We start from the raw sequence: 56,645 nt of genomic DNA, 5'->3' as shown, positions 1-56,645 counted from the left end.
AGTAGAGCCCATGGCCATGGACGCCAGCGAAATCGAACGCCGGATCAAGGCGGCCCTCCCCGATGCCGAAATCGAAATCCGCGACCTTGCCGGTGACGGCGACCATTGGGCTGCCACGGTAAAATCCGAGCAGTTCCGCGGCAAGACCCGCGTGCAGCAGCACAAGCTGGTCTATGATTCCTTCCTCGGTGACATGGGCGGGGCGCTGCATGCCCTATCTCTCCAGACTGTCATCCCGGACTAGTCGATGTCCCTGCGCCAATCGCTCGACCTGATCAAGATGGTCCGGCCTGATGCCGGCACAACGGCGATCGACCACGAGATTCTCGCTGAACGCGCCTCTTCGCTCGGCGCCGCCGAAAAGCGTGTGGGCAAGGCTGTCGCAGCTTTGGCCGCCGCTACCGGGGACCGCGACGCTTGCCTGGCCGAGGCCCGCAAAGTGGTGTGGGAGTATTTCGTGCAGCGCGAACTGGTCGGCTTTCGCAAGCATACCGACGTGATTCAAGATCTCAGCATTCCGGGCGAAGTGCTTGTCGGACTTGGCGCAATCAGCAAGGCGCCACGGTGACCCGAACCGTCATCTTCGACGTCGATGGCGTGCTGATCCACGGCTTTCACCATCGCCCGGACCTGACCAGGCGCTGGGACGAGAACCTATTGGCCGATATGGGGGTCGATCCGGAACGCTTCATCAAGGAGTTCATTTTCGACGTTTTTGTCAAAAAGGTCGGAACTGGCCAGATATCGGTCATTGAGGCCCTTGAACGACACCTGCCTTCTCTTGGCTATAAAGGGTCGCCGATGGTCTTTCACCACTATTGGCTGACCCACGACAGCGTTTTGAACGAGCCCTTGATTGCAGTCATCCGCCAACTCAAGGCCAACGCAGACATTCAACTTTTCATTGCCACCAATCAGGAACACCTCCGGGCCACATGGCTTTGGAGCCATCTCGGCCTGCATGAACTGTTCGACGACATTTTTTATTCCGCCCGTGTTGGCATACGCAAACCCCACCGCGGTTTTTTCGATTTTGTAGACTCCAAAATTGGCCCGCAGTCCGAGCCACCGCTTTTCTTCGACGACACCCCCAAGGTCATCGACGGCGCCCGTGCCGCCGGCTGGGAAGCAGTCCTGTTCAACACCGTCGAAGATTGCACCAGCCATCCGTGGATTGCGGTCCGGCTATGAAGCCCACCAGCAGTAACCTGCAGGCGAGCATCTCGACAGAGCCCGTCTCCTGTCCTATCTAAGGACAACAGCAAGCGGCCCTTGACCCCGCCCATCGAAAGGTTTCTCCCATGACCGACATCAATGCATTCATCGACGAGAAGGTGAAGAACAACGACGTGTTCCTCTTTATGAAGGGCTCGCCAGACTTTCCGCAGTGCGGTTTTTCCGGCCAGGTCGTGCAGATCCTGAGCTATCTCGGCGTCGAATATGGCAGCGTCAACGTGCTGGAAAGCGCCGAGCTGCGCGACGGCATCAAGGCCTATACCAACTGGCCGACCATTCCCCAGCTTTACGTGAAGGGCGAATTCGTCGGCGGTGCCGATATCATCCGCGAGATGTTCCAGGCCGGCGAACTTCAAACCCACATGCAGAATGCCGGCATCGAAGTGAAGCAGACCGCCTGATTGCTTCGTCGTCCTATTGCGAAAGCCCGGTCCTCGACCGGGCTTTTTTATCATCACCAGCATTGATGGGCGCCATTCAGCAATATTGCTTTGCGCGATGATGTCGCGGGCGTAGACAGGTCGTCCAACCTCTGGATGCCCCCCATGAACACTTCTGCGCTCCGCCCTGCAGTTCCCCTGCTCGTGCTGATCATTGCCGGCTGCATCATCGCTGCTATCGGCAACGGGGTGCGCACCAGTTTTGGTCTGTTCACTCTGCCGATGACCGCCGATCTCGGCCTCAGCCGCGAGCAGTGGGGCATGGCCATGGCGATCCAGAACCTCGCCTGGGGCATTACCCAGCCCTTCGCCGGCGCTTTTGCCGATCGCGTTGGCACCGCGCGCACCGTGGCCGTGGGCGCCATGATCTATGCGCTCGGCGTGCTTGGGATGGCCTTCTCACCCGATGCCGGCCTGATGACCTTGACCGCTGGCGTGGTCACCGGCGTCGGTATCGCCATCTGTTCCTTCTCGGTGGTCATGGCCGCCTTTGGCCGTTCGGTGCCGGCCGAGAAGCGCACGCTGATCTTCGGCGTCGCCACGGCGGCATCGTCGTTCGGCCAGTTCGCCTTCGCCCCGATCAGCCAGGGCTTCATCAATGCCTTCGGCTGGCAGTCGGCCCTGCTCTATCTCGGCATGGCGCTGCTGCTGATCATTCCGCTGAGCTATGCGCTGCGCGGCCGCACCGAAAACCCGGTCGGCGAAGCTGACCTGCCCTTCATGCAGGCGCTATCCAAGGCCTGGGGCCATGGCTCTTATCGCCTGCTGGTGATCGGCTTCTTCGTCTGCGGCTTCCATCTCGCCTTTATCAACGTGCACATGCCGGCCTATCTGGTGCAATGCGGCCTGTCGCCGGAAGTCGGTAGCTGGACCATCGCCGTCATCGGCCTGTTCAACATCGTGGGCTCGCTGCTGGCCGGCTACTATGGCGGCAAGCTCCCCAAGCAGATGCTGCTGGCAACAATCTATCTGCTACGCGCCATTGCCATCGGTGCGTTCCTGCTGATCCCGGTCAGCGAAATCACCGCCTACGCGTTTGCAGCGGCCATGGGCCTGCTCTGGCTTTCGACGGTACCGTTGACCGCGGGGCTGGTGAGTCTGTTCTTTGGCGCCCGTTACATGGGCATGCTTTATGGCGTCGCCTTTTTCAGCCACCAGCTCGGCTCCTTCGTCGGCGTCTGGCTGGGCGGATTTGTCTATGACCAGACCGGGTCGTACAGCCTCGTATGGTATCTCGCCATCGTGCTTGGCCTGGCTTCGGCGGCGCTGCACATTCCGATCAATGAGCGCAAGGCGCCCAATTTCGTGCTCAAGGCTGCGTGACAGACCGGCGTTTTGACCATCGGTTTTTGCCGATCAATGCTTGCCAAAGCAGGCTTCGGGGTTCATGGTCCGGCCAGCATTTAAGGCGCCGCTTCGTCGCGCCACCCTTCTGAGTCCAATTTCCATGTCCGATCATTTCACGCGGGTGCTCTCGCGCCCCGAATTCATTGCCCTTATGGCGGCATTGATGGCGCTCAATGCGCTGGCCATCGACGTCATGCTGCCGGCCTTGCCCTATATGGGCGAAGCACTTGGGGTCACCAGCGAGAACGAACGCCAGTTCGTCATCACCTCCTACATGATCGGCATGGGCGTCGCCCAACTGGCCTTCGGACCGCTGACTGACCGCTTCGGCCGCCGTGCCCCGCTGCTGGTGGGCATGGGCCTCTACATTGTCGCCGCCATTGCCGCGATTTTCGCTCCGACGTTCGGCGCGCTGCTGGTGCTGCGCTTCGTCCAGGGCATGGGCGCCGCCAGCGTCCGGGTGATTTCGACTGCCGTGATCCGCGACCGGTATGAGGGCCGCGCCATGGCCGAAGTCATGTCGCTGGTGTTCATGGTTTTCATGGCCATCCCGATCATTGCCCCCGGCATCGGCCAGGTCATTCTGCTGCTCGGCGAATGGCACAACATCTTCATTTTCATGGGCCTGCTGGCTGCCGCGTTCTGGCTCTGGACCTACATCCGCCTGCCCGAAACGCTGCCCATCGCCAGCCGTCGCCCGCTCAGCCTCAAGGCCGTGGTCGATGGTTTCGTCATCGTCTTCACCAACCGCGTGGCTTTCTCCTACGGCTTGGCCGGCACCTTCCTGTTTGGGGCCCTGTTCGGCTTCATCAGTTCCAGCCAGCAGATCTATGTCGATATCTATGGGCTGGGCGTCTATTTCCCCGTTGCGTTCGCCGGCATGGCAGGCCTGATGGGCGTGTCGTCCTTCACCAATTCCAAGATCGTCAGCCGCTTCGGCATGCGCCGTCTGTCGCATGGCGCCATGCTGGTGTTCACTGGCGTCAGCGCCATCTGGCTGGCACTGGCACTGATCGGCTTCCTGCCGCTCTGGTTGTTCTTCAGCCTCCTCGCCATCATCATGTTCAGCTTCGGCTGGTCGGCATCCAACATGAACTCATTGTCGATGGAGCCGCTTGGCGCCGTCGCCGGCACGGCGGCTGCCGTGTTCGGCTTCATCCAGACCGTCGGTGGCGCCTTGATCGGCGGCTATGTCGGCCAGATGTTCAATGGCACCACCATTCCGGCTGCCACGGGTTATTTCACCATGGGCGTGCTGGCACTGATCTGCATTCTCGTTGCCGAGAACGGCAAGCTGTTCGGCGTTGGTGAACAAAACAGCCACGCTGACATGAGCCACGCCGGCGCGCACTGACCGCTACTCACCTCTCCCTTGGGGGAAGGTGAAGGCGGGCAATCACTGGTCTGTAGCCGGCCCTTCGAGCTGGCTGCGATCACTGTAGACATGATCGACCAGCCCCCAGGTCAAGGCCTGCTGCGGTGTCATGAAATTGTCGCGCTCAAGCGCCTTTTCCACCTCTTCAAAACCCCGTCCGCAATGCTTGGCATAGATGCGGTTGGTCAGGCGCTTGAGCCGCTGGCTCTCCTCGGCATGCAGCATGATATCGGTGACCTTGCCCTGATAGCCGCCCGAAGGCTGATGCAGCATGATCGAAGCATTGGGCAGGCAAACGCGCTGCCCGGCCTCTCCCGCCGCCAGGATCAGCGTCGCGGCTGAAGCTGCCATCCCCATGCACAGCGTGCCGACCGGCGCCTTGATGAACTGCATCGTGTCATACATGGCCAACGCCGAGGTAACGACGCCACCCGGCGAGTTGATATAGAGGTAGATCGGCTTGGCCGGACTATCCGCCTCCAGGAACAACAACTGCGCACTGACCAGAGACGCCAAGTTATCCTCGATTTCACCATTGAGGAAAATGATCCGCTCCCGCAGCAGGCGCGAGTAGATGTCAAAACTCCGCTCGCCCCGGCTGGATTGTTCGACGACCATAGGGACGAGCTGCATCATGTCGCGCATAGGCGATCTCCTGTTCTTAATTGTTTCTCGGGAACGTCAGTCGACACCCTCCCCCTTGCCGGGAGGGTCAGGCAGGGGGAGGTTTGGCCACGATCATTTGGGCTAAACGACACCCCCTCCTAGCCTCCCCCGTCAAGGGGGAGGTACCGTCCGGTGAATCGACGAACTAGCCACTAAGCCGCCAGCATTATTGCCTGATTGCTATTCGCCGCAACCGGCACCACCAACGGCGCATGGGTCAGCCTGAACCACGTCCCGCCATCGGTCGTCGGGCCAAGCTCGAAGGTCACGAGACTATCCTCCATGCCAACCACCGCGGCCTGCCCGGCCTCGCGCCAGCGATAAGTCAGGCTGACGTTCTCCTCAGCCGTCACCACCGCCATGTCGATCTCCTGGCTCGGCTTCAGCCAGCGCTGCAGATATTCCGGCATGGTCAGCGCCCGCCAGACTTTTTCGGGCGGCGCATCGAGGGTACATTCAAAAACCAGCTCGTCACTATCGGTCATTGGTCCATCTCCTTGAGCAGGTCCTTGAGATTATCGATACGGCTCGGCCAGAAGGCACGGTATTTTGCCAGCCATTTGTGCAGCGGCGCCATGCCCTCTGGCGCCACGCGGTAATGGGCAAAGCGCCCCTCGCGACGCTCGCTGATCAGCCCGGCGCCACGCAGCACGGCGATATGCTGGCTCATGGCGGGCTGGCTGATGGCAAAGCCCTCGCGCAATTCGGTGGCAGTCAGCTCGGCCGAAGCCAGCCGCTCCAGCACAGCGCGGCGAGTTGGATCCGCCAGGACTTTGAAAATATCGGTATCGCTCATGCGGATACATAAGCACAAACTTATGAGTCGTTGCAATACGGATATAGGTGCATTTTGCGGGTCGGACTCACTATCGCCTGCCCCACCATCTTTCTCCCGCGGGCTTGACCCGAGGGCCATTCGCCGCTTGTGCCGTGTTGAGAGCGGCCCTCGGGTCGAGCCCGAGGGAAAAGAAAGAGGAAACAGATTTGGTCGGCAAGCCAAAGCCTATTGCTCCTGGGCTGCGAGTCTCGTCTGATGCGGACAATCCCACCTGCCATGTCGAGCGCAATATGCCCATCACCACCGGCCGTCCCTACCTCGCCATTCCGGGGCCGTCCGTCTCGCCTGACCGCGTGCTCAATGCCATGCATCGGACGGCGCCCAATATTTACGAGGGCGAGATCGTCGAGATGACCAAGGCGCTGATTCCCGACCTCAAGCGCGTGGCTATGACGAGCCAAAACGTGGCGATCTATATCGCCAATGGGCATGGCGCCTGGGAGGCAGCCAATCTCAACATGTTCTCGCGCGGCGACAAAGCCCTGTTGGCCGCGACCGGTCGCTTCGGCCACGGCTGGGCGGAAGCGGCGCGCGCCATGGGCGTGCAGCTTGAGATGATCGACTTCGGCAAGGCCAGCCCCGCCGACCCCGAGCGCATCGCCGACGCACTGCGCAGGGACCCGGGGCACGAAATCAAGGCAGTGCTGGTCACCCATGTCGATACCGCGTCGAGCGCGCGCAACGACATCAAGGCGATCCGCTCCGCCATCGACAGCACCGGCCACCCCGCCCTGCTGGCCGTCGATGCCATCGCCTCGCTCGGCTGCGACGAGCTGCGCATGGATGAGTGGGGGATCGACGTGCTGGTCGGCGCCAGCCAGAAGGGCCTGATGCTGCCGCCCGGCCTCGGCTTCGTCTGGTTTTCGGACAAAGCGCTGGAAGTATCGCGAAGCGCTGACCTCGTCACCCCCTATTGGGATTGGAAGCCGCGCGGCACCGGCACCGAGTTCTGGCAGTATTTCGGTGGCACGGCGCCGACCCATCACCTCTATGGCCTGCGCGAATCCCTGACCATGATACTCGATGAGGAGGGTCTCGAGAATGTCTGGGACCGCCACCGCCGTCTGGCCGGCTCGGTCTGGGCGGCATTTGATGCGTGGGGCATAGAAAGCAGTATCCGGCTCAATGTCGCCGATACGGCATCACGCGGCTGGTCGGTGACCGCCGCGACAATCCCCGATGGTGGCGCCGGAGCATTGCGGCGCTGGCTGGAAGCGGAAGCCGGCGTAACGCTCGGTATCGGCCTCGGCATGGCCCTGCCGCATGAGCCGGCCTATCAGGACTTCCTGCGCGTCGCCCATATGGGGCATGTGAACGCCCATATGACGCTGGGGGTGCTGGCAACGATGGAAGCCGGCATGCAGGCGCTGGGAATTGTCCATGGACCGGGCGCGCTAGAAGCGGCCGCTGGGGCGCTGGTTGGGTAGAGTCTTTGTCGGGTACCCCCACCTAACCTCCCCCTGATAGGCGGAGGAATCTGGCCGGTGGTTGTCGCGGCCGTTGCCAAAAACTCGGTCTGCCCCTCCCTATCAGGGGGGTGTAGGTGGGGGTACCCGCTAGAATGCAAACACTTCCCGCCGCAATTCTTCCCATGCGTCACGATCAACCGCCAACAACAACCCGCCATCCACATGGCTCGGCAGATACGCCCCTCCATCCAGCCGTGCCGCAAACCCACCAGCTTCCTGGGCGATCAGCACGCCGGGCAGATGGTCCCAAGGCATAAGCTTGTTGTAGCAAACGAACTGTCCGTGCCCGGACACGAAGGTACGGTATTCATGACCAGCGCAGCGGAAGTTGGACAGAAGCCGCACCTTGTCGGTGTTCTGCAGGATCTGCGCGCGCTTCTCCCTGGGCATATAGGCCACCGACGCCATGCCGACCATCTCGGCCAGCGGCAATCGATCAGCTACGCTGAGGCGAATTGCCTCGCCGTTAGGCCGGCGCAGCCAGGCACCACTGCCCTTTTCGGCCATCACCCAGTCGTCGCCCATCGGGTCATAAATGATACCAGCAATGGTTTGGCCCTTGGACACCACTGCGGCCATGGTGGCGAACAGCGGCAGGCCGGCGGCGTAGTTGGCCGTGCCATCAATCGGATCCACCACCACCGCCAAATCGGCCGTGGCAAGGCGCGTCAGCAGCGCCGGATCGGCAGCCACCGATTCCTCGCCGACAAACAGCGCATCGGGCATGAACGAAGCGATCCGCGCCTTGATGACGTTCTCGGTCGCCACATCGGCCTCGGTGACCAGGTCGATCGCCTCGGTCTTGATATGGACCATGCTGGCATCGAGCCGGCGGAAGCGCGGCAGGGCTTCGGCGCGGGCGGCGTCGCGCAGGATATTGGCCAGTTCCATCACGTCGAAAGTCACGGGGCAGTCCTCTTGTCGAACAGCCCGGCAAAGTCGAACAGTTTTGTATCGAGCATATGACTGGCGTTGATGTTGCCCAGCGCGCGGATCATCACATCCTTGCGGCCCGGCATGCGCTTTTCGATGTCGTTCAGCATGGCCTTCATGGCGTTGCGCTCGAGGCCATCCTGCGAACCACAAAGGTCGCAGGGGATGATCGGGAAGGCCATGGCGTCGGAGAAACGCTGCAGGTCTTCCTCGCCGCAGTAGATCAAGGGACGCAACACTTCGAGGTCACCCTCGTCATTGAGCAGGCGCGCCGGCATGGCGGCGAGGCGCCCGCCATGAAACATGTTCATAAAGAAGGTTTCGAGGCTGTCGTCACGGTGATGGCCGAGCACCAGCGCGGTGCAGCCCTCCTCCCGCGCGATACGATAGAGATTGCCGCGGCGCAGGCGCGAGCACAGCGAGCAATAGGTGGCGCCGGTCGGCAGCTTCTGGGTGACGATCGAATAGGTGTCGCGATATTCGATGCGATGCTCGATGCCCAGTCCGGTGAGGAATTCAGGCAGGATATGCTTGGGGAAGTTGGGCTGTCCCTGGTCGAGATTGCACACCAGCAGCTCGACCTGCAGCATGCCGCGCCATTTGAGGTCAAGCAGCAGCGCCAGCATGGAGTAGCTGTCTTTGCCACCTGACAACGCCACCAGCCACTTCTCGCCCGGCCGAACCATGGCGAATTTGTCAAGCGCCTCGCGCGTATTGCGGATCAACCGCTTGCGCAGCTTGTTGAACTCGCCACTGCGCGGCGCATGGGCGTAGATCGCGTGGCCGCCGGTTTCCGCATCGTCTGCGACCGGCGCATCCATGACCTCACTCATGGCGAAACTCTCTTTGATGTCATGACGTAGCTGATAGCGCGCATGGACGCACAGGGGAAGGAAAACCGGGCGGCGCAAACCTTACCAAAGATTAATTCGGCCCCCTTGCTTTAGGCCAGATTACAACCGTTAGATGACAGCATTCCCCGGCACCCAGGAGTTTCGCGGTGTTTCGATCTTTCTTTCCTAATCCGCGCTTATTCTTCACGTCTGCCCTGTGCTGGATCGCACTGGTCATGGTGGCTTGGTACACTATCGGATCCAACCTGCAGGGCTTTCTAAGCCTTGGCCCTTGGCTCGGCGTGCCAGTAACCGAAGCCAACCCCGAACCGTTCTTCTCGTCGGACAAGGTTTGGCTCTACCAATATGTGTTGGCCACCGGCTATCTGTTCTGCATCCCTTGGTACTGGATAGGCGGCAATCGCCGCTGGTACTGGTGGAGCGTGGTGGGCAGCGTGACGATCATCGAGATCGTCTACTTCAACGTCCAGATCAGCGCCTGGCTGAACGACTGGTACGGCGAATTCTACAACCTGATCCAAACGGCACTGACCACGCCCGGCACGGTAACGCTCGACCAGTTCCTCGGAGAAATCTGGACCGTCGCCTATGTGTTGATCCCCAACATCACCGTGCTGGTCATTAACGCATTCTTTATCGCGCACTTCCTGTTCCGCTGGCGGCGAGCCATGACTTTTTTCTATCAGAGCCACTGGCAGCATTTGCGCCACATCGAAGGTGCCTCGCAGCGTATTCAGGAAGACACACAGCGCTTCGCCAGCATTGTAGAGGGACTGGCCGTATCGCTGGTAGCGTCGGTGATGACGCTGATCGTATTTTTGCCGCTGCTATGGGACTTGTCGTCTAACATTACCGAACTGCCGTTTTTCGGCCCGGTGAACGGCAGTCTGGTCTGGGTAGCGCTGGTTTCTTCAGCCTTTGGCACCGTGCTGCTTGCTGCGGTGGGCTGGAAACTGCCGGGGCTAGAATTTGAGAACCAGCGCGTCGAGGCCGCTTTCCGTAAGGAACTCGTCTATGGCGAAGACCATGGCGAGCGCGCCGAGCCGGTGACAATGCGGCAATTGTTCATCAACATGCAGCACAATTATTTCCGGCTGTATCGGCACTACCTGTATTTCAACATCGCGCGCTACGCTTACCTGCAGGGCTCCAACTTCGTGCCACTGATCGCAATGGGTCCGTCCATTGTTGCCGGTTCAATGACCCTTGGGCTGTTCCAGCAAGTAAACAATGCGTTTGGCCAGGTGGAGGATTCATTCAAGTTTCTCGCCAACTCATGGACCACAATCATTTCGCTGATTTCGGTGTTCAAGCGTCTACGCGCCTTTGAAGCGAATATTCCGCACGATGCCATCGCCGCCAACGACTACGACGACCCGATCTTCCTGCGGGAACTGGCGACCCCACCCACCAGCGATGCAATACCCCAGCTGCCCGCGCAATTCTAAGGCTAAGGGGAGGTCGAAGAAGGGGTTTCTTTGCAGGGAGTTGCCTTATCACCTCGTTCCTGAGCAGAGAGGTCGACGCGCAGCGTCGGGTGAGGGGTTCGGCGTTCGTTGGTTGCACCGCGCCCTCGCCAGCCGCTGAACCCCTCACCCTGTCCTCTCCCTTGAGGAAGAGGGTTAAAAGGAGCCGAGGCAACTATGTTCAAACAAAAAGGGCCGCTCCGAGGAGCGGCCCTTTTCAATTCTGTTATTCGACTGCGCTTAGCGCGAGTAGAATTCGACGACCAGGTTCGGTTCCATCTGGACCGGGTATGGCACGTCGGCCAGCGACGGCACGCGGATGTAGGTTGCGGTCATCTTGTTGTGGTCGGTCTCGACGTAATCGGGAACGTCGCGCTCCGACAACTGGGTCGCTTCGATCAGCACGGCGATCTGCTTTGAGCGCTCGCGCACTTCGATCTTGTCGCCAACCTGAACCTGATAGGATGGGATGTTGACGCGTTTGCCGTTGATCAGGATGTGACCATGCGACACGAACTGGCGCGCAGCGAACACGGTAGCAACAAACTTGGCGCGGTAGACGATCGCGTCCAGACGGCTCTCGAGCAGGCCGATCAGGTTCTCGCCGGTGTCGCCCTTGACGCGGGCAGCTTCGGTGTAAAGCTTCTTGAAAGCCTTCTCGGTGACCGAACCGTAGTAGCCCTTGAGCTTCTGCTTGGCGCGGAGCTGCAGACCGTAGTCAGACAGCTTGCCCTTGCGGCGCTGGCCATGCTGGCCGGGGCCATAGGCGCGAGCGTTGAGCGGGGAGCCGGGACGGCCCCAGATGTTTTCGCCGAGACGGCGATCAATTTTGTGCTTGGCAGAAATGCGCTTTGACATCGCGTATCCTTCTAGAATGTGAACGGATCGCGCCCTCCTCTGCCATCCTCGCGGATGACCGACAGACCCCAAATATTCAGGAGATCCCGGGTGCGCCTATGAGCCAAAGGCCCGGATAGGTGGGCGCGTCTTAGGCAATTACGACAGTTCCGTCAAGCGGACTCCGGTGCACTCGACCCATCGGCCACCATCTTCTTGTCGAGACTGCGCTGCTGGCGCAGGCCGGGGAAGATGATGCTCCAGATAATGGCCACCGCAATGGCGCCCACCCCGCCCACGGCAACGGCTGCAACTGGCCCGATAAAGTGAGCCACGGTGCCGGCGCGGAACTCGCCGAGTTCATTGGAAGCGCCAATAAACACCGAATTTACCGCGTTCACACGACCGCGCACTTCTTCAGGCGTCCATAGCTGCATGATGGTCTCGCGGATCGTGACGCTGACCATATCGGACGCGCCGACCAGTGCCAAAGCAGGAATCGAAATCCACACCGTGGTCGAGATGCCAAAGATAACGGTGAACAGCCCGAAACATCCGACGAACACGAACAGCATCTTGCCGGCGTGGTCGCGAATTGGAAACCGCGTCAGCACTAGCGCCATGACGATGGCGCCGATGCCGGGCGCCGCGCGCAACAGCCCAAGCTCCTGCGGGCCGGCATGCAGGATGTCCTTGGTGTAGACAGGCAGCAGGGCCACCGCCCCGCCCATCAGCACGGCGAACATGTCGAGCGAAATGGCGCCCAGCACCACCTTGTTGGAAAAAATGTAGCGGAAGCCCCCGAATACGGTCTCGAGGCTGGTCGCCTGCCCGGCGCTCTTTTGCGCGGGTTTTGGAATCAGCAGCACGCAGCCCACGGCAATGACCAGCAGGACAGCGCCTGTGCCAAAAGCGATAGTTGGCGCAATGCCATAAAGCAGGCCGCCCGCTGCCGGTCCCATGATCGAGGCAAACTGCCAGGCTGAGGCGTTGACGGTGATGGCGTTGCTGAGCGCTTCTGGCGGCACCAGATTGGGCGCCAGTGACTGCGCCGCCGGCCCCCAGAAAGCCCGCGCCGTGCCGAGCACCACCAGAATGCCAAAAATCGGCCAGACTTCATGCGCCTGCGCATTGACGAAGGCCAGAAACCCCAGGGCACAAATCAGTTCCACACCTAGGCAAATCGCCATTATGCCGCGCCGGTTGAAACGATCGGCGGTGAGGCCGGTGAGTAGCATCAGTAGCAGCGCCGGCAGGAAGAGGCTAAGCCCGACAAGGCCAAGCAGGAAGACATTGCCCGTGACATCGTAGATCTGCCAGGCAATCGACACCGACATGATCTGCACCGCGAAGCTGACCAACAGGGTGGTCAGCCAGAAGAAGCGAAAACCGACATAGGTAAAGGCAAGGCGGGATTTGTCGGCGGGGGCTGGCGTGCTCATGGGCTGGAAATGCCATGCAAGAATGCCGCAGTCAAAGGCTTCTTACCTAAAGCCTCGGGGGAAAGGTAAGAAACGACTCAATCGTCGTCGGTCTTCTCTGCCGGCTTGTGCCGGTTCGGATTGGGGCGTTGATGCTTGCGGTCGATCGAGGAAATTACGCCTCGCAGGGTGCGGATTTCCTGGCTGGTAAACTTGCCGCGTTCCAGCATGGTGCGCAGATTGTTGATCACGGTAGGGCGCTTGTCCGGCGCGGTAAAGAAACCCGAACCGTCTAGCGTCGTTTCGAGATGTCCGAACAGGCCCAGCAGTTCCTCGCGTGGCGCGACATCGGCCATGGCGTCTGCGAACGGCAATTTTGCGCCCACGTCGCTATGCCGCCGCCATTCATAAGCCATCAGCAGCACGGCTTGGGCAATATTGAGGGAAGCAAAGGCCGGCTCGACCGGCAGAGTGACGATGCAATCGGCCAGCGCAACTTCTTCATTGAGCAAGCCCCACTTTTCGCGCCCAAACAGCAGGCCGACGCCCTTGCCAGACCCGATCTGCGCCGCCATGCGGATGGCGGCGTCGTCGGGGCCAATGACTTCCTTTTGCAAATCTCGGGAGCGAGCTGTGGTCGCCAAAACCAAAGTCAGGTCGGCGATCGCGTCTTCCAGCGTCTCAAACACGCGAACGCGTTCGATGACGTGATCGGCGCGCGAGGCGGCTGCGACCGCGCGCTCATTAGGCCAGCCATCGCGCGGGCGGACCAGCCGCAGGTCCCATAGGCCGAAGTTAGCCATGGCACGAGCGGCCGTGCCGATATTCTCGCCCAGCTGCGGTTCGCAAAGAATTACTGCAGGGGTGGGCCGCAGCTCGATCTTGATGGACGTGTCGGTTCCGGCCATGGGCGCTAATCCTGAAAGTTCAGGCGCTCATAGCCGGTTTTTGCGCATCAGGGCAATCAGGCGACGCGGTGACGAACCGGCAGGTCCTTGACCTTGGTCCAACGCTGCCATTCGCGGTCGAGGATGGCAAAGTGCAATTCCTCATCCCATTCGCCCTGAAACAAAGCATGCTCGCGGTAATGGGCCTCAAGGCGCATGCCCATCTGCTGCATCAGCTTGATCGAGTGATGATTGCGGCCATCGCAGCGTGCGAACACGCGATGAATATGGAAATGATCGAAGGCCAGGTCATAGAGCGCACTGAGCGCTTCGCGGGTGAAGCCCTGCCCGGCATAGGCCGGATTGATGCAGAAGCGCACTTCGCCCTGCCCCGCCGTAGCATCGGACCAGTGCAGGGAGACGTGACCCACCAAAACCTTTTCGCCCTTGCAAACCATGGCGAGGGTCAGGGTATCTCCGGGGCGCTGCAGGCTGACATGACCGCGCATGATGCCGAGCGCGCTAGCCACTTCGGAGGCGTCGCGGGTGCGGCTGAACACATAGCGCTGCACCGATGGAAGGGCATGGTAGGCGCTAAGCCCGTCGATGTCGCTGCGCTCAAAAGTCCGAAGGACCAGTCGATCTGTCTGGATTGGCAAAGAAAGTGACGACATGAGATGGTGCTCCCTACCACGTGACGACCCGAAGCGACAACGTCGCCAAATTCATGGAAGTTCCTGCTGCACCTAGAAAATTTTTTCTCCCGGACGTCCGGGCGATTGTACATCAGGTGGGCGTTTGCTCGCCGCGCAGAGCCTGCCACTCCTGCCACAGGATGGCGTAAATGAACTCTTCGTCCCACTGGCTTTTGAACAGCGCATGCTCGCGGAAATGCGCTTCGCGGCGCATGCCAAGGCGCTCCATCAGGCGCCAGGAAGGCTCGTTCCGCACATCGCACCGCGCCGCAACACGGTGAATGGCGCCGGGGCCGAATGCCAGGTCCAGCAGGGCATTGGCAGCTTCCGTCGCATAGCCATGCCCGTGATAGTTCGGATCGAAAATCCAGCCGACTTCGCCCTGCCGCGCCTCGACACTGCGCCAGATCAGCGAGACTTCGCCGATCAGCGCGCCGTTGTCATCGAGTTCGACGCCGAGAATGATCTTGTCGCCTTCGGCTTCAAGCGCCAACTGCCCGATGCGCTGCTGCACGGCCAGTGCGCATTCTTCCCGGCTCAGAGCCGTGTCGAACAGATAGCGCGTCACGTCCTCGCGCCGCCGATAGGCGTAGACGGCATCGACATCACCCCGGGTAAACGGGCGAAGGGTCAGCCTTTCGGTGCGCAGCGGGTAAACCGGATAGAGCGACATGCCTGCCCCCATTTGGCGGCGCACTCTCGCCACTCGGGCGGGCAAAGGCAAGACTGGCCTTGCCCATGGCGAACCTGCATGCCAGCCTGATCGCCATGTACGGTCCAGAACACCCAGAGATAGACCTCAACGCGCACTGCGATTGCGGCGCCATCACGCTGACGGCAAAGGGACGCGTCATCTCAATGTTTCAATGTGCCTGCGACAACTGCCAACGCGTCTCCGGCAGCGGCCATTCCAGCGTCGTGCTGCTATCAACCGAAGCGGTGAGGGTGACTGGCGCAACGAAATCGCATGCAAGACCAGCCGATTCCGGCGCCACCTTCACGCGGCACTTCTGCCCGAAATGCGGCACCACCATCTATGCACAGAGTTCGCGCGCCCCGGCGTTCAGGATATTGCCCGTCGGGTTGTTCTCGGGTCAGAACGACTGGTTCGTGCCCAATCAACTAATTTTCAACCGCAGCCACCGCGGCTGGGATCTGGTAGCGGATCACCTGCCCCGCCATGAGCGCTACCGGGATGCGCCGCCATGAGCCTCGCCTCAGAAGAGCTTTCGGGCCGCATTCGCGACCTGTTGCCGCCCATGCTGCCGACCAGCGAGAAGAAGATGTTCGGTGGCCGATGCTTCATGCTGGCTGGCAACATGCTGGTTTGCCCGATGAAGGACGGCGGCATGCTGGTGCGCGTCGGCAAGGAAGGCATGGATGAAAGTCTCGCCCTGCCTGGCGCCGGCCCGATGACCATGGGCGCCAGGACCATGGGCGGCTTCGTGCAGGTCAGCGGCGACGTGCTGGAAGACGACGACACTTTGCTCGACTGGATCGGCAGGGCACGGCGCTTTGTCGATACCCTGCCGCCCAAATAGATCAGCTCGGCGCTTTGCCGAACACCAGCGCGGCGTTGACGCCACCGAAGCCGAACGAGTTCGACAGGGCATATTCGATGGCCTTCGGCTTGGCAGTGTTAGCCACCAAGTCGAACACGTTTGCGTCCTCGGCCGGATCCTCGAGATTGATGGTGGGCGGAAGCAGCCCTTCGCGCAGCGCCTTGATGGAAATGATCGCTTCGAGCGCACCGGCAGCACCCAGCAAGTGACCGGTGGCCGACTTGGTGGACGAAACCGCCAGATCCTTGCCACGACCCGGGAACACCGCCGAAATGCCGGCGATCTCTGCCGTATCGCCCACTGCGGTGGACGTGGCGTGGGCGTTGACATAGCCGACCTGGCTCTGGTCAATGCCGGCCATTGTCAGCGCATTGCGCATGGCGACCTGAGCACCGGCCCCGTCGGGCGACCCGGCCGTAAGGTGATACGCATCTGCCGACGTGCCATAACCGGCCAGCACTGCCAGTGGGACTGCGCCGCGGGCGCGGGCATGGCTGAGCTTTTCGATCACCAGCACGGCAGCGCCTTCGGACAGCACGAAGCCGTCATGGCCTTTGTCGAACGGACGCGAAGCCTTGTGTGGCGCATCGGCATAGCTGGCGCTGAGGGCGCGCGAAGCGCCAAAGCCGCCAACGGAAATCGGGTCAACCGAGCCTTCAGCGCCGCCAACTACTGCAACTTCCGCCTCGCCGGTCATGATCAACCGCATGCCATCGCCGATAGCCTGGGCCGACGCCGCGCAGGCGGTGACCGGCGTGCCGATCGGACCGCGGAAGCTATGCAAAATGGACAGCCAGCCAGCCGCGAGATTAGCCAGGAAAGACGGGATGGTGAACGGCGACAGCCGGCGCGGGCCCTTGGTCTGAATGATTTCGACCGCCCGCGCCATCACCGGCGATCCGCCGACGCCCGTACCAATGATTGTGGCAGTGGCCAGTTGGTCCTGCAGTTCGGTCGGATGCCAACCCGCCTGGTCCAGCGCTTCGCTTGCGGCGCCGATGGCATACTGGATGAACAGGTCCATCTTCTTGATTTCCTTGCCGTCGATAAAATCGGCAGGGTCGAAACCGTTCGGATCAGCTGGCTTGACCGGCACGAGTCCGGCAATCTGGCTGACGAAGTCCGATGTATCGAAACGGTCATTGTGGACGATGCCGCTACGGCCGGTCACGAGGCCCTGCCATAGGGTCTCAACGCCGACGCCCAGCGGGCTGACGGCACCCATGCCGGTGACAACGATGGGATCGGTAGGATCGGGCTTCAGCATGGGATCTCCTAAAGTGCGTATGCAGGCATTCGGGTAAACCGCGCGGCCGTCTGTGTCTAGACGCGCGACAATTGCCGCAGGCCGGCAATCATGGTGTCGAAATTCGGATCGGATAACAGGACTCGCAGCTCGGCCTGCCCCCTGCGCCATTCCGGCAATGCGGCATCGATGACTTTGTCGCCCGCTTCGGTGACCGCGCCAATGCGGCCATTGCCACGTATTGCGGGAGAAGCGGTGACGAAGCCATTGCGTTCCAGCAGCGCCAGATTGCGCGACAGCGTCGTTCGGTCCATGGCAATAGCATCGGACATTTCGGTGACCGAGCGGCCGGGGTGATTGCGCAGCGAGCCGAGAATGGACAGCTGGGCCCCCGTAATGCCGAACGGCCGCAGCTTGCCGTCTGCGCGGCGGGTAATCGCCCGCGCCGCCATCCTGGTATTGAGCAACATGCAGATATCGAAATCGTCGACCATGCCGCTCAGATAACCGTGTATATGCACGATGTCAAACGGCAAGCCCCCATGCCGAGGCGGTCTTTGCGCTTTTGTCTACCGATGCTATACGGGCAGCCGAGCTGGCCGAGGAGGCCAATATACGGAATTCAGGGAGATATTTCCGATGAGCAGCAAGATCAAAGTCGCCAACCCCATCGTCGATCTAGACGGCGACGAGATGACCCGGATCATCTGGCAGGCGATCAAGGACAAGCTCATCCATCCCTACCTCGACCTGCCGATCGAATATTATGACCTTTCGGTCGAAAGCCGCGACGCGACCAACGACCAGATCACCATCGACGCCGCCCATGCCATTCAGAAGCACGGCGTCGGCATCAAATGCGCCACCATCACCCCTGATGAGCAGCGCGTTGAAGAGTTCAAGCTCAAGAAGATGTGGAAGTCGCCCAACGGCACCATCCGCAACATCCTCGGCGGCGTGATCTTCCGCGAGCCCATCATCTGCCAGAACGTGCCGCGCCTGGTGCCCGGTTGGACCCAGCCGATCATCGTCGGCCGCCACGCTTTCGGCGACCAGTACAAGGCCACCGACTTCCTGTTCCCCGGCAAGGGCACGCTGTCGATCAAGTTCACCGGCGAAGACGGCAAGGTCATCGAGCACGAAGTTTACCAAGCGCCCGGCGCTGGCGTTGCCATGGCAATGTACAACCTCGACGCCTCGATCCGCGACTTCGCCTATTCGTCGCTGAACTACGCCTACAACCGCGGCGTGCCTTGCTACCTGTCGACCAAGAATACCATTCTCAAGGCCTATGACGGACGCTTCAAGGACATTTTCCAGGAAATCTACGAAGCCGAATTCAAGGAAAAATACGAAGCCAAGAAGATCTGGTACGAACATCGCCTGATCGACGACATGGTCGCTTCGGCCCTGAAATGGTCCGGCGGCTACGTCTGGGCCTGCAAGAACTATGATGGCGACGTGCAGTCCGACATCGTGGCGCAGGGCTTTGGTTCGCTCGGCCTGATGACCTCGGTTCTGGCAACACCGGACGGCAAGATCGTCGAAGCCGAAGCCGCCCACGGCACGGTCACCCGTCACTACCGCCAGCATCAGGCCGGCAAGGAAACGTCGACCAACTCGACGGCGTCGATTTTCGCCTGGACCCGTGGCCTCGCGCACCGCGCCAAGCTCGACGACAACGAGGCCTTGGCCAAGTTCTCGCTGACGCTGGAAAAGGTCGTGGTCGACACCATCGAAGAAGGCAAGATGACCAAGGACCTGTCCCTGCTCGTCGGCCCCGATCAGCCATGGCTCTCGACCATCGGCTTCCTCGACGCCATCGACCAGAACCTGCAGAAAGCCATGGCGTAAGCCATTTGGTGGGCTAGAAATAAAGAGGCCGGGTCGCAAGACCCGGCCTCTTTTGTTAGCGGGTACCGCTCTTGAAAAAACCTACTTCTTCTTCCCGCCAGCCAGAGCAGCCGGAGCCGCTTCAACCGTCAACTCGAACCGCTCCCCAGCTTTGATGTTGACCGGCGTCTCCGTAACCGCATCGCCGAACCTCGTCGCAACGATGTAATCCCCGGCCGCCAGCGTGGTCTGGAAGTCCGGACCATAACCATAATCAAAGGATTTACGGTTGCCCTCGATATTCTTTGTGACGCTGAAAATCTCGACATAGTTGTCGCCCGGCGTAGTGACCAGGAGCACGCCAGCATCGAGCACGATAGGCACTTCGACGCTCGTGCCAGACTTCACCGAGAAAGGTACTTCCCCGGTAGCGCCGCCCAGGTCGTAGATCGCGACATAATCGCCCTCGCCCAGGTCGAAGGTCAGGTCGCCGCCATAGCTGGTCGCGACACCCTCGCGGGTGCCATCCAACGCTACGCCTGCTCCTACGATCTCGATAGAGATATCACCTGCAACCGGAGTGCCCGCGACATATTCCGAGACCACGTGTGCGGTAGCCGAGCCGACAATGACGTCTTCGTCGATGGTCGCGCCGGCCTCGGCCTGATAAGTGCGGCTTACACTGGCCTCGCCGATCGCCACGGTGACTTCAAGCATGCCGGCGGGCACTACGACATCGAAATCGCCGTAGCTGGTAGTGACATATTCCCCGGCAAGGCTGACTTCGGTCGAAGCTTCATCGACCACTTCCCCACCCTCGCTGGCCATTGGATGCAGCTTGAGCACCGTGCCGTTGATGACGAAATGCGGCGCTGCAGCCTTGCCTTCTTCGATGGTGACGACTTGCGACGAGTTGGCATAGTCCAGCGTTGCCGTCATGTAATAGTCGCCGGGCGGCAAGCTGCCTTCGAAGGTCGAGTAATAGTCGGTGCCGACATATTCGCCCTCGCCCCCATCGGCCGCGACCTTGTACCAGGTCCAGACCAGATCGGCCTTGTCGTCAACGATATCCGGGCCGCCTTCCGACAGCGATGCTGTTGGCTTGTAATTGTATTCCAGCACCGGCACCGGCTCGGGCTCGGACTCGACAACTGGCGCAGGCGCGGCCTGCGTAACCTGGGCAACCGTGGTGGTCAGCGCTCTGACCAGCGCGTCGCCGTCTTCGGCCGACAGGTACTGGCCGCCGGTGTTTTCGGCGAGGCAAGCCACCTGCTGGCCTTCTTCGTCGGACAGGCCGAATCCCAGCACATGGGTGGTGAAGTCGATGCCCTTGCTCTCGAGGTCAGCCGCCAGCGCGCAGGGGTCGACCTCGCAGGTTTCGAGCCCATCGGTGATCAGGATCACGGTGGCCTTCCGCTCGGTGTACTGAAGGTTTTCGGCGGCAAGGCGCACCGCGTCGGAAATTGGGGTCATACCCGTGGGGTTGATCGCGTCGGCCGCCGCAGCAATGGCAGCGCCGGTGCCCACTGCCGGCTCGATCAGCATTTCGATATCGGCGCAATTGCCCTTCTCGCGATGGCCATAGGCCATCAATCCCAGTTCAAGATCGTCGGGCAGCGTCGCCAGCACCTTGTGCAGCGTCTCGCGGGCAAGGGTGATGCGCGCTTTGCCGTCGATCTGCGCCCACATCGAGCCGGAACCATCCAGCACAATGATGGCGCGCTCGGCAGCGACAGCCGGTAACGCAAAACTGAGCGCCGCTACAACCCCCAGTACAATATTTCGAACCATCCTCATGAGTAGCCCTCCAGCAACTGCACCCTCGATTATTGAGGATTGCATAACTGGGTGCAATTCAAATCACTCGGCAAATGACGCCGAGATGAGCTTTATTCAGCGACCACAACAATTACTCGTCCGATTTGCGCCAGCGCATCAAGCAGACGAGAAACGGCCCGCCGACAAGGTCGGTGAGCCCAAGGAGGGCGTCGAAACCATCGACGGCACTGATGCGGGGGCTCACGCCGCTACGGCAAGCCGCGTTACCGAGGCAATGATTTCCATCGACGGAATCTGCGCCACACACTAGGGTCGCAAAAAATCGCCAAGCCCCTCTTGCCTCTGGATTTCATCATGCCGACCGGCGTGCTTTATGCTGTTGTTGCCTATTCGGTCTATTCCTGTGGCGATGCCATCATCAAGGGGTTCGGCCAGAGCCTGTCCGTATTCGAGATCGGCTTTTTCATCGCGCTGTTCGGGCTGATTCCTGCGATCTTCGCCAAGCCCAAAAGTGAACACTGGCGTGATAGCTTCAAGCTTCGCCACACCGGCCTTGTGCATCTACGGTCCTTCACCGGCGTCGCATCGTCGATCCTCGTAACCATATCCTTCACCACCATTCCCTTTGCCGAGACCTATTCTCTGGTCTTCATGATGCCGCTGTTCATCACCGTGATGTCGGTGTTGATCCTCAAGGAAAAGGTCGATCTGGTGCGCTGGGCCATGCTGGGCCTGGGCTTCCTCGGCGTCATGCTGGTTGTGCAGCCCGGCTTTCGCGAACTCGAATTCGGCCACCTGACCGCCCTGCTCTGCGCGGTGTTCGGCGCCTCGACCACGACAATTCTGCGCGTTATCGCCCCTACGGAGAAACGCGTCAGCCTGATTGCCCTGCCCGCACTCTACCTGATCGTCATCAATGCGGTGCTGATGGCTCCCGGCTTCGTGCTGCCCACCATGCATCAGTTTGGCCTTCTGATCGCCAGCGGCAGTCTCGTCGGCATGGGCCACATCCTGTTGATCGCCGCCACGCGCAACGCACCGGCCAGCCAGGTCGCCCCTATCCAGTATGTGCAGATCGTCTGGGCCATCGGGCTCGGCGCCTTCTTCTACTTCGAATACCCGGACCTGCTGGCCTATATCGGGCTCGGCGTCGTGGTGCTATCCGGTCTCGTCAACGTCTTCATCGATGGCGCCCGCACCCGCATTGCCGGCCGCTTTGCCGAATATCGCGCCAGCCGCCCCGGCCCGCCGAGCAACATCACCGAAGTCCAGGGACCGGAAATTTAGCCAGCACCGCCAGTCGACGGGTTCGGAAAGCACTTGTATGGTAGGTTAGCCCACTGAGTCTTTTCCTCATATTGTCGGATATTTGCGATGCCTGTCGGCGTCATCCTCGCCTTTTTGGCCTATGCCAGTTTTTCCGTCGCCGATGCACTGATCAAGATAACCGGACCGCAGATGTCGGTGTTCGAGATCGCCTTCTTCACCACCAGTTTCTCGATCGTTCCGGCTATGCTGACCAAGCGTAACGAGCGCTGGCGCGACCTCTACAAGCTCCGCCATCCCTGGCTGGTTCACCTGCGCTGCGCGACTGCCATCTGCGGCACCGCCTGCGTCATGTACGCCTTCACTCACATCCCGTTTGCCGACGTCTATGCCATTGGTTTCCTGACGCCGATCATGGTCACCTTTCTCGGCGTGCTGGTGCTGAAGGAACACGTAGCGCCGCACCGCTGGCTCCTGCTGATCATCAGCTTTCTCGGCGTGGTGCTGGTCATCCGCCCCGGCGTGCGCGAGCTGCAACTGGGCCACCTGGCGATCCTCTGCAGCGTCTTCTTTGGCGGCATCACCACCATCGTCCTGCGCTATGTCGCGCCTCGCGAACGCAGGGTGAGCCTCGTGGGCCTGCAAGTAATGTATTCGGGTCTAATCAACGGACTGCTGATGCTACCGTTTTTCGTAGTACCGACACTAGAGCAACTGGCAGTTTTCCTGGGCATCGGCCTGCTCGGCGGCACCGGTGGCCTGCTGCTCATCGCCGCCGTCAAGCGCACGCCCGCCAACATGGTGGCGCCGGTACAATACAGCCAACTCATCTGGGCCATCGTCTTCGGCGCGGCGTTCTTTGGCGAATATCCCGACTATATCGCCATCATCGGCATGGTCATCGTGCTGGCCGCCGGCCTGGCTAATGTAATGACCGAAAGGCTCAAGATCGTCTGGAAGCCTCGGCTGTTCTTCTTCCGCACCGGGCTTTAGGAGCGGACGCAACTTCGGAGGCAATCCAACCTTCCCGCACCACGGCGCCCCAAGCTTTTCTTCTCCCTCGGGCTTGACCCGAGGGCCACCCTCAACACGGTACAAGCCGCGAAAGACCCTCGGATCAAGTCCGAGGGAGAAGAAAGCGGAGTGTGGCGGGCACTTATTGGCGCTACAGCGCGCCGCGCACCGCCGCGATAGCGTCCGCCGCCTTGGACCCATCCGGCCCGCCGCCCTGCGCCATGTCGGGTCGACCGCCGCCGCCCTGACCGCCAAGCGCGGCCGTAGCCAGCTTGATCAATTCACCCGCAGCAAAGCGCGATGTCAGGTCATCGGTGACGCCTATCGCCACGGTGCCCTTGCCGTCGTCGCCCTTGAGCACCAAAGTGACAACACCCGAACCGATGCGCTTTTTCTCACTGTCGACCAGACCCTTGACGTCCCGGGCCGCGATGCCTTCGACCACGCGACCAACATAGGTGACGCCATTGACGGCGTCGTCGGCAGACACTGTATCACCCGAACCGTTACCGCCACCGAGTGCCAGCTTCTTGCGCGCCTCGGTCAGCTCGCGCTCGATTTTCTTGATATTATCCTGCAGCGCCCCGATGCGGTCGAGCACTTCATGCGTGCCGGACCGCAGCAGGCCCGCCGCCGAATTGACGATGGCCACATTGGTGTTGCCGCGATGGCGCGCGGCTTTGCCGGTCAGTGCCTCAATGCGGCGCACGCCAGCACCAACTGCGCTTTCGGCGACGATCGACACGAGGCCAATATCACCAGTGCGGCGCACATGCGTGCCGCCGCAAAGTTCGACCGACCAACCCAGGCCATTGCCGGTTGGCTGGCCCATTGCCACGACGCGGACTTCATCGCCATACTTTTCGCCGAACAGCGCGCGAGCGCCGGATTCCTTGGCGTCCTCGACGCCCATGAGGCGCGTTTCGACCGGAGTGTTCTGCAGAATGATGGCATTGGCGATGTCTTCGACCTGAGCCATTTCCTGGTCGGTGACCGGCTTGGTGTGGACAAAATCGAAGCGCAGCCGGTCCTGCGATACCATCGAACCCTTTTGCGCGACATGGTCGCCGAGAACGATGCGCAAGGCCTCGTGCAACAGATGGGTGGCCGAGTGGTTGGCGCGGATCGACGAGCGACGCTGGTGATCGACCAGCAGCGTGAGCGGCTGGCCAAGCTTGAGCGTTCCCTCGGTAACCTTGACCTTGTGGGCAAAGACGCCGTGGAATTTATGCGTTTCGATGACGGTGGCAGCAACACCCTCGCCCTTTATCAGGCCGGTATCGCCCACCTGGCCGCCACTTTCGCCATAAAACGGCGTCTGGTTCACCACCACGAAGCCTTCCTCGCCATCGGCAAGTGCAGCAACTTCGGCGCCGTCCTTGAGCAGGGCTTTGACCTCGCCCTCCGCCGTTTCGGTCTCGTAGCCGAGGAATTCGGTGGGGCCGAGCTTGTCGAGCAGGCCATACCAGACGGTGTCGGTGGCAGCTTCGCCCGAGCCGGACCAACTTTTGCGGGCCTCAGCCTTCTGGGCGGCCATAGCGGCGTCGAAGCCGGGCTGGTCGACGGTGATGCCGCGCAGGCGCAGGGCATCCTGGGTCAGGTCCAGCGGGAAGCCAAAGGTGTCGTAGAGCTTGAAGGCGCTGGTGCCGTCAAGCACCGCGCCCTCGCCCATATCCTTAGTCTCGTCGGCCAGTATCTGCAGGCCTCGTCCCAGCGTCTTGAGGAAGCGACCTTCTTCGAGCCGGACCGTCTCCGCAATCAGCGCTTCGCCGCTGCGAAGTTCGGGATAGGCCTGGCCCATCTCGCGCACCAGCGTAGGGACGAGCTTGTAGATCACCGGCTCGTTGCTGCCGAGCATTGTCGCATGGCGCATGGCACGTCGCATGATGCGGCGCAGCACATAGCCACGGCCTTCATTCGAGGGCAGAACACCCTCGGCGATCAGGAAGCTCATTGAGCGCAGGTGATCGGCTATAACGCGCAGGCTGCGATTGCCTTCGCCCTTGATATCGACATTAGTGGCATTGGCGGCAGCGCCGATCAGCGACTTGAACAGGTCGATATCGTAATTGTCGTGCACGCCCTGCATCACGGCGGCAACACGCTCGAGGCCCATGCCAGTATCGATCGAGGGACGCGGCAGACCGGTGCGGCTGCCGTCGCCATGCTGCTCATACTGCATGAACACCAGGTTCCAGATCTCGATCCAGCGGTCGCCATCCTCCTCGGGCGAGCCCGGAGGACCGCCCCAGACATGGTCCCCGTGGTCGTAAAAAATTTCCGAGCACGGACCGCAGGGACCGGTATCGCCCATCTGCCAGAAGTTGGACTTGGCGCCGAGCCGCACGATGCGATCCTCGCCAATGCCGGCAATCTTCTTCCACAGGTTCAGCGCCTCGTCATCATCCTCATAGACGGTGACCATCAGCTTGTCCTTGGCCAGGCCCCAGTCCTTGGTCAGCAGGTTCCAGGCCAGCTCGATCGCCTCCGGCTTGAAGTAATCGCCGAACGAGAAATTGCCGAGCATCTCGAAGAATGTGTGGTGGCGTGCTGTGAAGCCCACATTGTCGAGATCGTTGTGCTTGCCGCCGGCACGAACGCATTTCTGCGCCGAGGTTGCACGAGAATAGGGGCGCTTTTCGACACCGGTGAAAGTGTTCTTGAACTGCACCATGCCTGAATTGGTGAACATCAGCGTCGGATCGTTGCGTGGCACCAAAGGGCTGGACGCCACTGGCTCGTGACCATTGCGGGCAAAATAGTCGACAAAGCTCGAACGAAGGTCGTTTACGCTGGTCATCTAGAGGCTTTCACTGAGAAATCTGGCGCCAGGCGCCGCAGACAAGTTTTGCCAGCTTTCTATCGTGCAGCTTGCGGCCCTGTCCAGCATTGCGGCGCCCATAGGGCCATTCTGGAAAGAAAAGAGGCATCGCTTGCGCGATGCCTCGAAAAATCCCTGCATGGGGAGGAAAACTTATTCGTCGCTACCCGCGTCGTCATCGGGACCGGCTGCCAGCAGCACTTCGCCGAGCAGGCCCGAGCTTTCACGCACGCCCTGTTCGATGGTTGCCGCCATGGCTGGGTTGTCCTTGAGGAACTGGCGCGCGTTTTCACGGCCCTGCCCCAAACGTTGGCTATCCCAGGAGAACCAGGCACCCGACTTCTCGATGATGCCAGACTTGACGCCCAGATCGAGCAATTCACCGGTCTTGGAAATGCCTTCGCCATACATGATGTCGAATTCGACCTGACGGAATGGCGGTGCCAGCTTGTTCTTGACCACCTTGACGCGGGTCTGGTTGCCGACAACTTCTTCGCGATCCTTGATAGCGCCGATGCGGCGAATATCAAGGCGAACCGAAGCGTAGAACTTGAGCGCATTGCCGCCGGTGGTCGTTTCGGGCGAGCCGTACATTACGCCAATCTTCATGCGGATCTGGTTGATAAAGATGACCAGGCACTTGGACTTGGAGATCGAGCCGGTCAGCTTGCGCATGGCCTGGCTCATCAGACGGGCCTGCAGGCCGGGCAGTGCATCGCCCATTTCGCCTTCGAGCTCGGCGCGCGGGGTCAGCGCAGCCACCGAATCGATCACCAGCACGTCGATGGCGCCGGAGCGAACCAGCGTATCTGTGATTTCGAGAGCCTGCTCGCCAGCATCTGGCTGCGAGATCAGGAGGTCATCGACGCTGACGCCCAGCTTGCGGGCATAGATCGGATCAAGCGCATGTTCCGCGTCGACGAAGGCGCAGATGCCACCGAGCTTCTGGGCCTCGGCGATGACATGCAGCGCCAGCGTCGTCTTGCCAGAGCTTTCCGGCCCAAAAATCTCGACGATACGGCCCTTTGGCAGGCCGCCAATACCAAGCGCGATATCGAGACCGAGCGATCCGGTCGAGATCGATTCGACCTCGATCGCCGAAGCTTCTCCAAGGCGCATGATCGAGCCTTTACCGAAATTGCGCTCAATCTGGCTGAGCGCCGCGGCAAGTGCCTTTTCCTTATCCATCGATCCACCTTCAACTACACGAAGCGGCGCGTTAGCCATTTGTCTCTCCTTATTCCACGCTCTGGGAGGCTGCGCAACGCGCCGAAACCGCTGGTGGCCATGTATTGAATATGCGCTATTTGTTCTCATTTTGTTCCAACGCTGTCAATGGACAAAATAGGAACATCGAAGAAAATAACGACGAGACTCAAGAGCGAGGAAGCCGACCAATCCAATATCAGAATATGACGCTTATCCGATAAGTATGATTTTTGGACTTGCCACTATGGGCCCGGTTGCGCTTTATGCCTCCAATTCGCGCCATGCGCTGACGTTGAGGAGCCGCGCCATGAATCTGATCCAGTTTTTCGACACTAGAGGCGAGCGTGCTGTCGGCGCCGTGGACAACGACGTTACGCGCGTCGTGAATGGTGCCAGCAGCGTTTACGAGCTGGCCATGTCCGCTCTGACCCGCGCCGACGGACTTGGCGCCCTGATCGCCGAAATGGGCCTGGGCGACACCGTTGATCGCGACGCCATCCTGGCCGACGGCCGCATGCTGGCCCCCGTCGATCATCCCGATCCCGCCCATCTCTATGTGACCGGCACCGGCCTGACCCATCTCGGTTCCGCAGCCACCCGCGACGCAATGCACACCGCCAATAGCGGTCAGGCGGAAACCGGCCTCACCGACACCATGAAGATGTTCCGCATGGGCTTGGAAGGCGGCAAGCCTGCAGCGGGCCAGAAGGGCGTCCAGCCCGAGTGGTTCTACAAGGGCAATGGCTACTCGGTGATAAATCCGGGCCATCCGATCCCCTCGCCGAGCTTTGCGCTCGACGCCGGCGAGGAGCCCGAAATCGCCGGCATCTATCTGATCGACCACGAAGGCCAGCCCCGCCGCCTCGGCTTTGCCTTGGCCAACGAGTTTTCCGACCACGTCACCGAACGGGTCAATTATCTCTACCTGGCCCATTCCAAGCTGCGCGCCTGCGCCTTTGGCCCGGAACTTCGAATCGGCGACCTTCCGGCCCATATCGAGGGCAAGTCGCGCATCTGGCGCGATGGCAAGGTGCTGTGGGAAAAGGCGTTCCTCAGCGGCGAGGACAATATGAGCCACACCATCGCCAACCTCGAATATCACCACTTCAAATATGACCTGTTCCGCCGCCCCGGCGACGTGCATGTGCATATGTTCGGCACCGCGACGCTGAGCTTTGCGGACGGTATCAAGACCGAGGCCAACGACATCTTCGAAATCGAGGCGGCCCAGTTCGGCGCAGCCTTGCGCAACCCGGTCAGCAACGAGAGCGAGCAGCCGCTCAGCATTGGTAATCTCTATTGAGCTTGAAGCCGGGCAACTAACATGTCAGTTATCCCTCCGCTCTTGGGAGGGATAACATGGCTGCTCGCACCTTCGAAAAACGCCGCATCGGACGCACCGATCTGGAAGTGACGACGCTCGGCCTCGGCGGGGCTTCCCTCGCCGGCATTTTCACCGGCGTACCGCCCGAGCAGGCCCGCGCCACTGTCGCTCATGCGCTAGATGCCGGCATCAACTATGTCGACACCGCCCCCCAATACGGCCTCGGCCGCTCCGAACATATGGTCGGCGACGCCCTGCGCGAACGCCGCGCTGGGGTGGTGCTGTCTAGCAAGGTCGGCCGCCTGCTGAAGCCGGTCGATGCCGAAAAGCAAGACAAAGGCGCGTGGGTCGATCCCCTGCCCTTCAATCAGGTCTACGACTATTCCTACGACGGCGTGATGCGCTCGTTCGAGGATAGCCAGCAGCGGCTGGGCCTCAAGGACATCGACATTTTGTATGTGCATGACATCGGCGCAGCGACGCATGGCGTCGAGGGCAACAAGCCGCTTTGGGCGCAACTAGCTAGTGGCGGCTACAAGGCCTTGCGCGAGTTGCGCGATGCAGGCGTGGTCAAGGCGATCGGCCTCGGCGTCAACGAATGGCAGATCCTGATGGACGCCTTCGAGCTGGGCGATTGGGACGTCTTCCTGCTGGCCGGCCGCTATACCCTGCTCGAACAAACCTCGCTCACCCCGTTCATGACCACCTGCATTGAGCGCGGCACTTCGGTTGTGGTCGGCGGACCGTTCAACTCCGGTATTCTGGTTGGCGGCGACAAGTTCAACTACGAGAAAGCGCCTGACGAGATCGTCGCCAAGGTCCGCGCCATCGAGACAGTGTGCCGCGAGTTTGGCGTACCTCTCCCCGCCGCGGCGCTGCAATTCCCGCTCACCCACCCGGCCGTCTGCAACGTACTGCCCGGCCCGCGCTCACCGCAGGAGCTGGATGGCATTCTCGACTGGTGGGATGTCAAAATCCCCGGTGAACTGTGGACCGCTCTGGCCGACAGGGAACTGCTGGCGCCCGGCACGCCCATCCCCGGCGGCACGGCTTGACGGCATCAGTCCTCAGTTCAAATCCAGCGCGTAAGTCCTGATGATCTCAAGCGGAACATATCCCAGAACCGCCTGATTGGTGGCGCGCAGGAATACCCTCGGCGCCTTGCCTGCTTCATGCGCCTGCAACCAACGCTTGACGACGAGGCACCAGCGATCACCCGCCACGAGACCCGGAAAGGCGAATTGCGGCATGGCTGTCGACAGGTCATTGCCGACCGACTTGGAATAGGCAAGGAACGCGTCGCTCGCCTGTATGCACACCAGATGCACCGCCCCACTATCGGGCCCAGCGGCGCAATAGCCAGTGCGGAAAAAGCCGGTCAGCGGATCGCTGGAACAGGGCTGCAGCGCTTCGCCGAGCACGTTGTATTCACTCGGTCCCTCGAAGCGACCCTGCTCGTTCAATTGAAATCGCTCGGGTCGACCATCTGCAACACTTCCTTGACCTTGGTGTTAATCTGGTCGAGCGAATACGGCTTGGGCAAAAATTCGACGCTCTGGTCGTCCTCGATATCGCGGCGCACGCTTTCCTCGGCATAGCCGGAAACGAAAATCACCTTGAGATGCGGCATGGTTTGGCGCACGTGTTTGAGCAGGGTCGGCCCGTCCATTTCCGGCATCACGACGTCGGAAATCATCAGGTCGATCTTGAACTCGAGGTCTTCCAGAACCTCCAGCGCTTCCTCGCCGCCATCGGCCTCGAACACCTCATAGCCGGTGGCGCGCAGGGCCTGCGCCGAGAATGCGCGCACGCTTTCCTCGTCCTCGACCAGCAGGATGCGTTCGTGGCCGGTGAGGTCGCGGACCGGCGCGGCTATTGCCGTCTTGGCCGCCAGTTCACTGGCCACCTGCACATGCCGCGGCAGGAAAATCTTGAACGTCGTGCCGATGCCAAGCACCGACACCGGATAAATATAGCCCTCGGTCTGCTTCACGATGCCATACACCGTAGACAGGCCAAGGCCGGTGCCCTTGCCCAGTTCCTTGGTGGTGAAGAACGGCTCGAAGATCTTTTCCAGCACGTCCTGGCTCATGCCGGTGCCGGTGTCCTGCACGTCGATCAACACATAGTCGGCCGGCACCATGCCTTCGAAAGTCAGCCGCTCGGCTTCCGATCGTTCCACATTGCTGGTGCGTATGGTGATCGAACCGCCATTCGGCATGGCGTCGCGGGCGTTGACGACCAGGTTGATGATGACCTGTTCCAACTGCACAACGTCGGCGCGCACCGGCCAAATATTGCGGCCATGCTCGACGCTCAGAACATTCTTCTCGCCGATCATCCGCTTGAGCAGCACGGTCAGGTCATCGACGATCAACGGCAGCTCGAGCGTCTGTGGCCGCAGCGTCTGGCGGCGCGAGAAGGCCAGCAGCTGGCGGGTCAGCCCCGCGGCGCGATTGGCATTCTGCTTGATCTGCATCAGTTCGCTGAACGATGGATCCCCCGGCTTGTGCTTGAGCAGTAGCAGGTCGGAAAAGCCGATAATGGCGGTGAGAAGGTTGTTGAAGTCATGCGCTACGCCGCCGGCCAGCTGGCCCACGGCCTGCATCTTCTGGCTCTGGGCAAACTGCGCCTCAAGCTTGCGCTGGTCGGTCATGTCCAGCGCATAGACATTGACCTGTTCGGGAGAGCCGGCGCTGATTTCCGACGAGGACAGGTAAAGCCGCACGGCATGGTCGCCCTCGGCGCTGAGCAAGGCATCGACCGGCTCGACTTCGGACCGGTGCGCGACGGCGTCGGCGATGGCACGGGCAAACTTGTCGCGACTGCCCTCGCCGATCAGTTCGGCCAGCGGCTGCATTTCGAGGCTCTTCTGCTCGCCTGACCACTTGAAGATGCGCCCGAACGGAGCATTGGTGCGGATGATCCTCCCTTCCCCGTCGAGTGTGGCGATGGCGAACGGCGTGTCGTTGAAGAAGCGCGAGAACCGCACTTCGGCAGCGCGCAGCTCCTCCTCGGTATCGGGCGCATTGGATTTGTCGAGCACCAGCGTCCGGGTCTCTCCCAGTTCGCCATCGGCCAGTCGGGCCGCCCGATGCAGCAGCCGCACGGGGAAACTCGTGCCATTGCGGCGCACCAGGTCGATATCGATGATCTCGGTGCGAATTTCGCCATCGCCGCGTCCGCGCATCAACAGCGTGGCGCCATCACCGCGCACCAGGTCGGCTAGGCCGAGATGGCCGGCATTGAACTCGGCAAGGTCGTAGCCCAGCCAGTCGGTCAGCGTGGAATTCAAATACTGGATGCGGCCATGCGCGTCGGCGGAGAAGAAGCCGGCCGGCGAGTGATCGAGATAGTCTATGGCACGCTGCAGGTCGCGGAAGGCACTCTCGTTATTGTCCTTGTCGCGGGTGATGTCCTCGACGGACCAGATCACCAGCGGCTTGCTGGCCTCGTCCGACTCCGGCAACGGCCGCACCGAGACCCGATACCAGAATGCCTTGCTGGCATCGGCCACCGAGCCGCCCAACCCGCCGATGATGCGAATATCCTCCATCGCGGAGCGCCCGTCCTTGCCAGCGCGCGACAGGCGATAAATCGCCTCGCTGGCGTCGGACTGGCCCGCAAACAGCCGTGGCACGCCCACTGGCAGGCCCTTGGTCAGGGCACCGCTGAAGCTGCCATAATGGGCGTTCACATAGGATATCTTACCGTCGCGATCGGACACCACGGCGCCAAATGGCAGGCTGTCGACCACGGCATTGGAAATGGTCCGACGTTCTTCGCCGTTAGCGAAGCGGAACAGCCCGGCAGCCAGACCGAACAGGCAGAACACCCCGACGACGGCCAATATGCCGACAAAGGTCATGATGATATCGGGCGAAATGCGGTCGCCAAACAGCACGAACACCACGGCCAGCGTTACCAGCGTCAGCCCGAGCAGGACGACGCGCCACAGGCCGGCGCCGCCGCGCCCCGCGCTCATCAATGGATCGGGATAATTGTCCTCGCCAACCGGCCGTGTTGCCATGGATCCAGAATGCTCCGTAACCGGTCAATCGGCCCGAATCAGGCCCATGCCACAGGTCTAGCAAATGGCCACAGGCTACGGGAAGCGTAACTGGGATTTCAACACGACTGGACCCACTTGTGTGCCGCTGCAGACGCAGGTGACTAGCTGGACTTCCAGCCGGCGCCGCGCTTGAGGCGCATCACGAAGCCGATGACCTCGGCCACCGCCTTGAAATGCTCAGTGGGAACCACCCCGTTGATGTCAACGCTGGCAAACAGCGCACGCGCCAACGGCGGGTTCTCGACGATCGGCACGTCATGCTCTTTGGCCAGTTCACGGATACGAAATGCCACGGTATCGGCGCCCTTGGCAACCACCTGCGGGGCCTTCATGCCCTTGTCGTATTTCAACGCCACGGCAAAGTGGGTCGGGTTGGTGATGACCACCGTGGCGTCGGGCACCGCCTGCATCATGCGTTGGCGTGACTTTTCCTGGCGCAACTGGCGCAGCTTGCCCTTGATATGGGGGTCGCCCTCCTGCTGCTTGTACTCGTCGCGCGTCTCCTGCAGCGTCATCATCTGCTTTTTCCACCATTTCTGGCGGACGTAGAAATAGTCGGCCCCGGCAATGGCGGTGACAACAATCAGCACGGCCAGGAATATTTTGACGCCCATCTCCTGAAAATCGGCCAGGATGATCAGCGGGTCGGCCGTCATCATGGTGTCGAGCCGGTCGCGCTCCGGCCAAACCACCATCACGACCACCGCGCCGACGATGCTGATCTTGAGCAGACCCTTGCCAAAATTGACCAGCGACTCCATCGAAAACAGCCGCTTGGCGCCCGCCATCGGCGAAATCTTGGAGAGTTTTGGCGTAATCGGCTCGGTCGAAAGCAGCGGCTGATGCTGGATCAGGTTGGCGAGAATGGCGCAAATCGACAACACGACCAGCGGGATCATCACCGTGCCGACCAGCGTCAGCGCTAGATTGTTGAAAAACGCGCCAAATCCCGCGCCGCTCAGGTCGAAGCGATCGGCATTCTCGATCAGCACCTTGAGCGTAGTAGCGAGATGAGCCGCGGTACCCGGCGCCATCATGGCAAAGATCGCAGCCGATCCCAGCAGCATGAACCAGGTGACCACTTCCTGGCTCTTGGCGACATCACCCTTCTCGCGCGCGTCCTGCAGCTTCTTTTGAGAAGGGTCTTCTGTTTTTGAGTCGTTCTCGGGGGCTTCGTCGCTCATGGCTTATCCTCGCCACATCGCGAGATGATTCTCAAAAGCACTCAAATACCAGCCCATCATCGAGGTGAGCAGCAGCGCGAACAGGATCAGGCCGATCATGATGTTGGCCGGCATCAAAACGAAGAACACCTGCATCGCCGGCATCAACCGCGCCATGATGCCGGCACCGAGGTTGAACACCAGTCCAAACACGATGAACGGCGCCGACATCTGAATGCCGATGCTGAACGCGCCGGCAACGGTCTTGATGGCCAATTGCGCCGCGTCGTCGAACATCAGCGGCGCATCGAGCGGAAACACCATGTAGCTGTCATACGTGGCGGCCAGCGCGACATGATGCAGGTCGGTCGCAAAGATCAGCACCATGCCCAAAAAGCTCAGGAAGCTGCCGAAAACCGCGCCTTGCACACCGACTTGCGTCGGGTCCGCAGCCATGGCGCTGGATAGACCGGTCTGGAAGGCGATGATGGCGCCCGCCACCTGCGTCGCCATCACCGTGATGCGCGCAATGGCGCCAAGGATCAGGCCGATGGCCACCTCGTGAAAGATCAGGCCAATGATGTCGATGATGCTCTCAGGCATCACCGGCAGGCTTGCCGACAGCAGCGGATACACCACCAGTGTGAACGCCAGTGCAAAGCCCAGCCGCATCCGCGCTGGGATCATGTCTTCCCCCAAGGCCGGCATCAGCATCAAGATGGTGCCTATGCGGGAAAACAGCAGCAGATAGATAAACGCCGTATTGGGTAGCCAGTTGAGGCCGATCGTCACCGTCAGCCGCCCACGATGATCATGTCGACCACGCGGTTCATGAACCCGCCCATGGTGGCACCCAGAAATGGCAGGGTCAGCAGCATGGTGACGAAGATGGCAATGATTTTGGGCACGAACACCAGGGTCTGTTCCTGGATCTGCGTCAGCGCCTGGAACAGCGCGATGACGACGCCGACCACAAGGCCCACGATCATCATGGGCGCCGATACGATGATCAGCACCCAGATGCCGTCACTGGCAATATCGAGAACTTCGGCGCCGGTCATACTGGTCTCGCTGCGCACGAATCGCGCAGGGTTAAGATAATCCTAACGCAGCCGTTCGGCGATGGTACCCACACTCGGGATGTTGGTATTCGGCTTAGGCTGAGTCGAAAATGCCGGTTCGGGAGAACCGGAGCGGAGCGTACGTTAAAGTACGTGAGCACCGGAAGCGCAGCAAACTGGCATTTGCAGACCAGCCTCAGCCGAATTAGATGGGCATGCGCATGATTTCTTCGTAGGCGGAGATCACTCTGTCGCGGACAGTGACCATGCTCTCGATGGCGATTTCGGTCTCGCTCAGCGCGGTCACCATGTCCACGACATTGGCCTTGCCGTTGACCATATCGATTGCCATCGAGTCAGATGTCTTGCCGGCCTCGACCACGCCCTGCACCTGCTGGGCCAGGATATCGGCGAAGCTGCCGCCGCCGTTCGAGCCGGCCAGTGCCTGCAGGTCGGTATTGGGTTTTGCGGCCTGGTTGATCAACCGGCTGGCATTGCCATAGGCGGCCGTCGCGGCATTAAAGGGTGTGCTGATAGCCATTTATGGATTCCTGCTTCAGAGTCTTGTCGCGCTTTCGGACCGGAAAACCGACGTACACTTTTCCTGAAAACGCTTTGTTAGCCGCGCAAAATGTCGAGCGTGCGCCCGAGCATCTGGCGCGTTACGGTGACGACGTTGAGATTGGCCTCGTAGGTGCGCTGGGCCTCGCGCATGTCCATCGTCTCGATCAGCGGATTGACGTTCGGATATTGCACGTAGCCCGTCGCATCGGCCGCCGGGTGACCGGGCTCATAGCGGGAGCTGAAATCGCTCATGTCATAGGCGATGCTGCCCACTTCAACGACCTTGCCGCCCACCTCCGCGTCGAAAGCAGCCTGGAAAGTCGGGATGCGCCGACGATAAGGCTCTTCGCCCGGGGTCTTGCCGGCAGAGTCGGCATTGGCCAGGTTTTCCGCAATGACGCGCATCCGGGCCGTCTGGGCATGCAGGCCCGTAGCGGCGATCTTGAGCGAAGAACTGAAGTCCATGTGACGCTAACTCTCTGTCGCCTAAGATTGGCGGCCCATTGCGGTCTTGAGGATTTTGATCGATTTTTGGTAGAGGCTGGTCGCGGCCTGGTAGTCCATCGAGTTGGTCGTGACCTTCATCATCTCGTCTTCGAGCGACACGCCATTGCCTTCCGGCGTGATCTCGAAATTGGCCATCTGCTGCGCGCCAAAGGCACTGCTTTCGCCGCTCGAGACCGAGAAATGCGTCGGCTGGGTCGCCGTCGTGGTCACCGTCGCCGAGGAGAAGCCGCTGGCGCGACGGGCAAAATCATACTGCTCCAGGTCGCGGCCGCGATATCCGGGCGTCTCGGCGTTGGCCACGTTCTCGGCCAGCAGGCCTTGACGGCTCTGATGCCAACGCATCTTGTCCGTCAGTGCCGCAAACACTGGCATGTTCATCAGGCCCATCAGCCAACGTCCTCCGCTGAGTCTGCAAATTGCAACGCGATGGGCAATTCTTGCCGACCTATGGTTAATCAAGTGTTAACCGCAGCGCGTTACGGCATTGCACGTCTCGCATTCTGCACATTTATCGGGATGTGATAGGCAATATGTGCCGCCCGGATTCGGGCAGCACCTGTTTTGGAGACGACATGAGTTTCATCACCAGCCTCTTCGGTGGCACCGGCAATAGCGTTCTGACCGCAATCTTCGCCCTCGCAGCGGTTGTCGTAGCCATCCTGCTGGTCTTGTGGCTGCTCAAGCTGCTGTTCAAGGCTTCCGGCAATGTCGGCCGCGGCCGCAACCGGCGCCTCTCCGTTGTCGATAGCTTGCCGCTCGATCCGAAGCGCCAATTGCTGATCATCCGTCGCGACAATGTCGAGCATCTGATTCTCACTGGCGGCGCGCAGGACCTGGTCATTGAAACCGGCATTGCGGTAGAAGCAGTGCCAGCAGCCCAGCCGACCCGGCGCCCCGTTCCCATGGTGGCCGCCCGCAGGCCTGCTCCACCCGCCAAGCCAGTCGCACCGGCGGCGGCGGCCCAGCCCGCCGCCGAGCACGCAACAGCCATCGAGCAATTGCGCCAGCTTGGGCAGCCGACCAACAAGAAGGCCCATCTCTCCCTGCGCCATACCGGCCTGCTCCGCCCGGTCAGTGAAATGGATTTGGCGGTTTCCCCCGAAAACTCCGTGCCCCCCGTCTTGCCAGCCACCGACTCAGCTAAGGAGGACAATGCGCGGCGAGAGATAGAAGGCACCGACCTTGTCGATGACAATAGCGAGGCTAACCGGAAGTAGGGCCGTGCGGTCGTCGCTGCGGCGGCTCGTTCCCATTGCCGGCCTTGCGTCCGTGGTGCTGCTGGCGCTGATGCCCAGCCTTGCTTTCGGGCAGGACGTCTCGATCGACTTTGGCGACGACACCACGATCACGGAGCGTGCCGTCCAGATCATCGGGCTGATCACCCTACTGTCGCTGGCGCCATCAATCCTCGTGATGGTCACCAGCTTCACCCGCATCGTGGTCGTACTGTCGCTGCTGCGCACCGCCATCGGCCTGCAGACCGCACCACCAAATTCGGTGATGGTATCGCTGGCCCTGTTCCTGACCATCTTCGTCATGCAGCCGACGCTGCAGCAGTCCTATGACCAGGGTATTGCGCCTTTGCTGGCGGGCGATATCGAGATTACCGAAGCCTTCGAGCTAGGCGTCGCGCCGTTTCACGAATTTATGCGCGCCAATGTGCGCGAGCAGGATCTCACGCTGTTTTACGACCTGACCGAGGCGCCGGTCCCCGATGAGCCCGAGGCCATCCCGCTTCAGTTGCTTGTCCCGGCCTTCATGATCTCGGAACTGCGTCGCGCCTTCGAAATCGGCTTCCTGCTGTTTCTGCCCTTTGTGGTCATCGACATGGTCGTGGCCTCGGTACTGATGAGCATGGGCATGATGATGCTGCCACCAGTGGTGATTTCGCTGCCGTTCAAGCTGATCTTCTTCGTGTTGGTTGACGGTTGGTATCTCGTCGCCGGCTCGCTGGTCCGAAGTTTCGTCAGCGGCTAGCGATGCCCGCGTCTGGCTGGCTGGCGGTAAGCGGCGCCAGAGCGCCGTCAGCAGCATATGTGTCACGATACGATGCCAGGAACGCATTGATCCCGTCCACGCCCGCAACCTGGCTGGCCACGATCTTGAACTCGACGCTGGTGATCTCGGCCTGGCCGGTCACGAGGTCGAACATCGGCCACTCCGGCGTCGTCACCATCGCATCCCCATATTTGGAACGCAGGCGAGATGAGCCAAACTGGTCGCCGGCCAGAGCAAAGCCAACACCGGCCTTGATCAAGCCCATGCGAACCTGTTGTCCCAAAGGCCTGCCGCCGATCTGATCGGCATAAAGCGCCTCGAGCAATTCGCTGGCCTCGGCATAGCGCTTGGCTTTCCAGTGCGCGTCGATGCGCAACAGCGCGGCATCCGTGCCATTCAGATCACGCAGCAGGTCCAACGCCAGCTGATCGCGGCCGCCGTCGATCATCGCCCGCGCTTCGAGCACCCGGCGTTGCCGTTGCAGCGCATCCGGCAGGCCCGGCAATTGCGTCGCATTGAGCACCCGAATGGCGTCCTGCGGCTTGCGATCCGCCAGATAGATGATCGCCAGGTCGGCCGCGATCTGGGTCCGCGCTATGCCCTTGAGGCGATTGTCCAGCTGGTATTGCAGCAGTTCCGCCGCCTGCGGCAACAGGTCGACCCGCACCAGCCGACGGGCCAGGTTACGGATCATCTCATCGCCGCGCGCGCCGGGCGGGGTCAGTTGGCGGAAGTCATAATAGAGGCTCAGCGCATCGACCGGCCCCAGCGAGTCAGCCGCGCCATCGAGGAACAATTCGCCGAATTTGGCCTGCGCTTCATCGCGTAAAGCGTTGATCGGCGGGCTTTCTGGATAGGTGCTGACGGCCTGGCGAACCGTCTCGAAGCCGAGGCGATAGTTGCCCTCGCGGAAATAGAAGTCCGCCAGCATCGCCTGCATGTCCGCTTCCAGCGGATTGCCACGCCACAACAGCGACTCGGCCGACAGGGTCTCCGCCGCCTTGTTGAGGTCGAGCGTTCCCTGCTGGTTCAGCAGGCGCAAGGTGCGATAGATCGCCTCGGCGCGCGTTGGCCGGATATCGGCGGCAATCACCTGGCCATATGTATCGATAGCCTCCGACACCCGCCCCCTGCCCTCATCGATGCGGCCGGACATCAGGTGATAAAGACTCGCCTGCTCCAGGTCGAGGCTGGCAAATTCGATCTGTTCGAGGAACCGCTCGGCAATCCCAATATCGTCGCTTTCGACGCCAGCGCGCGCCGCCGCGAAATAGAACTTGTTGCGCACCCACTGCGGGTAGCTCTCGGCCACGCTGTTGGCTTCCACTGCATCTTCACGCGCGCCCTTGAAATCATAAGCATCGGCGCGGGCGATCGTCCGCCACAACAGGGCATCGACTTCCTGGCCCATCGAGTCGGCATTGAGAATGGCCAGCGCCTCTTCAGGGCGCGCCGCCAGCGTGTCGGCGATGGCGCGCGTCATGCGCATGCGCCGCGTTAGGTCTTCGGCCTTGAGGTCGGCCTCCAGCACGGACAGCACGCCCAGCGCCTCATGCGCAAACCGGTTGGCCACGTAATATTGCGCCAGGTCGAGACGCGCCAGATCACGATCCCGGCCTTCGTCAGCAGCGGCCTGAGCCTGCAGGTCTTCCAGATGCCGGTTAAGGACGCCATAGTCTTTTTCTTCCAGCGCCGTCAGATCGACGAAGCTGCTGCGCGGGGATTCGGTGACGCCATTGCTGATAGTGCGCGGCGTATCATGGGCCGACACGGTCAGGCCCTCCGGCGTCGATAGCACCGCCAGATCATTCTCGATGGCGACCGACAGTTCCGGGCTCTCCGGCTTGATCACCAGCCCATGCACGCTGCGCAGCGCCGAGAACTCGACATAGTCGAGCGTGCGCACCACGCCACGCGCCGGCGGATAGGCCGTAACCACCTTGAGCATGTCCCCGACCAGCGGATCGCGGAAATCATGGATACGCGCCGGCCGCTGCACATCGGCCACCACTTCGAAGGCGCCTTGGAGGTCCCGGCGGCGGCTGAGGTTAATGGGCTCGGTCGGCGTCAGCATGATGTCGCCCAGCGACAGCACCCAGGCCATGCCTTCTGAACCAAGCGTCGCGAGGCGATCCTGCGACAGCTCGATGCGCACCACCTGCGTATCGCCCGAGGCGATCACCGCAAATTCGCTGGTCAGCGCATCGAGGTCGGATGATTGGGCGGGCGCGGCAATGCCGGACACCGTGTCAAAGATCATCCAAACCGTATCGCCACGGCGGAACACGGCTGCCGGCGTGTCCTGCTCGAACGGAAAGATCACCCGGACGGTGGAGCCGAGCACACTGACGAAGGGCGTAACCGTCGGCGCCACGCCCGAGGGATACAGCATGTCCACTTTTGCCGAGTCAGGCCCGCTGTGTTGCAGTTCCGGCTCCTTGGCAACGCCATCGGCGAGGCTGGCAGCGGTAAAACTGGGCAGACCCTCACCGGCAATATCCACGTCCAGCACAAACTGGCGTGGCGAATTCTCATAGAAACGCGGCGTTACGCCCTCGGCCAGCACCAGCGTCACCAGCGTGCCATCGGGACTGACTACGTTCTCGACCGAGCCGATTTCGGGCGGCAGGTCCGCCGCCAAACTGCGCAGATCGACGCCGACAGGCCACTCGAAAGCGATATGGGCGGCCTCGCCCTCCTGCACATATTCGGCCATGGTCGGCACGGTCCAGTCAAACTGCACGCGCATGAAGGTCGGGTTGCGACCGACACGCACCGTCGCCGCTGGCTTCAGCTCCACCACATCGGCAGCCTTGCGATCGCGTTCCGCCTTGATGGCAGCGAGGCGCGCCCGTTCCGCCAGCTCGTCGATGATTTCCTGCGGCAGCGGCGGCGGCATGCCCTGCCAGTTGGTCGGCAACAGATCGACGAACAGCTTTTCGCCGGCTTCTATACGATTGAAATTGAACGAAGACTTCAGGCCTAGCCGCAAACCGCGACCGTCCGGATCGACGCGAGCCACCGAAAGATAGGGTGACATGGTGACGCCGACATCCGGCAGGATGATCGAAACTTTCTCATCAAACTCCAGCGACAGCACGCCGTTTTCGATACGCATTTGGTATTTTGGAAGATCGTCACGCCCGGGAAAGCTCAGGATAAGACGGCCGTAGCCCTCTTCCTGAGTGGCAAACAGCTGCCCCTGCTCTTGCGCCGCCACAGGCAAGGCAAGGCCCAGCATCACCAAGGTGACGCCGATCAGCGCGGCCCATGGGGCCCGCCGCATACCTGCCTTGAACGCGGTCCTCACCGGCTTCTGCCCGCCCGACGCACTCTGTTGCGAAGCGTGGCGAAGCTTTCGGCTTCGGGATCACACCCGCATGGGTTTACACGATACTCTCGTGCTGACCCTAGCGACCCCTGCTTAACGTCGCCTTACCCCAAAGGGGAAAGGCTTATGGATGGCCTGAATGGCCGCTCGGGCGAGTCAGATGGCGTGATCTTCGAGACCCGGCGCGCAGCGTGCGTTCTGCACGTGAGCACCGGAAGCGGAGAAGATCGTGTCAGCTGGCCGCCAGGGTGGTCAAGCAGCCCATCCAGTTATTGCCCGACGATTTGCGGGAGAGCCGCGAGATCTTCCTGCGTCATCTCGGTCGGAGGACGCTCGGCTAAGTCAGCCATCTGCACGGTCAGCTCCTGAGCCCGGGCGGCATCCATTGCCGCCATGATCGGCGCCATCTTGCGCGGGCTCATGGTCTTGGCGACCTGCAGCAACACGACCATGTCGAGATTGTTGAAAATATTGGCCGCATCCTTGGGCCGCATGTTCTCATACATGGCGACAATGCCAGCAAACTGGCCGGTCTCCATCTCCTGGCGCTGGTCGACCAGTGTCGAGATCTGCGCCTCAAGTGCCTGCAGCGTTGCAGCACGTTCCTCGATACGCTTTTCAGCGGCATCGACGATGGAGGAGCGCAGGGCAAGGTCCTGCTCATACTTCTGCAATTCAGAACGACGTTCCACCAGACGGTCCAGCAACTGCTGTTCGGTGGCGGAAGGGGCTGCAGATGATGCGGCAATCGCCACCGGTGTTCCATCGAGGCCGATCTCGGTGGGAACCGCGTCTCCGGACGGCAGGCAATCGATCATCGAGGCTGCAAAGCTGCCCTCTGGAACGGTAACGGCCGCTTCGGCCCCAGCGGCTTCGCCATGTTCGGCTGGAGCAGGCTCATTCGTCGCCGCTTCGCCGTGTGCAGCGCCGGTAGCTACGTCATTCAAGATGGTCTCGCCGCTTTCCGTCAGCGTCGCGTCAGTTTCCACACAATACGTGCCCAAAGTGGTTGCAGCCACGGGCGTCGCGGCAGGCGCACCCTTAACCGCTGGGGCAGCAACCTCAGCGCCATCTGCCGGCGTTTCCGCAGCTGCAGGGCCTCCGTAAGCAGCGCCGGCAGCAGCCTCGGGCTGTTCGCCAAGGGTCGGCGCGCTGTCGTCAAGGGTTGGGCTGATATCTTCAAGCGTCGGTTCGGCGGCCGGCGTGATGGTGAGATCGGCTTCGGCCGTGCCGCCCGCGTCTCCGCCTGAACTGGCGCCGGCTGCCTGCGCCACGCCAACGCCGGTCAGCACATAGCCGCCATTGGTGATCAGACCCAGGGTCTTGAGCACCAGTAGCGCAGTTATGGCGAGGACGAGGACGGGTAGCAGGCGGATCCTGTTCACGCGGCAACTCCGCGAGTGCGAACGCGGGCCGACAATTGCTCAAGTGCCGATTGCACTTTATTGGGCTGCTCGACCGGCTCGATGGCCTGGCTGTGGCGCGCCACGCTGGTGATCTTGGCGATGCGCTCCATCAGCACGGTACCGGCGTTGACATGGTTGGCCAGTTCGATGCCAAAACGCTCGGCCTCTTCCAGACGCGAATTCAGCGACAGGTCGGCCTCCACGGCTGTCTGCTTCAATTCGCGGATTGCCTGGTTGGCTAAATTGGTCGCACGGACAAGATCGGCCACCATCTGGCGCAGCATGTCCTTATCGGCGTGCAAGCGCTTCAGCCGCGAATTGAGTACGATGCAGTATCCGATTGTCAGCGCCAGCAGAATGGCAACAGCACCTTCCACCAGAAATCCCAGGGGCAAGCCGAACATCATCGTCCTTCCATTTTCTCGTCGATCGCTTCAAAGGCCGCCATGGTGACCTTGGGCGGATTAAGGGGGCGCGTTACCCGCACCGAAACATAATTGCCGATATGGCCCATGATGGCCTCGGTGAGTTCGACATCGCCGCAGCGCAGCCGCACCGGATCGGTAGGCGTGCGCTCAAACATCACCGTGTCGCCCGGCTTGATGCCCAGCATCCGTGACAGCGGTAGTTCCTGCTCGTGCAGCACGGCTTCGATCTCAACATCGGCCGAATAAATCTCGGTCGCCAGATGGCCTTCCCAGATCGGGTCGCGGCCAAATTTTTCGCCCATGAACATCTGCAGCAGCTGTTCGCGGATCGGCTCGATCGTGGCGTAGGGCAGCAGGATTTCGATCTTGCCACCGCGATCGTCCATCTCGATGCGCAGCTCGATCAGGATCGCCGCATTGCCCGGCCGCGAAATAGCGGCAAAGCGCGGATTGGTTTCCATGCGCTCGAGCTTGAAATTGACATTGGTGACCGGCTCGAAGGCCCGGTGCGTATCTTCGAGGATGATCTCGATCATCTTGCGCGCCAGCGCCAGCTCGATCGTCGTATAGGGCCGGCCCTCGACGCGGATATTGCCACCGACGCGGCGGCCGCCCAGCAGCACGTCGATCATCGAATAGATCAGGCTCGAATCCACGGTCAGCAGGCCGTAGTTTTCCCATTCCTCCGCCTTGATCACCGACAGGATGGCCGGCAGCGGAATGGAATTGAGATAATCGCCGAACCGTACGGAAGAGATGGAATCCAGTGTCACCTCGACGTTGTCGGAGGTAAAATTGCGCAGCGAGGTTGTCGTCAGCCGCACCAGGCGATCAAACACGATTTCGAGCATCGGCAGGCGTTCGTAGCTTACCAGCGCCGAGTTTATCAGCGCCTGCACGCCGGTCAGTTCGACATTGCTGCCGATGCTGGCGTCGAAACCGAGCAGGCTATCGATTTCGTCCTGGTTGAGCACGCGGTCGGGGCCGCCTTCGCCCTCCCCGGCCTCTTCGATCATGGCAGCCCACTCAGCGGCCGCGGCAGCAGCGCGCTGCTCGTCGGTCATGCCGTCATCGGGTTGGCCGACCTCGTCGAGGCCCCATTCTTCTGCGAGTTTGTCCTGTTCGGAAGGTCCCGCCATTACTGCACCAGGATTTCCTTGAACAGGATGGATTCGACCTTGTTCGGGTAGATCGCGACGTTGACGCGGCGCAGCAGCTCTTCCTTGAGGCGATAGACGCCGGCCGATCCTTCAAGATCAGAACGGCGCAGCTCGCGCAGGTATACCTGGAACGCGTCGATCACCTTGGCCATGCTGGGCTGGATCGCGACCATCATTTCCTGGTTGGCGACTTCGAGCGCCACCGTCAGCTTCATGAAGGCGCCTGCATCAGCGCCATCATTGTTGAGGTTCACGATCATCGGCGGCAGATTGAAAATAAAGGTATGAGCCGCAGCGCCGGCGACAGCACCATCGGCAGCCGCTTCGCCATGCGCCGCATCACCTTCTGCAGGGGCAGAGCCGGCCGATAGGAACATGAACAACCCCGCCCCACCCAACAGCACCACGATTGCCGCAGCGCCGATAATGATGAAGAGCTTGGGAATGCCCTTCTTGGCGGGGGCGCCGTCTTCGATGTCTGCTTCAGCGGCCATTGGAACCTGCCAAACTCGGGGCTTCCCGGACGATTCCGGCTTAACGTCCAGCTAAGCGGGGGATGGTTAACGAATGGTTACAAACCAACCCGATGCGGCAATATTTGCCGGGCAAGTTTTGCCTCATGCGGAAAGACTAGCCCGGCAAGCCTAACCACGACACAGTGGCATGCCTTTGATTTTATTAAATTTTCCAGTCTGGCATGGTTTCTGCATTGTTAATGGCGAGGCCGCGGCTTGGGGAAGCAGGCGGGCTCGGGGACGTTAACTTTCCGGGGATCAGCAATGATCGAGAATGCGCAACTGATCAGCCTTAGCCGGCAGATAGCGCTACAGCGGCAGATGGATGTGGTAGCCAATAACATGGCCAACCTCAACACCACCGGCTTCAAGAGCGAACAGATCCTCTTTGAGGAATACGTGATGCCGGTCGCTCGCGACCAGGATTTCCCGCGCCTCGACCAGCCGCTCTCCTATGTCCAGGATTGGGCAACCATCCACGATCTTTCCGGCGGCGCCATGGTGCAGACCGGCAGCGAGCTCGATGTCGGCCTCAATGGCGACGGTTTCTTTGCCGTGCAGACGCCCGGCGGCGACCGCTGGACCCGGGCCGGCAGCTTCCAGCTCAGCGCCAACGGTACGCTGGTCGATGCCAGCGGCAATCCGATACTCGGCGAAGGCGGCCCGATCCAGTTCGGCCCAGAGGAAAACGGCATCACCATCAGCGCCGACGGCGCGGTCAGCTCCAGCGCCGGCCAGAAGGGCAAACTGCGCCTTGTCGAATTCGCCAATGTGCAGCAACTGACCCGCGAAGGCAGCAACCTGTGGGCCGGCGGCACGCCTGTTGCCGCCGCCAATACCCGCGCCATGCAGGGCTTCATCGAGAAGTCCAACGTCTCGGGCGTGTCCGAGATGGCCGAAATGATCCGCGTTACCCGGGCCTATGAATCGGCAGCGAGCCTGGCCTCGAAGCAGGATGAACTGCGCCGCAGCGCCATCCAGCGTCTTGGCGATACCAACGCTTAACCGGGAAGATTTGCCATGAAAGCTCTCTACATCGCATCGACCGGCATGAGCGCCCAGGAGCGTAACGTCGAAGTCATCTCCAACAACATTGCCAATATGCGTACCACCGGCTTCAAGCGTCAGCGCGCAGAATTCGAAGACCTGTTGTACCAGCAGATCACCCGCGCCGGCTCCTCGACCTCCGACCAGGGCACCATGGTCCCGGCCGGCCTCGAGATTGGTTCGGGCGTGCGCACCGTCTCGACGCCCCGCGTCATGAGCCAGGGCAGCATCAACGCCACCGAGCGCGAGCTCGACGTGGCCGTCCGCGGCGAAGGCTTCTTCATGGTGCAGCTGCCCGATGGCCGCACCGCCTACACCCGCGACGGCTCGTTCGAACGGTCGCCCGAAGGCGAGATCGTCACCTCCAGCGGCTATGCCATCGACCCGGGCATTGCCATTCCAGGCACCGCATCATCCATCGCCATCGCACCGAACGGCATGGTCAGCGCCTATCTCAACAACGATTCCGTGCCCACCGACATGGGTCAGCTCCAGCTTGCCCGCTTCGTCAACAAGTCCGGCCTCGAATCGCTGGGCGACAATCTATTCCTCGAAACCGCCGCAAGCGGTCCCGCCCAGGTTGGCATTCCCAATGCCGATGGCGTCGGCAACCTGCTCCAGGGCTATCTCGAAATGAGCAACGTCAACTCGGTCACCGAAATCGCCGACCTCATCGCCGCGCAGCGCGCCTACGAGATGAACGCCCGCGTCATCTCCGGTGCCGATGAGATGATGCAGTCCACTAGCCAGTTGCGCTGATAGGAGCCGTGAAGATGATCCTGCGTTCCGCCCTCGCCCTGCTCACCACCGCGCTGCTGGCCAATGTCGCATGGGCTGCCCCAACGCTGCGCGCCGACATCACCGTCACCGCTCCCGTCGTCACCATGGCAGACATGTTCGATGACGCCGGAGAGCTGGCTGAAACCGCCCTGTTCCGCGCGCCCAAGCCCGGCACCAGCGGCAATGTGCCCGTCAAGGACATCACCGCCGCACTGGCGCGCATCGGCGTGCTGCAGTTCGAGGCCGAAGGCCTGGTCAACGTTCGCGTCACCCGTTCCGCAGCGATCATCGACGAGGCCGCGCTGACCGAATTGATCGCCGCCGATCTCAGGACGCGCGGCATTCTCGGCACCGGCATGACCCTCGATACGCTGTTTGCCACGCCGGTTGCCGCCATCAAAGCCGAAGCCGTCGCCCAGCCCGCCAAGCTTCTCAGCCTGCGCTACCTGCCCGGCAACGGCGCCTTCTCGGCCCGCTTCGCCATTGCCGGTGTCGATCAGACGCTTGATGTCTCGGGCACCATCGAACTCATGATCGAAGCGCCCCACATCACCGCCAACCTGCCAGCGGGCACGCTGCTTTCACCCGAAAACATCGCGATGCGGCCAGTGCCGGTCCGCTTCGTTGAAAGCGTTGGCGTGGCGCGGCTGGAAGACGTCGTTGGCAAGTCGCTGGTCCGTCAGAGCCGCGAGGGCATGATGCTGCGCCCGACCGACGTCACCACCCCGCTGGTGGTTTCCAAGAATGACTCGGTGACCATCTATTTCCGCAAGGGTCCGATGACGCTGACCGTCAAGGGCCAGGCCATCACCAGCGCCGCCGCCGGCTCGCCGGTGCAGGTCCTTAACCTCATGTCCAAGCGCGTTATCAGCGCTACCGTAATTGCTCCCGGCGCGGTCGAAGTGGGTTCCGACCCGCTCGCCATCGCCGGCCTCTAAGTCTCAGGAGACAAACCAAATGAACCTCTTCAAGCTCGCCACCCTCCTGACGCTGACCGCCGCTCTGGCCGGTTGCAACACCGTGGACCGCCTCGCCAGCGTCGGGTCCGCGCCGCCACTGACCGCCATTGCAGATCCCACCACCACCGCTGGCTACCAGCCCGTGCGCATGCCGATGCCTGAAGCCATCGCCGATACTTACCAGGCCAATTCGCTGTATCGCACCTCGGCCCGCGGCTTCTTCAAGGACGAACGAGCCCATCGCATCGGCGACATCCTGACCATCATGGTCACCATCGACGACAGCGCCAAGATCGCCAACACCACGCAGTCCACCCGCAGCGCCAGCAATTCGGCCGGCATGGGCGGCATCTTCGGCGCGGCCGTCGATACACTGAGCAACGGCGCCATTGACCCGTCCAAGGCAATCGAGCTCGACTCCGGCATGTCCAACCGCGGCAATGGCTCGGTCAACCGCTCGGAAAGCCTTGAGACCTCCGTCGCCGCCGTGGTCACCCAGGTGCTGTCCAACGGCAATCTGGTCATCGAAGGTCGCCAGGAAGTCCGCGTCAACTTCGAAGTCCGCGACCTTATCGTCGCCGGTATCGTCCGCCCCTCCGATATTCAGGCCAACAACACCATTCTCTCCTCCAAGATTGCCGAAGCGCGCATTTCCTACGGCGGTCGCGGCCAGATCACCGATGTCCAGCAACCCCGCTACGGCCAGCAGGCCCTGGACGCCATCCTGCCCTTCTAGTCCTCCCCCAGTTCAAATCCCCTTCCTGCCGCACATTCCCCCAATGATGCGACAGGCTCCCCGGCAGGCCAGAAGGCCAGCCCGGCCACTCCAGAAAGATACGGCCTCCCCCGAGGCGCAGTCCCCCCGGCTGCGCCTCTTCCCTTTTAAGGAACGTTCGTTAGCCCAAAAGCCACCTCACCCACCGCTCGGATTCCTCCCCTCATTAGGGGGAGGCGAGGTGGGGGTACCCAACAAGGGCTCTTCCGCGCACTTCCTTTCCCCCTCGGGCTTGATCCGAAGGCCATTCGCCGCTCGCGCCGGGGTGAGAGCGGCCCTCGGGTCAAGCCCGAGGGAGAAAGCTGGTGGGATAGACAAACTCCCGAACCCACAAACGTATCCCGCATCCTACCCACCTGCCCCTCCCCACCCCCGATGTCATCCCGGACTTGATCCAGGATCCATCCCGAGATTCATCCCTCGCCGCCAGATCGCGGTGCCCTTTCCAGCTACTTGTGGCTGTCGCCCCATGTCGAGATGGATCCCGGCTCAAGGCCGGGATGACACAGTGCGTGCGGCTGCTGTGTGCCAACAAAAACTTATCCCCACCCACCGCCGCCTCCCGCATACTCCCCCCATCTTCACAACAGAGCTAGTCATGACGAGTGACGAGCGTGGAGACTGCCGGGAATGGGAGGTCGCTCCTGTTGCGTGCGGGGAAATCGGGCGCGCTGGTCTGCGATAATGGCCAGCACGATCCCAACCCACGACAAATCCCGACCTGGTGGCGAGGCAACTGCCTCACTTTTTACTACCCTACCCCGAGGCAGTCGCCTCGCCACCATCGCTCTATTCGAAACCCGCACCGCAGGCGGCACTTCCGCACGCTTGCCGACTGCGCTTGCCTATGGAACACAGGGAGGAATTCTTTCGGAGCCTACCATGTCCTTCCAGAAACTCGACGCCCTCGGCCGCAAACTCGAATCCCTGGAGCATGCGCTCTCCATCCTTGGCGCCGACGAGGCTACCCACATGGCTATTGGCGGTGGCGAGAAGCGGGCCGAGGCAATGTCCAACCTCGCCGGCATGTATCACGCCCACGCCACCGCTCCCGAAATCGCCGACTGGATCGAAGCGGCCAAGCCCGAGAGCGAAGACCAGACGCTCGCTCTTGCCGAATTCAGGCGCCAGTATATCAACGCCACCTGCCTGCCGACCGAGTTCGTCGAGCGCCGTACGACCGCCACCATGCGCTCCGAGCAGCTCTGGCGCGACCTGCGCGCCAAGGGCGACTGGGACAGCTTTCTGCCGGCACTCGAAGGCGTCGTCTCGCTAGTGCGCGAAGAAGCCCAGCTCCGCGCCGACGCGCTCAAACTCGCCCCCTACGACGCCATGATGGATCAATACGACCCCGGCAACCGCACGGCCGACCTCGACCTGGTGTTCGGCGACCTCAAGAGCTTTCTCAAGGGCTTCGTCCCCGAAGCGCTCGACGCTCAAGAGCGCCGTCTCGCCAAGCGCCCGCGCAAAACACTGAGCGGCCCCTACCCGATCGAAAAGCAGCGCGAACTCGGCCTCGCCGCGATGCGCGCCGTCGGCTTCGACTTCACTCATGGCTCGTTGGCCGTGTCGCATCACCCATTCTGCGGTGGCGTGCCGAGTGACGTGCGCATGACGACGCGCTACCGCACCGACGAATTCCTCTCCTCGCTGATGGGCGTGCTGCACGAAACCGGCCACGCCCTCTACGAGCAAGGCCTGCCCAAGGATTGGTCGCACTGGCCGCTCGGCAAGGCGCGCGGCATGGGAATCCATGAAAGCCAGAGCCTGTTCGTCGAAATGCAGCTGGCCCGCAGCCCCCAATTCTGGGAGTTCGCGCTGCCACTGGTGCATCTGCATCTCGGCGAAGACGCCATTCCGGGCTGGGAAATTGGCGACCTTCTCAACGAGGTCAACTTCGTCGAACGCGGTTATATCCGCGTCGATGCCGATGAAGTCACCTACCCGCTGCATGTCATCCTGCGCTACGAACTGGAGCAGGACCTCGTCAACGGCAAGCTTGAAGCCAGCCAGATTCCAGAAGCCTGGGACGCCAAGATGACCGAATATCTCGGCATCTCCACTATCAACGACCCCAAGGACGGCCCTATGCAGGACGTGCACTGGCCCGGCGGCGCCTTCGGCTATTTCCCCAGCTACACCCTCGGCGCAATGATCGCCGCCCAGCAATGGGCCGCCCTCGAAAAGGCCCAGCCCAACGTGCGCGACGACATCCGCAAGGGCGACTTCACCGGCGTCAACCAGTGGCGCAGCGACAACATCTGGACCCAAGCCTCCCGCTGGTCCACCCCCGACCTGATCACCAAGGCCACCGGCCAACCGCTGAATGCCGACTTCTTCAAAGCCCACCTGAAGCAGCGCTATCTGGCCTGACTTCTCCCCTCTCCCCTTGAGGGAGAGGGACGATCCGACGCGTTCAGCGGAGGATCAGGGTGAGGGGTTCTGCGCCATCCCATGCCAGAAGCCAGGAAGAGACCCCTCATCCGCCCCCTCGGGGCACCTTCTCCCTCATGGGGAGAAGAAAAACCTCGGCGGCTTGACATCTCCCCCACCTCCCCTATCTTCCCCACACGCAGCACTGACCGGACGGTACCCATGGATTCCAATTTGAACGACTGCCTCATCCGCATCGCTCATCTGGAATCCGCCCATGCCTGCCTCCATTTCCCTGCACCAACTCAGCTATTCAACGCCCGATAACCAGCCGCTTTTCACCGGCCTCGACCTGTCGTTCGGCAACCACCGAACGGGCCTGATCGGCCGCAACGGCATCGGCAAATCAACCCTGCTCCGAATCGTCGCCGGACTTATCCACCCCGCCTCAGGATCGGTTACGATCCAGGGAAGCATCGGCATGTTGGAACAATCCGTACAGGTGACGCCCCAGACCACCATCGCCGACCAACTCGGCATGGCAGACGCGCTCGCCCGCCTATACAGGCTCGAACGCGGCGACGGCTCGATCGACGATGCCGGCGAAGCCGACTGGTCCCTGCCCGGTCGGGTGGAAACCGCGCTGAAGCAAGTCGGCCTGCCCGCCTACGAAGCCGACCGGCCGCTCGACACCCTCAGCGGTGGCCAACGCACCCGACTTGCTCTGGCTCGGCTGATCCTCACCGCTCCCGACATCATCCTGCTCGACGAGCCCACCAACAATCTCGACGCCGACGGACGGCAAGCGGTCGTCGATCTACTGCATCATTGGCGCGGCGCGGCAGTGATCGTCAGCCATGACCGCAACCTGCTGCGGCAGATGGATGCCATCGTCGAACTCACCACGCTGGGCGCCAGAACCTATGGCGGCAACTGGGACCACTACGCCGAGCGCAAGGCCCTGGAACTGGCCTCAGCCGAGCACGACCTCGCCACCAGCGAGCGCAAGGTCGCGGATATCGACCGCAAGCTGCAGGCCGTCGCCGAGAAAAAGGCCCGCAAGGACGGCGCCGGCAAGCGTAAGGCCGCCAAGGGCGACATTCCGAAAATCATGCTCGGCGGCATGAAGGAAAACTCAGAGAACACAAGCGGCGAAAGCGCCCGCCTCGCCAACCGCCTGCGCAACGACGCGGCAGAGGCCGCCAGCGAAGCCCGCTCCAACGTCGAAATTCTCACGCCGCTATCCGTTACGCTAACACCTACGGGGCTACCAGCCGGACGAACCGTCCTACAGGCCGTCGCCTTAACTGGCAGACCCGACAGCACAATTCCGATTACCCGCGACCTTTCGCTGCAGATAGTCGGTCCCGAGCGCGTCGCCATCACCGGACCCAACGGCTCAGGCAAGACCACCCTGCTCCGTCTGCTGACCGGCAAACTCCCAGCCATTACCGGCGCCGCGCGCATCATGGTTCCGTATGCCATGCTCGACCAGACAGTAAGCCTGCTCGATCCAGTGCTCTCAATTCGCGAAAATTTCCGCGCCCTCAACCCCAACGCCGATGAAAACACCTGCCGAGCCGCCTTGGCCCGCTTCATGTTTCGCGCCGATGCCGCCTTGCAAATCGTCGGTACCCTGAGCGGTGGCGAGATGCTGCGTGCCGGCCTTGCCTGCACCATCGGCGGCAATCAGCCACCACAACTCTTGATCCTCGACGAGCCGACCAACCACCTCGATATCCAGGCCGTGCAACAGGTCGAGGCCGGCCTGCGCGGCTATGATGGGGCGCTGCTCGTGGTCAGCCACGATGCGGATTTCCTCGCAGCGATCGGTATAACCCGCACGATTTCCCTGCCGATGAACGGTTTCTGAACCCGGCGCTCAGAAGCCGTTCCAAATCAGGGGGCTAATCCTCATGTCATCGGCAAAAAGCGCTCGGAGGGAGCGCAGTCAAACAGGAGAGACCCAAAATGATCCGCACGCTCATCATCACCGCAGTCGCTACTCTGGCCATCGGCGCAATGGCCGCTCCCGCAATGTCCAACGACGTCTTCGTCAATCAGTTCGGCTTCGGCAACGCTGCCGGCGGCAATCAGGCTGGCTGGAACAACACGTTCGGCGTGCATCAGACCGGCCACTGGAACACCGCAGTCGGCAAGCAGACCGGCGGCAACAATGTCGGCGCCATCGGCCAGCAGGGCAATAACAACTATGGCGACACCTGGCAGAACGGCTGGAACAATGCCGCTGGCGTAGGCCAGTTCGGCGACAACCACACCACGGTCATCACCCAGGACGGAAATGGCAACATCGCTGCCGGTGTGCAGGTCGGCAATGGCTGCAATGCCAATGTGGTCCAGGGCGGCTCGGGCAATGTCACCGCCTTCGTGCAGGCCTGCCCCTGATCTGCGGTTGAGTTGATCCCCATTTGCCGGAAGGCACCGCCTTCCGGCTGCTAACAGGAGGAGACCATGAACATTCCATCCAGTGGCGCTGTCGCCCTCGGACTCGTCATCGCCGCCATCGCTGCCACCGGCGGCATGGCCAATTCGGGCAGCACCAGCACCGTCCAATGCGGCATAGCCAAGACCACCCAGAACGGCATGCTGGCACTGGAAGGTACGCTGACCAGCCCCGTTGCCGTCAGCGGCGAGTATCGCTTCGCCATCCAGAGCTCGAGCAATGGCGGCTCATCCAACATCAGCCAAGGCGGCTATTTCACCGCCAACGCCAATGAGGTCATGCCGCTCGGCAAGGTGATGCTCAACAACGGCTCCAGCTACGACGTCGTCTTCGACGTCACCGTCGATGGCAAAAAGATCGAGTGCGACCAGAACGTTACGAGCCTTCGTTGAATCAATCTTTCACCGGCGACTGACAGGGCTCCAGGAAACTGGGGCCCTTTCGCCATGCACGGCAGAGGCTTGGGCATCTGAACCCATTCTGAACCCCTCGCTCCAAATCCATTCAGTCGCCACTGGCTAGGGTGAGGTCATCGGCTGGAACACTCCAGCAAACAGCCAAACTCTCAGGGAGAGACGCCATGACTACCAGGTTCACCAAAACCTTCGCCGCCGCCCTTGCTGCCGTCGTCATCGGCGCCGCGAGCCTCACCGCGCCCGCCCTGGCAGCCGGCCAGCTATCGATCAATTTCACCCCGAACGATCTCGACCAGCAGCAGGCGCTCGGCGCCGGCCTGCAGATCTTCTCGCTGATGCAAGGCTTGTCCTCGACGGGCGCCAATGCCAGCCAGCACGGCAATAACAACGGCGCCGGCTTCAACCAGAATGGCTTGGGCAACCACGGACTGATCGTGCAGGAAGGCAATGGCCACCAGGGCACCATCCAGCAGAACGGCCTTAACAACAATTGCGGCCTGTTCCAGTTCGGCGAAAATACCAATGGCCAGTGCGTCCAGAACGGCAACGGACAATCCAGCCTGACCACGGTGTTCGGATTCTGATCCCACCCGAACCAACTTATCCACGGGCCCCGCGGGGCCCGTATGCTTGTGCGCGTCGACCCAACGCTTTCCCAACGAGGCTGTCCGATCCCTGCTCCAACCTCCAACAATACTTTCTGCTTCTCCCTTTCCTCCTGTCTCTACTCTTTCTTTTCCCTCGGGCTTGACCCGAGGGTCGCTCTCAACACGGCACAAGCGGCTAACGGCCCTCGGGTCAAGTCCGAGGGAAAAGGAAGGTTTTGAAAGAAAAGGAGGGGGTGTCAGGAGGTAGGCAAGCGTGTGGTGCGACAGAGCCGACCCCGTCAGTTCAAAAATACCGTGACGGTATCGCCCCGCCCTGCAGCATCGACCACGGAGAGCGTCACATAGCCCGGACCATCGGGTTTCCAGCTGCTTTGCCGAGCGAACTCTGGCCGTCCTATTGGTGCGCCATTAGCAAAATAGGTGAAGGGCGGCACGCCGTTGCGCACCTTGACCATGAGGGGCGAGACCCCGCCGGAACCCAGCCCCAATTCGACATCCACACCATCGGCAGGAAAAGCGATTTCGGGGGTGGAGACGCGGGCCACCATATCCTCGTCGGGATGGCGGAAGCGGCGCAATGGAGCCGGCAGTTCGGTGTTGGAGGCAAAGATCGCCCCGGCGGGCGCCCGTGGCAGCGGCGCCTTGCGATTGCCCAACCGGTCAAAGGCCTCAAACAGGATCGGCGCCGCGCCGACAATGCCGGACAGGCCGGGCACCGGCGCACCATCGGGCCGGCCAACCCAGACGCCAACTACGGTATTGCCATCAAAGCCAATTGCCCACGCGTCGCGATAGCCATAGGACGTGCCGGTCTTGTAGGCGATGCGCCCCGGCGAGCCATTCAGTGGCGGCGGCACATCGGCAAGGATGTCCGAAACATACCACGCGGCAACTGAATCCAGCACCGGCGCAGACAGCTTTGCCGGCTCCTGCGCCTTGATCCCGTCATGCAGGTTCACCGGCACGCCGCCATTGCCGATAGCGGCATAGACCGAGACCAGATCGCGCAGAGTGATGCCAACGCCCCCCAGCCCGACCGCCAGGCTGGGCGCCGTATTGACCGGCAGTCGCGGATCGGCATGGGCACGGCGCAGGCGCGACACTAGCCGGGCGGGTCCGACCGCGTCGAGAACGACCACTGCAGGAATGTTCAGCGACTCGGTCAGCGCATCGTGGATTGAAACCGTGCCGCGGCTGAACCCGTCGAAGTTGACCGGCACATAGGCACCAAAAGCCGTCGGCCGATCCTCGATCAGGCTTTCAGGATGGGCCAGCCCCAACTCGAATGCGAGACCATAGATCAGCGGTTTGAGCGTCGATCCGGGCGAGCGAATTGCAGAGGTCATATCGACAAAGCCAGCGCTCTGGGTAGCAAACAGGCCGGCCGAGCCGACCGACGCCAACACTTCGCCGGTGTGGATATCGGCGGCGACGATGGCGATGGAAACCTTGGGATCGAGGATGCGGGCGCGACCAGCGGCCAGCCGCTCCAGCGCATCCTGCAACTGCTTGTCGATCGTCAGCGACACATTGCGCGCCGTGGGCTGGGCCTTTACAGCCTGCTGCGCCATATGCGCCGCCAGCATCGGGAACTCGCGCCGTGCAACCGGAACCGGCTCGCGTTTGGCGGCGACGGCTTCCTCCTCCGCCAGCGCCCCCATACTGACCAGCCGATCCAGCACCATATCGCGGCTGCGCTGCGCGGCAACCGGATCGCGATCGGGCCGCCGCGCCTCGGGCGATTGCGGCAGCGCTACCAGAAGGGCGGCTTCGGCGGTTGTCAGGCGCGCTGGCTCCTTGCCGAAATAGGCGAGGCTCGCGGCGCGAACACCCTCGATATTGCCGCCATAAGGCGCCAGCGTCAGGTAGAGATCGATGATCTGGTCTTTGCTCAGCTCGTGCTCAAGCCGGTCGGCATGCACCATCTGGCGCAGCTTGCCCCACAGATTACGCGTCGGCTCGCCCTCGATCAGCCGCGCCACCTGCATGGTGAGCGTCGAACCTCCAGACACGACGCGTCCCCCTGCCCCGACAAACTGTGAGGCAGCGCGGGCCATCGACGACCACGCAATGCCATCATGGCTGGCAAAATTGCGGTCCTCATAGCCGATCAGCATCTCGAGGAAGCGCGGATCGACCGCAGCGCGATCCACCGGCAGGCGCCAGCGACCATCAACGGTGGTGAACGGGCGCAGCAACTGCCCATTGCGATCGGACACTGCCGCGGAAACCGGCAGTGTCGCCGCATCGGGCGTTGGCGGCAAAGTCGCTTCGATGCTGGTCAGCGTGGAACTGAGCTGGATGATGCCAGCCATGGCCAGCACGAACAGCGAAAAGCCGGCGAGCGCGAGGCGCCGGGTCCAAGGAGTCCCTTCTCTTGCCGTATCGAAATCAGCCACAGCAAACGGCCCCAATCGTCCAGTCGACACCCTCCCCCTTGCGGGGAGGGATCAAGGGAGGGGGGCGGTTTGCCCGCATATCGGGGCTTTCGCACCCCCTC

The 56,645-nt window shown here is 61.6% G+C and carries 56 protein-coding genes; 27 read left to right on the top strand and 29 right to left on the bottom strand.

Annotated features, from left to right (window positions below; genetic code table 11):
* Positions 1–10 precede the first annotated feature (10 nt).
* The 6 genes from WH91_RS07710 to WH91_RS07685 all read left to right on the top strand — a co-directional run bounded on the left by WH91_RS07710 (position 11) and on the right by WH91_RS07685 (position 4,377).
* Positions 11–244: a BolA/IbaG family iron-sulfur metabolism protein gene (locus WH91_RS07710; RefSeq protein ID WP_046170410.1), complete on the top strand. Its 234-nt coding sequence runs from the start codon at positions 11–13 to the stop codon at positions 242–244.
* A gap of 3 nt (positions 245–247) precedes the next feature.
* Positions 248–568: a DUF6665 family protein gene (locus tag WH91_RS07705; protein WP_052952671.1), complete on the top strand. Its 321-nt coding sequence runs from the start codon at positions 248–250 to the stop codon at positions 566–568.
* The gene (locus WH91_RS07700) at positions 565–1,191 is read left to right on the top strand and encodes an HAD-IA family hydrolase (protein ID WP_046170409.1); all 627 of its coding nucleotides are present in this window, start codon (positions 565–567) and stop codon (positions 1,189–1,191) included. Before WH91_RS07705 ends, WH91_RS07700 begins: the two co-directional genes overlap by 4 nt.
* Positions 1,192–1,301: 110 nt before the next feature.
* Positions 1,302–1,637: a Grx4 family monothiol glutaredoxin gene (gene grxD / locus WH91_RS07695; protein ID WP_046170408.1), complete on the top strand. Its 336-nt coding sequence runs from the start codon at positions 1,302–1,304 to the stop codon at positions 1,635–1,637.
* A gap of 144 nt (positions 1,638–1,781) precedes the next feature.
* Positions 1,782–2,999, top strand: coding sequence for an MFS transporter (locus tag WH91_RS07690; RefSeq protein WP_244542359.1), 1,218 nt, complete (start codon positions 1,782–1,784; stop codon positions 2,997–2,999).
* Positions 3,000–3,123: 124 nt separating this feature from the next.
* The gene (locus WH91_RS07685) at positions 3,124–4,377 is read left to right on the top strand and encodes a multidrug effflux MFS transporter (protein WP_046170407.1); all 1,254 of its coding nucleotides are present in this window, start codon (positions 3,124–3,126) and stop codon (positions 4,375–4,377) included.
* 42 nt (positions 4,378–4,419) lie between these two features.
* Here WH91_RS07685 and WH91_RS07680 read toward each other — a convergent pair whose 3' ends face one another.
* From WH91_RS07680 to WH91_RS07670, 3 genes are all read right to left on the bottom strand, one after another.
* Positions 4,420–5,043 carry an ATP-dependent Clp protease proteolytic subunit gene (locus WH91_RS07680; RefSeq protein WP_046170406.1) on the bottom strand — a complete coding sequence of 208 codons (624 nt, stop codon included), beginning with the start codon at positions 5,041–5,043 and terminating at the stop codon, positions 4,420–4,422.
* A 173-nt stretch (positions 5,044–5,216) separates the two neighbouring features.
* Entirely contained in the window at positions 5,217–5,549 is a 333-nt protein-coding gene (locus tag WH91_RS07675) for an SRPBCC family protein (protein WP_046170405.1), read from the bottom strand.
* The gene (locus WH91_RS07670) at positions 5,546–5,860 is read right to left on the bottom strand and encodes an ArsR/SmtB family transcription factor (protein ID WP_046170404.1); all 315 of its coding nucleotides are present in this window, start codon (positions 5,858–5,860) and stop codon (positions 5,546–5,548) included. The genes WH91_RS07675 and WH91_RS07670 overlap by 4 nt, the downstream gene beginning before the upstream one ends.
* 272 nt (positions 5,861–6,132) lie before the next feature.
* On the opposite strand from WH91_RS07670, the gene WH91_RS07665 reads away from it, so the two are divergent.
* Positions 6,133–7,329: a pyridoxal-phosphate-dependent aminotransferase family protein gene (locus WH91_RS07665; RefSeq protein ID WP_046170473.1), complete on the top strand. Its 1,197-nt coding sequence runs from the start codon at positions 6,133–6,135 to the stop codon at positions 7,327–7,329.
* Positions 7,330–7,458: 129 nt separating this feature from the next.
* Here the strand turns inward: WH91_RS07665 and WH91_RS07660 are convergent, their stop codons facing one another.
* Positions 7,459–8,262 (bottom strand): inositol monophosphatase family protein, encoded by an 804-nt coding sequence (locus WH91_RS07660; RefSeq protein WP_046170472.1) that lies wholly within the window; start codon positions 8,260–8,262, stop codon positions 7,459–7,461.
* Between the two features lie 11 nt (positions 8,263–8,273).
* On the bottom strand, positions 8,274–9,137 hold the full coding sequence (gene ttcA, locus WH91_RS07655; protein ID WP_046170403.1) for a tRNA 2-thiocytidine(32) synthetase TtcA: 864 nt from the start codon (positions 9,135–9,137) through the stop codon (positions 8,274–8,276).
* A gap of 167 nt (positions 9,138–9,304) precedes the next feature.
* On the opposite strand from ttcA, the gene sbmA reads away from it, so the two are divergent.
* Positions 9,305–10,606 (top strand): peptide antibiotic transporter SbmA, encoded by a 1,302-nt coding sequence (sbmA, locus tag WH91_RS07650; protein WP_074797432.1) that lies wholly within the window; start codon positions 9,305–9,307, stop codon positions 10,604–10,606.
* A gap of 258 nt (positions 10,607–10,864) precedes the next feature.
* On the opposite strand, the gene rpsD is transcribed toward sbmA, so the two are convergent.
* The 5 genes from rpsD to WH91_RS07625 all read right to left on the bottom strand — a co-directional run bounded on the left by rpsD (position 10,865) and on the right by WH91_RS07625 (position 15,137).
* Complete coding sequence (gene rpsD, locus WH91_RS07645) at positions 10,865–11,482, bottom strand: 30S ribosomal protein S4 (RefSeq protein WP_046170402.1); 618 nt, start codon at positions 11,480–11,482, stop codon at positions 10,865–10,867.
* 152 nt (positions 11,483–11,634) lie between these two features.
* Positions 11,635–12,903 (bottom strand): MFS transporter, encoded by a 1,269-nt coding sequence (locus WH91_RS07640; RefSeq protein WP_046170401.1) that lies wholly within the window; start codon positions 12,901–12,903, stop codon positions 11,635–11,637.
* Positions 12,904–12,980: 77 nt separating this feature from the next.
* Positions 12,981–13,790: an RNA methyltransferase gene (locus WH91_RS07635; protein ID WP_046170400.1), complete on the bottom strand. Its 810-nt coding sequence runs from the start codon at positions 13,788–13,790 to the stop codon at positions 12,981–12,983.
* Positions 13,791–13,846: 56 nt separating this feature from the next.
* Complete coding sequence (locus WH91_RS07630; RefSeq protein WP_046170399.1) at positions 13,847–14,443, bottom strand: GNAT family N-acetyltransferase; 597 nt, start codon at positions 14,441–14,443, stop codon at positions 13,847–13,849.
* 112 nt (positions 14,444–14,555) lie between these two features.
* Complete coding sequence (locus tag WH91_RS07625; protein ID WP_046170470.1) at positions 14,556–15,137, bottom strand: GNAT family N-acetyltransferase; 582 nt, start codon at positions 15,135–15,137, stop codon at positions 14,556–14,558.
* Positions 15,138–15,202: 65 nt separating this feature from the next.
* Between WH91_RS07625 and WH91_RS22555 the strand changes: the two genes are divergently transcribed.
* Both WH91_RS22555 and WH91_RS07615 read left to right on the top strand, forming a co-directional pair.
* Positions 15,203–15,673 (top strand): GFA family protein, encoded by a 471-nt coding sequence (locus WH91_RS22555; RefSeq protein WP_052952669.1) that lies wholly within the window; start codon positions 15,203–15,205, stop codon positions 15,671–15,673.
* Positions 15,670–16,005: a TfoX/Sxy family protein gene (locus WH91_RS07615; protein WP_046170398.1), complete on the top strand. Its 336-nt coding sequence runs from the start codon at positions 15,670–15,672 to the stop codon at positions 16,003–16,005. Before WH91_RS22555 ends, WH91_RS07615 begins: the two co-directional genes overlap by 4 nt.
* A 1-nt stretch (position 16,006) precedes the next feature.
* Here the strand turns inward: WH91_RS07615 and fabF are convergent, their stop codons facing one another.
* Complete coding sequence (gene fabF / locus WH91_RS07610) at positions 16,007–17,293, bottom strand: beta-ketoacyl-ACP synthase II (protein WP_046170397.1); 1,287 nt, start codon at positions 17,291–17,293, stop codon at positions 16,007–16,009.
* Positions 17,294–17,349: 56 nt separating this feature from the next.
* Positions 17,350–17,808 carry a MarR family winged helix-turn-helix transcriptional regulator gene (locus WH91_RS07605; RefSeq protein ID WP_052952668.1) on the bottom strand — a complete coding sequence of 153 codons (459 nt, stop codon included), beginning with the start codon at positions 17,806–17,808 and terminating at the stop codon, positions 17,350–17,352.
* A 103-nt stretch (positions 17,809–17,911) separates the two neighbouring features.
* On the opposite strand from WH91_RS07605, the gene WH91_RS07600 reads away from it, so the two are divergent.
* The gene (locus WH91_RS07600; protein WP_046170396.1) at positions 17,912–19,126 is read left to right on the top strand and encodes an NADP-dependent isocitrate dehydrogenase; all 1,215 of its coding nucleotides are present in this window, start codon (positions 17,912–17,914) and stop codon (positions 19,124–19,126) included.
* A gap of 81 nt (positions 19,127–19,207) precedes the next feature.
* Here the strand turns inward: WH91_RS07600 and WH91_RS07595 are convergent, their stop codons facing one another.
* Positions 19,208–20,902, bottom strand: coding sequence for a vWA domain-containing protein (locus WH91_RS07595; protein ID WP_158409534.1), 1,695 nt, complete (start codon positions 20,900–20,902; stop codon positions 19,208–19,210).
* 85 nt (positions 20,903–20,987) lie between these two features.
* On the opposite strand from WH91_RS07595, the gene WH91_RS07590 reads away from it, so the two are divergent.
* The 3 genes from WH91_RS07590 to WH91_RS07580 all read left to right on the top strand — a co-directional run bounded on the left by WH91_RS07590 (position 20,988) and on the right by WH91_RS07580 (position 23,143).
* Positions 20,988–21,194, top strand: coding sequence for a hypothetical protein (locus WH91_RS07590; RefSeq protein ID WP_046170394.1), 207 nt, complete (start codon positions 20,988–20,990; stop codon positions 21,192–21,194).
* A 44-nt stretch (positions 21,195–21,238) separates the two neighbouring features.
* Positions 21,239–22,171, top strand: a complete 933-nt coding sequence (locus tag WH91_RS07585; protein ID WP_046170467.1) for a DMT family transporter — start codon at positions 21,239–21,241, stop codon at positions 22,169–22,171.
* Positions 22,172–22,258: 87 nt separating this feature from the next.
* Positions 22,259–23,143 carry a DMT family transporter gene (locus tag WH91_RS07580; protein ID WP_046170393.1) on the top strand — a complete coding sequence of 295 codons (885 nt, stop codon included), beginning with the start codon at positions 22,259–22,261 and terminating at the stop codon, positions 23,141–23,143.
* Positions 23,144–23,315: 172 nt separating this feature from the next.
* Here the strand turns inward: WH91_RS07580 and alaS are convergent, their stop codons facing one another.
* Both alaS and recA read right to left on the bottom strand, forming a co-directional pair.
* Positions 23,316–25,964 (bottom strand): alanine--tRNA ligase, encoded by a 2,649-nt coding sequence (gene alaS, locus WH91_RS07575; RefSeq protein WP_046170392.1) that lies wholly within the window; start codon positions 25,962–25,964, stop codon positions 23,316–23,318.
* 174 nt (positions 25,965–26,138) lie between these two features.
* Positions 26,139–27,212 (bottom strand): recombinase RecA, encoded by a 1,074-nt coding sequence (recA, locus tag WH91_RS07570; RefSeq protein ID WP_046170391.1) that lies wholly within the window; start codon positions 27,210–27,212, stop codon positions 26,139–26,141.
* Between the two features lie 289 nt (positions 27,213–27,501).
* On the opposite strand from recA, the gene araD1 reads away from it, so the two are divergent.
* Together araD1 and WH91_RS07560 are read left to right on the top strand one after the other, a co-directional pair.
* Positions 27,502–28,497 (top strand): AraD1 family protein, encoded by a 996-nt coding sequence (gene araD1, locus WH91_RS07565; protein WP_082102060.1) that lies wholly within the window; start codon positions 27,502–27,504, stop codon positions 28,495–28,497.
* Between the two features lie 56 nt (positions 28,498–28,553).
* Complete coding sequence (locus WH91_RS07560; RefSeq protein WP_046170390.1) at positions 28,554–29,573, top strand: aldo/keto reductase; 1,020 nt, start codon at positions 28,554–28,556, stop codon at positions 29,571–29,573.
* Positions 29,574–29,585: 12 nt separating this feature from the next.
* Here the strand turns inward: WH91_RS07560 and WH91_RS07555 are convergent, their stop codons facing one another.
* The 8 genes from WH91_RS07555 to flgB all read right to left on the bottom strand — a co-directional run bounded on the left by WH91_RS07555 (position 29,586) and on the right by flgB (position 36,272).
* Positions 29,586–29,981, bottom strand: a complete 396-nt coding sequence (locus tag WH91_RS07555) for a DUF2237 family protein (protein ID WP_046170389.1) — start codon at positions 29,979–29,981, stop codon at positions 29,586–29,588.
* Positions 29,978–32,548, bottom strand: coding sequence for a cell cycle histidine kinase CckA (gene cckA / locus WH91_RS07550; protein WP_046170388.1), 2,571 nt, complete (start codon positions 32,546–32,548; stop codon positions 29,978–29,980). The genes WH91_RS07555 and cckA overlap by 4 nt, the downstream gene beginning before the upstream one ends.
* A gap of 143 nt (positions 32,549–32,691) precedes the next feature.
* On the bottom strand, positions 32,692–33,774 hold the full coding sequence (gene flhB / locus WH91_RS07545) for a flagellar biosynthesis protein FlhB (RefSeq protein WP_046170387.1): 1,083 nt from the start codon (positions 33,772–33,774) through the stop codon (positions 32,692–32,694).
* Positions 33,775–33,777: 3 nt separating this feature from the next.
* Positions 33,778–34,545, bottom strand: coding sequence for a flagellar biosynthetic protein FliR (gene fliR, locus WH91_RS07540; RefSeq protein WP_046170386.1), 768 nt, complete (start codon positions 34,543–34,545; stop codon positions 33,778–33,780).
* A gap of 2 nt (positions 34,546–34,547) precedes the next feature.
* Complete coding sequence (fliQ, locus tag WH91_RS07535) at positions 34,548–34,814, bottom strand: flagellar biosynthesis protein FliQ (protein WP_046170385.1); 267 nt, start codon at positions 34,812–34,814, stop codon at positions 34,548–34,550.
* A 205-nt stretch (positions 34,815–35,019) separates the two neighbouring features.
* On the bottom strand, positions 35,020–35,355 hold the full coding sequence (gene fliE, locus WH91_RS07530; protein ID WP_143078094.1) for a flagellar hook-basal body complex protein FliE: 336 nt from the start codon (positions 35,353–35,355) through the stop codon (positions 35,020–35,022).
* Between the two features lie 77 nt (positions 35,356–35,432).
* Positions 35,433–35,843, bottom strand: a complete 411-nt coding sequence (gene flgC / locus WH91_RS07525; RefSeq protein WP_046170384.1) for a flagellar basal body rod protein FlgC — start codon at positions 35,841–35,843, stop codon at positions 35,433–35,435.
* Between the two features lie 21 nt (positions 35,844–35,864).
* Positions 35,865–36,272, bottom strand: a complete 408-nt coding sequence (gene flgB / locus WH91_RS07520; RefSeq protein WP_046170383.1) for a flagellar basal body rod protein FlgB — start codon at positions 36,270–36,272, stop codon at positions 35,865–35,867.
* A 185-nt stretch (positions 36,273–36,457) separates the two neighbouring features.
* Here flgB and WH91_RS22550 point away from each other — a divergent pair, with 185 nt between their 5' ends.
* Positions 36,458–37,102, top strand: coding sequence for a flagellar biosynthetic protein FliO (locus WH91_RS22550; protein WP_052952666.1), 645 nt, complete (start codon positions 36,458–36,460; stop codon positions 37,100–37,102).
* Positions 37,103–37,172: 70 nt separating this feature from the next.
* Positions 37,173–37,862 (top strand): flagellar type III secretion system pore protein FliP, encoded by a 690-nt coding sequence (fliP, locus tag WH91_RS07510; protein WP_046170463.1) that lies wholly within the window; start codon positions 37,173–37,175, stop codon positions 37,860–37,862.
* Here the strand turns inward: fliP and WH91_RS07505 are convergent.
* The 5 genes from WH91_RS07505 to WH91_RS07485 form a co-directional block, all read right to left on the bottom strand.
* A complete protein-coding gene (locus WH91_RS07505) occupies positions 37,852–41,193 on the bottom strand; it encodes a tetratricopeptide repeat protein (protein WP_143078092.1) in 3,342 nt (1,113 codons plus the stop codon). The genes fliP and WH91_RS07505 overlap by 11 nt on opposite strands.
* A 290-nt stretch (positions 41,194–41,483) precedes the next feature.
* Positions 41,484–42,599, bottom strand: coding sequence for a MotE family protein (locus WH91_RS22545; protein WP_052952665.1), 1,116 nt, complete (start codon positions 42,597–42,599; stop codon positions 41,484–41,486).
* Entirely contained in the window at positions 42,596–43,024 is a 429-nt protein-coding gene (locus WH91_RS07495; protein ID WP_143078091.1) for a DUF6468 domain-containing protein, read from the bottom strand. Before WH91_RS07495 ends, WH91_RS22545 begins: the two co-directional genes overlap by 4 nt.
* Positions 43,024–44,187 (bottom strand): flagellar motor switch protein FliM, encoded by a 1,164-nt coding sequence (fliM, locus tag WH91_RS07490; RefSeq protein WP_046170381.1) that lies wholly within the window; start codon positions 44,185–44,187, stop codon positions 43,024–43,026. Before fliM ends, WH91_RS07495 begins: the two co-directional genes overlap by 1 nt.
* Positions 44,187–44,702 (bottom strand): flagellar basal body-associated FliL family protein, encoded by a 516-nt coding sequence (locus WH91_RS07485; RefSeq protein WP_046170380.1) that lies wholly within the window; start codon positions 44,700–44,702, stop codon positions 44,187–44,189. The genes fliM and WH91_RS07485 overlap by 1 nt, the downstream gene beginning before the upstream one ends.
* Positions 44,703–44,987: 285 nt before the next feature.
* On the opposite strand from WH91_RS07485, the gene flgF reads away from it, so the two are divergent.
* The 9 genes from flgF to WH91_RS07440 all read left to right on the top strand — a co-directional run bounded on the left by flgF (position 44,988) and on the right by WH91_RS07440 (position 54,121).
* Positions 44,988–45,728, top strand: a complete 741-nt coding sequence (gene flgF, locus WH91_RS07480; RefSeq protein WP_342028107.1) for a flagellar basal-body rod protein FlgF — start codon at positions 44,988–44,990, stop codon at positions 45,726–45,728.
* A 15-nt stretch (positions 45,729–45,743) separates the two neighbouring features.
* Entirely contained in the window at positions 45,744–46,529 is a 786-nt protein-coding gene (flgG, locus tag WH91_RS07475) for a flagellar basal-body rod protein FlgG (RefSeq protein WP_046170379.1), read from the top strand.
* Positions 46,530–46,543: 14 nt separating this feature from the next.
* Complete coding sequence (gene flgA / locus WH91_RS07470) at positions 46,544–47,488, top strand: flagellar basal body P-ring formation chaperone FlgA (RefSeq protein ID WP_046170378.1); 945 nt, start codon at positions 46,544–46,546, stop codon at positions 47,486–47,488.
* A gap of 19 nt (positions 47,489–47,507) precedes the next feature.
* Positions 47,508–48,245: a flagellar basal body L-ring protein FlgH gene (gene flgH / locus WH91_RS07465; RefSeq protein ID WP_046170377.1), complete on the top strand. Its 738-nt coding sequence runs from the start codon at positions 47,508–47,510 to the stop codon at positions 48,243–48,245.
* 921 nt (positions 48,246–49,166) lie between these two features.
* Positions 49,167–50,657 carry a carboxypeptidase M32 gene (locus WH91_RS07460; protein ID WP_046170376.1) on the top strand — a complete coding sequence of 497 codons (1,491 nt, stop codon included), beginning with the start codon at positions 49,167–49,169 and terminating at the stop codon, positions 50,655–50,657.
* Positions 50,658–50,934: 277 nt separating this feature from the next.
* Positions 50,935–52,530, top strand: a complete 1,596-nt coding sequence (locus WH91_RS07455) for an ABC-F family ATP-binding cassette domain-containing protein (RefSeq protein ID WP_046170375.1) — start codon at positions 50,935–50,937, stop codon at positions 52,528–52,530.
* Between the two features lie 98 nt (positions 52,531–52,628).
* On the top strand, positions 52,629–53,063 hold the full coding sequence (locus WH91_RS07450; RefSeq protein WP_046170374.1) for a curlin: 435 nt from the start codon (positions 52,629–52,631) through the stop codon (positions 53,061–53,063).
* Positions 53,064–53,129: 66 nt separating this feature from the next.
* Positions 53,130–53,513 (top strand): curli-like amyloid fiber formation chaperone CsgH, encoded by a 384-nt coding sequence (gene csgH, locus WH91_RS07445; protein ID WP_046170373.1) that lies wholly within the window; start codon positions 53,130–53,132, stop codon positions 53,511–53,513.
* A 188-nt stretch (positions 53,514–53,701) separates the two neighbouring features.
* A complete protein-coding gene (locus WH91_RS07440) occupies positions 53,702–54,121 on the top strand; it encodes a hypothetical protein (RefSeq protein ID WP_046170372.1) in 420 nt (139 codons plus the stop codon).
* A gap of 302 nt (positions 54,122–54,423) precedes the next feature.
* Here the strand turns inward: WH91_RS07440 and pbpC are convergent, their stop codons facing one another.
* Complete coding sequence (pbpC, locus tag WH91_RS07435) at positions 54,424–56,544, bottom strand: penicillin-binding protein 1C (protein ID WP_052952675.1); 2,121 nt, start codon at positions 56,542–56,544, stop codon at positions 54,424–54,426.
* Between the last annotated feature and the right edge of the window lie 101 nt (positions 56,545–56,645).

This window comes from Devosia psychrophila (genome assembly GCF_000971275.1).
Taxonomy (GTDB): Bacteria; Pseudomonadota; Alphaproteobacteria; order Rhizobiales; family Devosiaceae; genus Devosia; species Devosia psychrophila.
Note: the sequence above shows the minus strand (reverse complement) of the source record. Positions and strands in the feature narration are given on the sequence as shown.

Excerpts from the sequence above, each read along its gene's own strand:
- alaS (WP_046170392.1), bottom strand. The coding sequence starts at position 25,964 with ATGACCAGCGTAAACGACCTTCGTTCGAGCTTTGTCGACTATTTTGCC.
- WH91_RS07590 (WP_046170394.1), top strand. The coding sequence starts at position 20,988 with ATGAGCTTTATTCAGCGACCACAACAATTACTCGTCCGATTTGCGCCA.
- fliE (WP_143078094.1), bottom strand. The coding sequence starts at position 35,355 with ATGGCTATCAGCACACCCTTTAATGCCGCGACGGCCGCCTATGGCAAT.
- WH91_RS07670 (WP_046170404.1), bottom strand. The coding sequence starts at position 5,860 with ATGAGCGATACCGATATTTTCAAAGTCCTGGCGGATCCAACTCGCCGC.
- ttcA (WP_046170403.1), bottom strand. The coding sequence starts at position 9,137 with ATGAGTGAGGTCATGGATGCGCCGGTCGCAGACGATGCGGAAACCGGC.
- WH91_RS07690 (WP_244542359.1), top strand. The coding sequence starts at position 1,782 with ATGAACACTTCTGCGCTCCGCCCTGCAGTTCCCCTGCTCGTGCTGATC.
- WH91_RS07710 (WP_046170410.1), top strand. The coding sequence starts at position 11 with ATGGCCATGGACGCCAGCGAAATCGAACGCCGGATCAAGGCGGCCCTC.
- grxD (WP_046170408.1), top strand. The coding sequence starts at position 1,302 with ATGACCGACATCAATGCATTCATCGACGAGAAGGTGAAGAACAACGAC.
- WH91_RS07660 (WP_046170472.1), bottom strand. The coding sequence starts at position 8,262 with ATGGAACTGGCCAATATCCTGCGCGACGCCGCCCGCGCCGAAGCCCTG.
- WH91_RS07665 (WP_046170473.1), top strand. The coding sequence starts at position 6,133 with ATGCCCATCACCACCGGCCGTCCCTACCTCGCCATTCCGGGGCCGTCC.
- fliP (WP_046170463.1), top strand. The coding sequence starts at position 37,173 with ATGCCCAGCCTTGCTTTCGGGCAGGACGTCTCGATCGACTTTGGCGAC.
- WH91_RS07595 (WP_158409534.1), bottom strand. The coding sequence starts at position 20,902 with ATGAGGATGGTTCGAAATATTGTACTGGGGGTTGTAGCGGCGCTCAGT.
- WH91_RS07495 (WP_143078091.1), bottom strand. The coding sequence starts at position 43,024 with ATGTTCGGCTTGCCCCTGGGATTTCTGGTGGAAGGTGCTGTTGCCATT.
- WH91_RS07625 (WP_046170470.1), bottom strand. The coding sequence starts at position 15,137 with ATGTCGCTCTATCCGGTTTACCCGCTGCGCACCGAAAGGCTGACCCTT.
- WH91_RS22550 (WP_052952666.1), top strand. The coding sequence starts at position 36,458 with ATGAGTTTCATCACCAGCCTCTTCGGTGGCACCGGCAATAGCGTTCTG.
- cckA (WP_046170388.1), bottom strand. The coding sequence starts at position 32,548 with ATGGCAACACGGCCGGTTGGCGAGGACAATTATCCCGATCCATTGATG.
- csgH (WP_046170373.1), top strand. The coding sequence starts at position 53,130 with ATGAACATTCCATCCAGTGGCGCTGTCGCCCTCGGACTCGTCATCGCC.
- flgG (WP_046170379.1), top strand. The coding sequence starts at position 45,744 with ATGAAAGCTCTCTACATCGCATCGACCGGCATGAGCGCCCAGGAGCGT.
- WH91_RS07580 (WP_046170393.1), top strand. The coding sequence starts at position 22,259 with ATGCCTGTCGGCGTCATCCTCGCCTTTTTGGCCTATGCCAGTTTTTCC.
- rpsD (WP_046170402.1), bottom strand. The coding sequence starts at position 11,482 with ATGTCAAAGCGCATTTCTGCCAAGCACAAAATTGATCGCCGTCTCGGC.
- WH91_RS07675 (WP_046170405.1), bottom strand. The coding sequence starts at position 5,549 with ATGACCGATAGTGACGAGCTGGTTTTTGAATGTACCCTCGATGCGCCG.
- WH91_RS07640 (WP_046170401.1), bottom strand. The coding sequence starts at position 12,903 with ATGAGCACGCCAGCCCCCGCCGACAAATCCCGCCTTGCCTTTACCTAT.
- WH91_RS07585 (WP_046170467.1), top strand. The coding sequence starts at position 21,239 with ATGCCGACCGGCGTGCTTTATGCTGTTGTTGCCTATTCGGTCTATTCC.
- fliQ (WP_046170385.1), bottom strand. The coding sequence starts at position 34,814 with ATGACCGGCGCCGAAGTTCTCGATATTGCCAGTGACGGCATCTGGGTG.
- flgC (WP_046170384.1), bottom strand. The coding sequence starts at position 35,843 with ATGGACTTCAGTTCTTCGCTCAAGATCGCCGCTACGGGCCTGCATGCC.
- flgH (WP_046170377.1), top strand. The coding sequence starts at position 47,508 with ATGAACCTCTTCAAGCTCGCCACCCTCCTGACGCTGACCGCCGCTCTG.
- flgA (WP_046170378.1), top strand. The coding sequence starts at position 46,544 with ATGATCCTGCGTTCCGCCCTCGCCCTGCTCACCACCGCGCTGCTGGCC.
- flgF (WP_342028107.1), top strand. The coding sequence starts at position 44,988 with ATGATCGAGAATGCGCAACTGATCAGCCTTAGCCGGCAGATAGCGCTA.
- WH91_RS22555 (WP_052952669.1), top strand. The coding sequence starts at position 15,203 with ATGGCGAACCTGCATGCCAGCCTGATCGCCATGTACGGTCCAGAACAC.
- WH91_RS07485 (WP_046170380.1), bottom strand. The coding sequence starts at position 44,702 with ATGGCCGCTGAAGCAGACATCGAAGACGGCGCCCCCGCCAAGAAGGGC.
- WH91_RS07440 (WP_046170372.1), top strand. The coding sequence starts at position 53,702 with ATGACTACCAGGTTCACCAAAACCTTCGCCGCCGCCCTTGCTGCCGTC.
- fliM (WP_046170381.1), bottom strand. The coding sequence starts at position 44,187 with ATGGCGGGACCTTCCGAACAGGACAAACTCGCAGAAGAATGGGGCCTC.
- WH91_RS07455 (WP_046170375.1), top strand. The coding sequence starts at position 50,935 with ATGCCTGCCTCCATTTCCCTGCACCAACTCAGCTATTCAACGCCCGAT.
- WH91_RS07630 (WP_046170399.1), bottom strand. The coding sequence starts at position 14,443 with ATGTCGTCACTTTCTTTGCCAATCCAGACAGATCGACTGGTCCTTCGG.
- WH91_RS07560 (WP_046170390.1), top strand. The coding sequence starts at position 28,554 with ATGGCTGCTCGCACCTTCGAAAAACGCCGCATCGGACGCACCGATCTG.
- WH91_RS07685 (WP_046170407.1), top strand. The coding sequence starts at position 3,124 with ATGTCCGATCATTTCACGCGGGTGCTCTCGCGCCCCGAATTCATTGCC.
- WH91_RS07615 (WP_046170398.1), top strand. The coding sequence starts at position 15,670 with ATGAGCCTCGCCTCAGAAGAGCTTTCGGGCCGCATTCGCGACCTGTTG.
- flgB (WP_046170383.1), bottom strand. The coding sequence starts at position 36,272 with ATGGGCCTGATGAACATGCCAGTGTTTGCGGCACTGACGGACAAGATG.
- recA (WP_046170391.1), bottom strand. The coding sequence starts at position 27,212 with ATGGCTAACGCGCCGCTTCGTGTAGTTGAAGGTGGATCGATGGATAAG.
- WH91_RS07680 (WP_046170406.1), bottom strand. The coding sequence starts at position 5,043 with ATGCGCGACATGATGCAGCTCGTCCCTATGGTCGTCGAACAATCCAGC.
- araD1 (WP_082102060.1), top strand. The coding sequence starts at position 27,502 with ATGAATCTGATCCAGTTTTTCGACACTAGAGGCGAGCGTGCTGTCGGC.
- WH91_RS07635 (WP_046170400.1), bottom strand. The coding sequence starts at position 13,790 with ATGGCCGGAACCGACACGTCCATCAAGATCGAGCTGCGGCCCACCCCT.
- WH91_RS07600 (WP_046170396.1), top strand. The coding sequence starts at position 17,912 with ATGAGCAGCAAGATCAAAGTCGCCAACCCCATCGTCGATCTAGACGGC.
- WH91_RS07705 (WP_052952671.1), top strand. The coding sequence starts at position 248 with ATGTCCCTGCGCCAATCGCTCGACCTGATCAAGATGGTCCGGCCTGAT.
- WH91_RS07460 (WP_046170376.1), top strand. The coding sequence starts at position 49,167 with ATGTCCTTCCAGAAACTCGACGCCCTCGGCCGCAAACTCGAATCCCTG.
- flhB (WP_046170387.1), bottom strand. The coding sequence starts at position 33,774 with ATGAGCGACGAAGCCCCCGAGAACGACTCAAAAACAGAAGACCCTTCT.
- fabF (WP_046170397.1), bottom strand. The coding sequence starts at position 17,293 with ATGCTGAAGCCCGATCCTACCGATCCCATCGTTGTCACCGGCATGGGT.
- WH91_RS07450 (WP_046170374.1), top strand. The coding sequence starts at position 52,629 with ATGATCCGCACGCTCATCATCACCGCAGTCGCTACTCTGGCCATCGGC.